The sequence below is a fragment of the Planococcus sp. VCh962 genome (genome assembly GCF_057748275.1).
Genome location: NZ_JBYLHS010000002.1, coordinates 615,559 through 672,841, shown reverse-complemented (window position 1 = coordinate 672,841; position 57,283 = coordinate 615,559). Strand labels below are relative to the sequence as shown.

The window sequence follows — 57,283 nt, the reverse complement described above, 5'->3', positions numbered from 1 at the left end:
GGGATTCACCTCCAAAATTAATTACAGCAAAGCGAGTAAAGTGGCGATGGTCACCATTTTATTCTCCAATTCTTTGCTGATTTGCACCTTCACATGCGCGGGTGCATCTTTCAGCTGTTCTTCCAATTGCGTAATCTTTCGCTGCAAACAATCAAATTCTTCAATTACATCTTCAACTAACATCTCTGTTTCTGGCATGTCGCCTGTCTTAAGGACTTCCTGGATTTCGGCAATGGACATGCGCTGCTTTTTTAACAACTGAATCCGTTCGAGGGTGTGCAGCACTGTGTCAGGGTAAAGCCGGTAATTGGCTTGAGACCGTTCAACAGCCAACAGCCCGCAATTTGTATAATAATCAATGGTTCTTGTGGACACGCCGCTCAATTTTGCAACTTCGCCAATTTTCATTAATCCCTTCCCAATGCACACGCCTCCTTTTTTGTTAAGAATATCCTAACATAATCTGTTTTAAACCATACAGCAATACGTTATGGTTTGGAGCAATATTCATTAATAGTCTGAAAAGTCCGCCATGATTCCGACAAATTTTTGGGTTCACAGACTTCCGACAGATGTTATACTAGCGTTACAACTCAATAGACTTTGACTTTATGTCAAGGGGGAGTAGCTGTAGGGAAACCTATTTCACAGTCGTCATTACATGGTTCGTAGCCATCGGTTGTGATAGCAAACAATTTTGCTTAGCGAGACCTTTGCCTTTTATTAGGCAGGGGTCTTTTTTGTTGGCAAAAATTAGAAGGAGGATGAATGATGGAAGCAATATTATTGGAGTATTTATGGGTCCTGCTGGTGTTGGTAGCGCTGGAAGGATTATTGGCTGCAGATAACGCAGTGGTAATGGCGGTCATGGTCAAGCACTTGCCGAAAGAGCAGCAGAAAAAAGCATTGTTTTACGGTTTGATGGGGGCGTTCGTGTTCCGCTTTGCCGCGTTGTTCATGATTACGATTTTGGTGGATGTTTGGCAAATTCAGGCTCTAGGGGCAGCTTATTTACTGTTCATCGCATTTAAGCACATTTACGATCAGCGCAAAGGCAAAGAACATAGCATCGAACCGGAAGCGACAAAAGGTTCCGGTTTCTGGATGACGGTATTGAAAGTCGAACTGGCGGATATCGCGTTTGCCATCGATTCCATGCTTGCAGCGGTGGCGCTGGCCATTACGCTGCCGCATTTGGATGTGTTCGGTGTCAGTGAAATTGGGGGAATCAACTCCGGACAATTCGCGGTAATGCTGGCGGGTGGATTGGTCGGCCTCGTCATTATGCGTTTCGCCGCCCACAAATTCGTCAAATTGCTGGCAAACTACCCGCAATTGGAAACTACGGCGTTTGTAATCGTCGGCTGGGTAGGCGTCAAGCTGTTAGTGCTCACGCTGGCGCATAAAGACCTTGGGATTCTGCCTTATGATTTCGCCCATTCCACGGAATGGAAACTCATTTTCTGGGGCGTATTGCTTACGATTGTAGCGGTAGGAGCGGCAATCAGCGTTAAGAAAAATAAAGAGCAGGATGCATAAAACTTTTGTTTTTTGAAAATCTGCTTGGCACCTGGCAGTTCGATTTATCCGTAATGGTTGATTGATTGCTGGCAGTTTTAAGTCAGGAAGGAACTTGAATTCAAGTTCCTTCCTTTTTTGTTCACTAAAATGCCGTGGAAATTATGGAGGGATAAAATAGTATTTTCTGAATTAAATGTTACGATTGAAGAAAAGGCCAATCCAGACAGAAGCCTGATTGCCGAGAGAACGGAATGAAAGGGGCATCATCCATGATTTATACCATTTTCTTGTTTGTCGTCGCCGGACTCGCTGAAATAGGCGGGGGATATTTAATCTGGCTGTGGCTGCGGGAAGGCAAGCCACTGTATCTGGGAATCTTTGGCGGAGTGGCGCTGGCTTTATACGGAGTTATCGCGACTTTCCAGTCGTTCTCTTCATTTGGCCGGATATTTGCAGCCTACGGCGGCATTTTCATCATTCTTTCCGTGCTATGGGGATGGGGAGTCGATAAAAAAACACCCGATCTGTATGACTGGCTTGGAGCAAGCATTTGCCTGGTCGGTGTATCGGTGATGCTGTGGGCTCCGCGGGGATAGCGGAAATTATTGCATACATACGAACACTTATCGGAAAGAGCTTGGAATAAAGGCGATGCTGGTCCGAATAAAAATCCTTTTGAAAGAGGTGGGAAATGAAAAATACGTGGATTGCCTACCAAACAGCCATGCTCCTCCTCCTGGCTGCTGTGATTGTTTTGGGGTGGCTCGTCAATCAAGGGAACAGCATAGAAGATAAAAGCATGATTTTTGTCCAGGTCGCTATTCTGTTATGTGTTTTTAATATCGTCATAGCGATGCCAATTTGGCTGATTGTGCTGTTGGTAAATCGAAGGAAGATGGATAAAAAAGCATGGGGAATCGGGTTGTTGCTGTTGCTGTTTTTTGCCGGACTGGCTGTTATTCCTTTTGTGGAAATGCTTGGCTATATGTATTTCTGATCCAAGTCCGCTCATTTGTCTCTTTTTCTGCCGGAACTTTCTATATCAATCATAAACATGGGATATAGGGAGGATCGAAGATGGAGAAAAAGCTTTATTTGAAAAAAATTATTCATGAACCATACGGGGAATTGTTTCAATTCCTTGAAATGGACGCACAAACCGGACAGCGGCAGGTGATCAACCCTTTCGATACAGGACTGTTCAGTGAAATTGCTCAAGAACCAGAGCCGGGATTGCTTTTCGCCAAGTCAAAGCGTGGCGCGGATGCCAAAGGATATTTTAAAGGCAGACAGTTTGTCGTCAAACAGGGTTCCAAATTCGCCAGCACCACTTCTCCAAAATGCCCGAAGAAATATCTTATTTCCCGGGAAATACTGCTGCTCCAAAAAAGCCTCGTTCCGTTTGGAAACCAGCTTCTGGTCATGGAAGACATCGAATTCGATTCGCCGGCAGCGGCGATGGGTGCGGCAATCGGCGGCTGGGTAAGCGGGGCGCATGGCTGGAAAGAACAGCAGACAAAATGATTGGCCAATACAGAACCCCCGTTCAAATTGAACGGGGGATTTTTGTATAGCTGCAATTCATTTAAACTTTCTCCGGCTCCTGGGCAGCACGGACAGGAAGCGGAATCAGGTGCTTCATATCGCTTTCTGTGCCAAGCGGATGCGGATTCAACTGGAAATGGTTGATGGCGTCGCCGATCACCTGAGCGCATTTATGGAGTTCGGGATCGTACAAGTCGACCGAGTTGATGGAGATGTGTGAGTCGGACACTTCGATGACACGCACAGTTTGTTCATCTAATACCGCCGCAATCTGCAGGAAGCTCCATTGCTCTCGTTCTGCCACGGAATTGAAGTGATTGTGGCCATTTACATAAAGGCCGCAGCCTTGTTTTTTGCTTAACAATTCCCATACCGGAATGTCCGGATGAATGCTGAGCTTGTCCTGGTTTGAATTTGTCGTGGTGGCATGGACCGGATGATGGGCAAAGACAATCAATGGAAGATCTCCGCTTTCTCCGATAACCCCCTCCAGCCAATCGAGCTGTTCGGCATCAAGCGTTCCGCCCCAGTCTTCAAAGTCCTGCTCTTTTGCTGTATCGATAAAGGCAAGTGCCGCGGAATCGGTCCGGAATGCACGGTAGCGCTGCTGCTTGGTGACCATCAGGACTTCTTCGCGTGTTGACCCGTATATATCATGATTTCCTAAAACGTGGACGAATGGTTTCTGATGCTGATCGATGATGGCGTAGACTTCTTCCAGTTCCTCTTTCCATCCGAAATTCGTCAAATCCCCAATGGATACATACAAATCAGCCGGAATCGAAAAAAAGCGCTCCAAAAATTTCTCGTAAAACAGGTTGCGTTCTTCCTCAGTCAACAAATAGCCTTCTTCTAACGCCGGATAATGCAAATCGCCGATTACTGCAATCTTCAAAGTCTCCATCTCCTCTCATTCGCTTACCTTCCCAAGTATTGCAGACGATTGATAAGCTGCTTTTAAGAAGTTGTTAAGGTTTGTAAAATTTCCGTTTTGCCGCATTACGAGCTCCTATAATAGAAGAAGAATACAGCATCAGGAGGGGGCATTAGATGAAGGGACAATGGAACAAGGAAGAACTGCTCCGCCGTATGCAGCAGCATAAGAAAATTGCGGCGGTCAAATGCCCGAAAGGAATCGACAAGGCGCTGGCCAATAAGGATAAGATCAGCGCCGTGTTTTTATTGACGGGTTCCATCATGAATGTGAAGCGCTATGTCGATGTGCTGCAAAACGAAGGCATCCCGGTCCTGATCCACGCCGAGAAAATCGGCGGGCTGCTGTTGAACAACGAGGGGTTGGATTTCATCGCCAATTACGTCAAGCCGTTTGGAATCGTCACGACGAAGCCCGCCCTCATCAAAAAAGCGAAAGAGCGGAACTTGTTGGTGGTGCAGCGGGTGTTTATGATCGATTCGGAAGTATACAACCACGTGCTGGAGAACAAGCAGAAACCTGGGCCGGACATTATCGAAATCATGCCTGCCACTTTATACGGCGTCATCCGTTCCTATTCGGAGCAGTTGGACATCCCGGTCATCACAGGTGGACTGTTGTCCACTGCAGAGCACGTGAAAGCTTCGCTCGAAGCCGGGGCACTTGCCATCAGTACATCCAATGAGTCGCTGTGGGCGGAAGATTTTTCAATGGCTGAATTGTTAAAGTGATTTTTACATCTTTTACATACTGGGTTAACAACCGGCAGATACAATCAATTATGAAAAGTAGATAGCTTGCTGGGTGCACTAAGAGAGACCTCAAATACCTTCCGGGATGCCGGAGGACTATTTGAGGTCTTTTTGCGTGCCAGTCCGGCAGCTGTCGCCTAAAAAAAGAAAACGGAGGCAAGAAGATGAAAAAACTCAGCTTGTTATTGGTAATGGCAATTGCACTTATGGTACTGGCGGCTTGCGGAAGCGAAGAAAGCGAAGACGCATCTTCAGGATCTGCAGAAGCGGCGAACGACAAAGTTGAACTTACATACTGGTATGCCTGGGGAGATAAAATCGGTGAAAACAACGAGAATCTGGTCAAACAGTTTAATGAATCCCAGGACAAAATCCATGTGACGGCGGAATTCCAGGGAACTTATGATGAATTGCATGCGAAGACACAAGCGGCATTTGCTGCCGGCAATGCACCAGAAGTGACGCAAAACGAAATCGCTTCAATGGGCGTTTTTGCGAAATCAGGCATGACACAGGATTTGACTTCTTTCATTGAAAACGACGAGGAAATCAATATGGACGACTTTAATCCAGGGCTTATGGGCAATTCCTATGTGGACGATAAGGTATACGGGCTGCCTTACTTGAGAAGTACTCCGATCCTTTACATGAACGCCACAATGGCTGAAGAAGTCGGATTGGATCCGGCTGGACCGAAAACATGGAAAGAGTTTGAAGAATACGCGAAAGCTTTTACAAACGGTGAAGGGCGCATCGGCATGTCCGCCCCGATCGATATCTGGATCTATGAAGCCCTCATCGCTCAGGCTGGCGGCTCTACGATGAACGAAGACAATACAGAAGTGGCTTTCAACAGTGAAGCGGGCGTTGAGGCGTTGGACCTTTGGAGAAACATGTCCAACGAAGGCACATTGAAACTGTCGTCTGGAACAGAAGCGGGTGAAAAAGCGCATCAGGACTTTATCAACGGCCATGCCGGCATGCTGTTTTCTTCAACAGCTGATTTGTCCTACCTGCTGCAGCTTGCTGAAGAAAAAGGCTTTGAATTGAAGACGTACTTTATGCCAAAAGGCAAAGAAGCGAAAGTTCCGACTGGCGGAGCCAACCTGGTCATGACGAGCGGCCTGGATGACGAAAAACAGCAGGCTGCATGGGAATTCATCAAATTCATGACAGCTACGGAACAAACAGCTTATGCATCTGAATTCACAGGCTACTTGCCGAGCCGCCTGTCAGCTGCAGAGTCCGAGAAAATGCAGGCGCTGTACAAAGAGAAACCGCAATTCAAAGTGGCGGTCGACCAGCTTGAAAACGGCATTGCACGCCCGATGGCTGAAAACTATCCGGAAGTCGTAAAAATTCTGATCGATGAAATAACGCGCGGCATCTTGGATGAAAGCATCCCGACGAAAGAAGTGCTGGATACGGCGGCTGAAAAAGCGAATGCCGTACTGAAATAAACGGCTAAAACGGCTAAAACAGAAAAAGAAAGCATTGGAAGGTGCTTTCTTTTCAAATGATGGGGGAGACAGCAGCATGCAATGGCTAAAAGATATCAAGGTATTGATTTTCGACATGGACGGAACACTTTATCAGGATTATACATTTATGGGCCGTTATATTTCTAAAATGATGGAAGGGAACTTTCCGGAAAGGGAAATCGAAGAAACAGTGGCTCTCGCTTATGACATTTTGGAAGGCAACAAGCATTTTAAACTGGGGTTCATGTATGACCCGGAAAACCTGGTCTTTTACCGCCAGCAGGACCTTCGTCCGGTAACTTCCTATGACTGGGACGGGCTGGAATTGGAAATCGCGGAAAATGGGGACAGTGCACTTGCCTATATCGGAGACCCGTGGGGCATTGCCCAGCTGCTGGCAACCTGGAAGAGCATTCCGGCAGAATCGGTGAAAAAAGCGTTCGATGACGTGCGGAGCGAGATGCTGACGGAAGCTTATTGCATCATCAAACGGACAGATCTGTTTGAAGAAATCAAAAGGCTCGAAAACAAGCGCGTCATCCTGATGACGAATTCGCCGGTGCCGACAGCCCAGGAATTCGTCGACTTTCTGGAAATCAATGAAGTATTCGATGAATTTTACTTTGACGGGAAGAAACCAAACGGCATCAAAGAGCTTGTCACCAAACTGCTGACGGAGGGCTACGAGCCGCACGACATCCTTTCAGTCGGGGACCATCCATGGAATGATCTGTATCCGGTGCATAATGTGGGTGGCCGCACCTGCCTCATCAGCGAGTACAAGCATGACGATACGACAGAGTGGTCCATTTCTGTGGAATCGATAGATGAATTGGTCGATTTGATCCGCAAGCTCAATGAAGAATCGATGATGGCGACTGGAAAGGAAGAGACATATGGCTGAAATCAGACTTGAAAACATCTCGAAGACTTTCAATGAAGACCGTGTGGTCAAAAACATTTCACTGACCATTAAGGACGGCTCATTCACTGTTCTGGTCGGCCCCTCCGGCTGCGGAAAATCCACCATTCTGCGGATGCTTGCAGGATTTGAAAAGCAGACAGAAGGGGACATCTGGATCGACGGCAAGCTGGTCAACGACCTGGCGCCGAGCAAGCGCGATATTGCGATGGTGTTCCAGAACTATGCGCTGTACCCGACCATGACCGTAAAAGGCAATATCGAGTTCGGGCTCGCAAACCGCAAAGTGCCGAAAAAAGAACGGCAGCAATTGATTGAGGAAATTGCCGGAATCGTCGGATTGACGGAGCATTTGAACAAAAAACCGGATAAACTATCCGGCGGCCAGCGCCAGCGTGTGGCTCTCGCGCGTGCCATGGTCAAAAAGCCGAAAGTCTTTATCCTTGATGAGCCGCTGTCGAACCTGGATGCCAAGCTGCGCACGCAGATGCGGACAGAACTGATCCAATTGCATGAAAAACTGGGCACTACGTTTGTTTACGTGACCCATGACCAAGTCGAAGCGATGTCGATGGGAGATGAAATCATCATCCTGAATAAAGGCGTCGTCCAGCAAAAAGATGCACCGATCGAAGTCTACCAGAATCCAGGGAATATGTTCGCGGCTGAATTCATCGGGCAGCCGCCGATGAACGTATTTGAGCGGCAGGCCTTTAAAGGCGTCCTGGATTCGGTTTCGGAAGATGTGAGCTATATCGGGTTCCGCCCGGAGCATGCCGGCATTTCGATAACGCCAGCAAGCGTTCCGCATACCATGGAACTGGAAAGCGAGATCCTGACGCTTGAAACCTTGGGAGCCGAAACGGTCTACAAAGTGAAAAACAGCATCGGCACCATGAACATCCGCAGTTTCAATTTGCCGCTGCCTAAACACAGCAAATGCTTCATAACGATTCCGCTGGAGAAGCTGTATCCATTCGATGCTGACAAGAATGCCATCACAGAATTCAATGTGTCGGTGAAAGAGGAGGCGGTATTGAATGGCCTTCGCTAAAGTCCAGATGGATATGGAGGAGCAGAAAACGGGGCGGCAAGGCTTTCTTTCCTGGGCGAACCTGCGTCCCTACGCCATGATTTCCCCGGCAGTGCTCGTTTTTTGCCTGTTCTTCATTTATCCGATCGGCTACATGATTTACTTGAGTTTCCATGATTGGAACTTTGTCAGTCCGACAAAGGATTTCGTCGGGACCGCGAACTTCAGCCATTTGCTGACCGACCGGGATTTCCGTGAAGTCATTTCCAACTCGTTTATCTACACGTTCTTCACGGTGTTTTTGACCATTGGCCTGTCGCTGCTGCTGGCATTGTGGCTGAACCGGACTGGAGCGGTCTATTCATTTATGCAGGCGTCGATTTTCAGCCCTCATATCATTTCGCTGGTGTCCGTTTCGATGCTTTGGATGTGGATCATGGATGCGGACTATGGCTTACTGAACTGGGCATTGAATCTGGTCGGCATCGAATCGATTGCCTGGCTGACAAGCCCTGACTACGCGCTCGCTTCATTGATCATGGTGGCGGTTTGGAAAGGCATCGGTTTTAACACATTGGTCTTTATCGCTGGCCTGCAAAGCATTCCAAAGGATTTGTACGAAGCGGCGGAGCTTGACCATACACCGCCATGGAGACGATTTATGAAGATTACGGTGCCGATGCTGTCGCCGACGCTGTTTTTCCTGACGATCATCGGCGTCATCAACTCCTTTCAGGTGTTTGAGACCATCAGCTTGATGACAGCCGGCGGCCCGATCAATTCTACGAACACGTTTGTCTACTATATCTATCAATACGGTTTCCAGTTCTTCAAAATCGGTTATGCTTCAGCGGCCGGCGTCATTTTGCTTGTCATCCTGAGTGTGTTGACTGTTGTTTACTTCAAGGTATTGAGCAAACGAGTACATTACAGATAAAAAGTGAGGGGAAATAGATGAATTCATCACCAATTTTCAAAGTCATCAATGGTTTGGGCCTGTTCCTGCTGTTCATCATCTTTGCCATCCCGTTTCTTTGGATGGCGAGCACCGCGTTTAAAACGCTGGGCGAGACCATGACCTTCCCTCCGGTCTGGATTCCTGAAACGCTGCAATGGCAAAACTTTGTGGATGCCTGGAACTCCGGTCCGTTCTTGAAGTATTTTGTCAACAGCGTCGTGGTGACGTTTATGATCCTGATTCTGCAATTTGCCACCATCATCCCGGCGGCTTATGCATTCGCGCGCTATGATTTCCCGCTGAAAAACTTTTTCTTCGCGCTGACGATGATCTGCCTGATGATTCCAAGCCAACTGATCTTCTTGCCGGTTTACTTGAACTTGAGTTCGTGGGGGATTCTTGACACAATCTGGGGACTGATTCTGCCGTTTGCAACCAGTGCGTTCGGTATTTTCCTGTTGCGCCAGTCGTTCATGCAGGTGCCGGAAGAGCTGCTTGAGGCCGCCCGCCTGGATGACGCCACGGAATGGCAGATTATCCGCAAAATCATGCTGCCGCTTGCGAAACCGGTACTGATCACGCTCGCTTTGTTCAGCTTTATCGCCCATTGGAATGATTATTTCTGGCCGCTGGTCATGACGACGAGCGAAAACGCCCGCACCTTGCCGCTCGGCATCGCGATGCTGCGTCAAGTCGAAGGCGGAGCTTCCTGGAATATCGTAATGGCCGGCAACCTGCTTTTGGTGCTGCCGATTCTCGTCATTTTCTTCTTTGCCCAAAAGCATATTATTCGGGCTTTCGTTTATACAGGAGTGAAATAATAATTTTTATCTGCGGATATTCTGAAGAACAGCTCCGCTTGCCCGGCGTCTCTGCTATTTTGCTCCATACCTAAGCAAGTAACCATCAAAAAGCAAACTGAGTGATCATTTCCTTTATAGAAAGCTTCTCCAGCGAAGGCGCGTCCAAGGGCGAGACGAAGCAATAAGACGAGTGCTCTTCTCGGCTCATTGCGGAAGTCCAGCCCAAAGCGGCCGAAGCGGCATAAAAAATGATCATTCATTCAACTTTTATAACAGGCATTCACATTGAAACAAAAAGGAGGAATTTTCATGGGACAACTTATCGCACACCGGGGCTGGTCGGGGAAAGCTCCGGAAAACACATTGAGCGCCGTCAGACTGGCGCTGGCAGAACCGAAAATCGACAGCATTGAAATCGATGTGCATTTGACAAAAGACGGTGTGCCGGTGGTCATCCATGACCATCAAGTCGACCGGACCACAAACGGCAAGGGATCTGTGAAGGACCTGACAGCTGCTGAAATCTGTGCTTTGGATGCAGGAAGCTGGTTCGGACCGGAATTTGCCGGGGAAAAGATTCCGACGCTTGAAGAAGTGCTTGAGCTTACAAGCGGCAGGAAAAAGCTGCTGATTGAATTGAAGCAAACCGCCGGAGTGTATGCGGGGCTTGAAGAAAAAGTGATCGAACTCATTCAAAAGCACGGAGTACAAGAGCAGTGCCAGTTGATTTCGTTTGACCACAAAAGCCTGCAAACCTGCTTGGAGTTTGATGCAGATGTAAAGCGTACGCTTGTGATGTCCGGTTCACCATTGCTGCTGATTGATCAGGTCAATGAAATCGGAGCTTCAGCAGTGTCCGTCAATCATCGATACGTCGATTCCGAAATGGTGGCAAGCCTGAACGATAATGGAACAGACATCATTGTCTGGACCGTTGACCATAAAGCGGAAGCCGATAGAATTCATGGAATAGATGGAAGCATCGCTTTGACAACCAACCATCCGGAGCGTTTGTGGATATAAGGGCTTAACGAATTTCGGATTTCAACAAGAAAAATGAGGTGCTTTTTTTGACCCAGATTCAACTGAAGGCCGGCCAGCGGCAAAGAGATCCTTTTTTTGATAATGCCCGCTTTATTCTGGTGGCGCTTGTGGTGCTGGGCCATTTAATGAGTCCGGTACGTGAAGGGAACGCCGCTCTTTTCTTTGCCAATAATTTTCTTACTTCTTTTCGGATGCCTGCGCTTATCCTCCTGAGCGGTTTTTTCACGAAGCATTTTTGCCGTGATCCACAAGCTTATATCAAGAAGCTAGTGATCGGCATTTTCATCCCTTATCTGCTGTTCCAGATTTTCTATTTGCGGATGGACGGCCTCGCTCAAAACGGGGAACAGCTGATGGCTAACTTATTTGCACCGAACTTCGGCATGTGGTTTTTATTGAGCTTGTTTGCCTGGAATCTGCTCCTTTTTCCATTCTCAAGGCTGAAGCATCCAATTTTGGCTGCTTTCTTCATCGGCATTGTGATTGGCTGGGTGGATAGCGCAGGCGAATATTTAAGCATTTCACGCACTTTTGTCTTTTTCCCGTTATTTTTGATCGGCCATTATTTGCGAAAAGAGCAGATGCAATGGTTCAAGAAAAAGAAAGCGAGGATAGCTTCGGTTTTCAGCATGGCGGCAAGTTCGCTGATCTTATCCTTCTTTTCGCTGGAACAGGCCCGCAATGCACTGTTGGCCAGGCAGCCCTATGCGGAAATTGCGGACTCGGCGTTAGAAGGAACCGCCATCCGGCTGGTTTTCTACGGAGTGATGTTCCTCGGCATCCTGTCGTTTCTGCCATGGGTACCGAAAAAGGAGTTGGCTTTTACCTATCTCGGCAGGCGTACTGCCTATGTTTATCTGCTTCATCTTTTCTTTATCAAGGCCTTTACCGAAATGGGCCTTTTCCCGCGCGAACCGGGGATTTGGTTTTTCGCTATGCTGCCTGTGGTGTGGCTCGCCATCGTTTTTTGGACCAGCTCGAATGCCGTGGTGTTTTTCGCAAAGCCCGCAGTGGAAGGAAGATTAGCCGCTCCTGCTTTATGGGAGGCCCCGGCTCTTTGGAAAACCGTTGACCATTCGATGTGGCTGGTGAACAAAAAGTAAATTCGGTCGGGATAAGCTATATATTGAAGTCCATCAAAGAGGAATTATAACCGGAAGCGTTTGGCTGATGACAGCTGAAGCGCTTTTTTGTTTGGAACTTTTCCGCGATTCATCCGTATGAATGGAATAGCTGAAGGAGGAAGGGCTGATGGCATTTTTTCTTATGACAGTAGCGATTTTTGCGTTATTGTTTGGGTTGGAAATGATTTTGAGAAAAGTATTCGGCATGAAACTAGCCAGCCTTTCTGATACTCCTGCAAAAAAGTATGGCAAGTGGGGGCAAAGGATTATTTTAATTGGAATCGCAGCTTCAATCGCATTGGTGACTACCGGAAATGGCAGCTGGATTGCCTGGTTTTGGATGGTGCTTGTTTTGGCCATGCAAAGTTTTGTAGCTTTTCTACAATGGAAGTATATGGAAGAATCAAACGAATATTTGCTGACCCTTTTCACTATTCCGCTTTTAATGGGGCTGCTGTTTGCCATCGGCTTTAATTTTCACTGATCTGCCATATTAAATCAGATTCTGGCTCTGGACCATCGACGATACTGTTCGTTCAAATGAAAATTAATTATACTGAAGCAGGACTGTCATTACATATTTCAGTAAGCGCAAATAGAGGAGAGATGGTATGGAACAATCCTGGCAGGCGGCATCAGCGTCTCTTTCCAACATTACAGTAACGTCAAACCCGGACAATGAACCGGTCACCATACACGGTACGGCTGACGATATGCGCTGCATTGGCGTCGGAACGGATGCTGCCGTTTTCCAGTCGCTTTCGGCACCTGGTTATGCATTCAAGGTCTATGCGGAAGGCAAGCGCGATAAATTGGAGGCGGAAGCACAGGTTTATAAAGAACTTGGCCCGTCGCCTTATTTTTCAAGCTGCTACGGGGCCAGCGACCGCTTTCTTGTATTGAAATACGAAGAAGGGCCAACGCTCTTTGACTGTCTGCTCCAAGGAATCCATGTTCCGGAACAGGTCATCGAAGACGTCGAAACGGCCCGGCGATTTGTCCGTGGACGCGGATTGAATCCGCGTGACATCCATTTGAAGAATATTCTGCTGCAGGGCGGGAGCGCAAAGCTCCTGGACGTTTCGGAATACATCAAGCCTGGCAACGATTACAGATGGGAACATTTGAGGAAAGCGCATGATGAATATTACGGGCTGATTGATGGAAAACCGATGCCTTTCTGGCTGCTCGACACCATCCGGAAATGGTATCATCACTGGAACAACTATACCTCTTCGTTCGATGAATTTATGCAGATCATTTCCAGGTAGCTGAATATCCGGAAGTAAAGGAAAGAAAGCCCGGTACTGCTTATCCATAAAAAACCCCCTTGCCAGTTTTGAGTTAAAAAACTGGCAAGGGGGTTTTTAGTTATTGAACAATATTCAATCGGGGCAGTCCCTTATCCATCAAATCCGTGATTGCCTCCGCAGTCAGCGGCCGGCTGAAGACATAGCCCTGGATTTCATTGCAGTCCAGTTTCTGGAGAAAAGCAAGCTGCTCTTTCGTTTCTACTCCTTCGGCGATGACCGACATGCCGAGGCTGTGGGCAATCGAAATGATGGCTTCCACAAGCGCCATGTTGTCTGGATCTGTCGTCATGTCCTGAACAAACGGCTGGGCGATTTTCAGATGATTGATCGGGAAGCGTTTCAGATAAATCAGCGATGAATATCCGATGCCGAAATCATCGATGGCAATCTGTACACCAAGTCCCCTTAATTCCTGCATCCGGGCAATGGCTTTTTCAGCGTCATAAACCGCGACGCCTTCAGTGATTTCAAGTTCCAGAGAAGAAGCGGGAAAGCCGGTTTTCTCCAAGACATTTTGGAGAGTAGCTATCAAATCATCATGCAGAAACTGCAACGGGGATAGATTGACGGCCAATTTCAAATGGGAATAGCCGTTATCGTGCCATGTTTTCGCTTGCCTGCAAGCGTTATAAAGCACCCATTCACCGATTGGCAGGATTAGCCGGGTTTCTTCCGCCAACGGAATGAATTCTCCAGGCGAGACGGTATTTCCGTCGCTGGTTTTCCAGCGGATCAAGGTTTCCATTCCTGTAACTTCGCCGGTTCTGCTGTGGATCTGCGGCTGGTAATGCAAGACGAATTCTTCATTGGTGATTGCTTGGCGCAATTCGTTTTCGAGCTGTATTTTTCGCGAGATGGTGGATTCCATTTCATTGGCGAAAAACTGATAGTTGTTTTCCCCTTTTTCTTTTGCATGGTACATGGCGATATCGGCGTGTTTCATCAATTCATCCGTAGTTTTCCCATCCTGAGGATAAACGGCAATTCCGATGCTCATGGATACATGCAATTCCTGTCCTTTTACTGTCACCGGTTTTTCTATGATTGACCGGATTCTCTCCACTAGAGGCACAATGTCTTCCGTAGATTTAAGTTCGTTCAAAATGATGGTGAATTCATCGCCGCCTTGCCGGGAAATGGTGTCGATCAGCCGCAGGTTATCGGCCATTTTCTTAGAGAAACCTTTCAGCAGCAAATCTCCGAACTCATGGCCAAACGTGTCGTTGATGTTTTTAAAGCGGTCCAAATCGATAAACACGACGGCTACCTGATGTCCATTGCGATCGGCGCTTGCCATGGCGAGTTTCAGCTTTTCAAGAAAAAGCCTCCGGTTCGGCAATCCACTTAAAACATCATGGTAAGCCATATGTTTCATTTTCTGGACAGCGTCCACAAGCTGTTCATTTTTGGTGCTGAGTTCCACTGTTCTTTGCTCGATTTTATGCTCCAGAACAGAGGTCAGTTGATGGTAGTTGACCAGCAATTTCTGATTTTCCAAGGTGGTGTAGATCTGCCTGGAAAGAATCAGCAGGGCCGAAACTCCGGCTCCGGCAATCAGCCCGTTCATTTCACCTTTCTGTTCAAAAATCATGATGACAAAGAGCAGCACCAGACTGGAATAAGAAAATAACAGCCGCAGTGAGATCCCGTTTTCGGCAGATGGTACAATTTCAACCAGCTGCTGTTTTCCATCCGGCATCTTCCGCTGTTCATCCAGTGCGTATAAACCGGCAAGAGCGGTAAGCAAAAGCCCAAGAGACCAGAGAGGGTCGTAGAATGTGCCCGGAACGTAAATCTCAGCGGTTGTGGAATAATAAAGAAGCGCTGCATCGGCAACAATCCGGACAGCCAGACTTCCGCATATCAGCATTAAAACCGGACGGGAAAAAAAGCGGTCCCTGCTAAAATAAAAACTGATGGCGCAGAATAAAAGAATCAGGTCCCCGGCAGGATAACCAAGCGATGTAGCAAGCAAAGCCGGGGAAAACGGATCTTCGGAAAAAATATATTGAATGATATAATGCCAGCTAAGCGCAATAAGGACAGTCATGATAATGCACATATCAAACAGGAATTTCACCTGGTCCGTGCTGTTTTTCTTCTGGCCCACGTAATAGATAAACGCGCCTATGTAAAAGACGATCTGAAGAAAATAAAACAAGTCGGGCCATCCCGGAAATGGCACTTCCGTTTTCAGGCTGTGTTGATAATAAAACCGAAGACCTTCAGCGACTGCATAGCTGATGCATCCCAAAAAAGAAAGCAGCCAGAAGTAGTTCCCCGGACCTTTATTTCTCCAATAAACATAAAGCAAGGTGAATGCTGTCACAATCGAAGCAAGCAATGAAATAATATCGATGCTCATCATATGGGAATGTTCCGTGCTTTTGTTATAAAAAACAAAGATGTAGTAAACAAGAATATGCAAGACCAAATAATACGTAAACATTTTTTTCGGTGTAACGTGTATGATGGTGGTCACCTCATTCAGAGTAAGAAATTCCTATGGCCTGACCGATAGGTGATGGCATAAACAAATGGATGAAACAGCAGGAAGTGTGTCAGGGAATATTTTTCCGAACAACTCATTAACTCATTATAGTTATTAATTGAAAATAAAGAAACAATTTTATTACAAATAATAACATTTATTTGTAATATTTATACTAAGTATAATTTTTTATTAGTATGAATATGCAGATAATTGGATATTCATTAAAAATTAAGTGTGATAATTATCCTTTTCTTTCATTGGGCCAACTAAAAGGGGGGGGGATGCTGATAAACGAACAAGCTTTCCTGCTCCTTCCAGGCAACTGAAATGGCAATCGCAGCCTTAGCAGAACAGAATTCAAGAAAACTCCTGGCCATAAGCTCTTTGCTTACTATCTGTCTTCTCGAAAGATATACTGAAGTCAGGATTTTATCTTCAGGCAATATCAGCAGCCAATAGGGAAGGATTGAAAACATGGAAAAATACCGCATCAACCAAAAAGCGGGCCTGGAATTCGGCCTATATACACTGGGAGACCATATTCCTGATCCGCGAACCGGTGAACGTCTTCCTGCTGGCGAGCGCATCACACAGATTATTGAGCTGGCGAAACTCGCCGAAGAAGCCGGTGTCGACTTTTTCAGCGTCGGCGAAAGCCACCAGGAGTATTTTGCGACTCAAGCCCATGCAATCGTGCTGGCGGCAATTGCCCAAGCAACCGAAAAAATTAAGATTTCCAGCTCTTCTACGATTATCAGTACATCGGATCCCGTACGTGTTTATGAGGATTTTGCGACCATCGACCTTATATCGAAAGGGCGTGCGGAAATCATTGCCGGGCGGGCATCGCGTATTGGGTTATTCGAACTGCTTGGCTACGATATTCAGGACTACGAAGAATTGTATGAAGAAAAATTTGCCTTGCTGCTGCAGATCAACGAGCAGGAAACGGTCAATTGGAGCGGCCGGTTCCGGGCGCCTCTCCGCAATGCACGGATCATTCCACGCCCCTTGAATGGCTCATTGCCAATATGGCGCGCGGTCGGAGGGCATCCCGCGAGTGCCATCAAAGCCGGGCATGCAGGCGTCCCGATGATGCTTGCCACTCTGGGCGGACCGGCACAAAGTTTCAAGCACACGGTGGACGCATACAGGGAAGCGGCCACTGAAAGCGGATTCGATCCGGCAATGCTTCCGGTCGCCACCGCAGGATTTTTCCATGCGGCTGAAACCACCCAGCAGGCATTCGAAGAAATTCATCCACATGTGGATAAAGGCATGATGTTGACAAACGGGCGGGGATATCCACAGCCGCACTTTTTCCGCGGCGCACATCCGCATGATGTCATGAACATCGGCAGTCCACAGCAAATCATCGAGAAAATCCTTTTCCAGCATGAATTGTTCGGACATCAACGCTATATTGCCCAGATGGATTTCGGCGGTGTGCCTTTTAGTCGCTTGATGCGGAATCTCGAATTGATCGGCAATGAGATTTTACCGGCTGTAAAGAAATATACGGCTAAACAATGAAGAAAGAGAAAACAGACTGCTTGCGAAGGCAGTCTGTTTTGTGGTGAGTTGAAAACCCGTATTTATTTCGCTTTACAGGTTAGTCAAACTTCAGCAGATTAACTTTTCCTTATTCGTATACGGGGCTTTCAATGGGCCGGTATTTCACGAGCAGCATGTCTTCACCTTCAGTGGAGATGATTTTCAGCTGGCCATAAATTGTGCTGATGGTATCTTGCAGTTCTTCCATTGAACTGGCGACAATCGTGAAGCGGCCGAACATCTGGGTATACGAGCCGGTGACACGGACTTCGTCGCCCGGTGATTTGCTAATGGCGGTATGAATCACGGCCGGCAGCTCCTGGATACGATCGATGCCTTCAATCTCGCTGATAGTGCCGCCTTTCAACAGGATCGGCAGGTTGCAGGAAGGGAAGGGCATATGGCCGTTGTCGTAAGGGCTCATATCCAAATGGTCGATGCTTTCACCGAGTGCCAGTGTCAGCATCATCTCGACCTGATTGACTCCGGTCTGCTTTTCAATGATTGAATACATCTGGGAGCCGCCAAGCCGGAAGCCCATCTCATATATATAGAACGAACTGTCCTCGAACAGGGACTGGATGAAAACGACGCCGTTGCGGATGCCAATGCCTTCAATTAGTTTTCTGAGATAAGGATCCACCGACTCGATATACTGCTCCCGGTGCTGGGAAGAAAAAATCATGGCAATTGGCAGCGGCGGGAATTCTTTCGAATGCTTATGGACAAAGCGGTCGGCTACGCCATTCAGTACAATGTTTCCGTTTTGGATGGTGTAAATCGTCTGCACACCGTAGGTTTCGTCGACAAAGCGTTCAATAATGGCCTTCTTCGATTTAGAGAAGCTCAGCGCTTTTTCATAGCCTGTCCGCACTTCCTCCGGAGAGTGGCAAACAGTAATTCCTTGGCTGGCATAGCTGTCTACAGGCTTCACGATGACCGGATATTTCAGCTTTTTCAGGCTTTTATCGCTCAAATCACCTGCCATCTCGTATTCTTCGATGACCGGAGCTCCGTAAGCCCGGCAGTATTCCTTGAATTTGTTCTTATCTGAGCAGATTTCCAGTTGTTCAGCTGTAGCATAAAAAGGCAAGCCTAGCTCCTGGCATAAAGCTTGTGCATGCCAGGTATTGACGTCGTCAAATGCATTGAAAACACCATGGATCCCTTCGGCTCTGGCAATTTCCGCTAATTTCTCTGTATCGGAAGTGCTGATATTATAGTGTTTGTCTGCGTATTTCTTCGCAGGCGAGCCAGGATCTCGATCCGTGACGATAGTATATAGCCCCATCTTCTGTGCGGTTTTCACGACATCAATCATTTGAACTATGCCGCTTAAGATTAAAATCTTTTTCTGCTCTTTTTTCTTCACTGAAATACCTCCATTGAGTCAGTTTCGTTTGATATGGCGCTAAATGTTGGTTAAAATGAATCATTAAATCCAACAAACTTAATACAAAAATACCAATACCATTAGCATAAGTCAATCTAATTATCTGAATTTTACGAAATCGAAATATAGATGGTAATATCAATAAGAATAAAAAGCTAGACGAAATACTGATCAGCTCCGCTAACAAGGATTTGCCAAGCAGCGGTGCTGTGAGCCTAACTCAGCGTGACAGCCTTTCTTACAGATTTTTCATCCATAAAAAAAGACCGCATTTGCGATCTTTTACTTTGGAAGTTTCACTTTGAAAATGCTGCCTTTTGGAAGGTTGTGGGCAGCTGAGATTATTCCGCCATGCGTTTTGGCGATCCACTGGGCAATGGATAGTCCGAGGCCGATGCCTCCGGTTTCACGGGATCGGGCTTTGTCTTCGCGGTAAAAGCGCTCAAAAATACGAGGGAGGTTTTCTTCTTTGATGCCACGTCCGGTATCACTGACTTCAATAACGACTTTCTGGTCTTCGGTATAGGTTCGGACCTTTATCTGGTCTTTTTCATCGGTGTATTTTAAAGCGTTGTCGAGCAGAATTACCATTAGCTGATGCAGCCGCACTTCGTCGCATTCCATTTGGATGCCGCAATTCAGGTCGAGCTCGAAAAGCTTATTCTGCGATTCAGCTATTTCAATATAAGGTGTACTGACGCTTCCCACAAAAGGGTCCACTTGGATGACCTGTTTCACCAGCTGCGCTTCAGCGGAATCGGCTCTTGCCAAGGTCAGCAAATCAGTAGTCAGCTTCGATAAGCGCCTTGTTTCCGATAAACTGAGCGCGATGTTTTCGAATTTGTTCATGATTTTCTCCTGCGGCGCTGTAAGCAAAAGCTCCAGTTTGTTCTGGATGATTGTCAGCGGCGTCCGTAGCTCATGAGAGGCATTTTCGACAAATTCCGCTTGTTTGTTCCAGGATTGGATAATTGGCTTCATCATTCTTTTCGATAATAGATAGCTCGCTGAAATCGACAGAATAATGAAGATGAGCGAACAGATGATGAGCAATCTTTCGAAGTTTTTAATAATCGTCTGTTCAGAATCGATATTGATGAGCAACTGTGTATAGACTGTTTCACCTTCTTCATTGGTGTCTTCGAAAAGCAGGTTCCTGTAGGTATAGGTATTGCCAATCGTGACGTTGGATATCGTATCAAGATTCTCCAGATTCATTTCAAAATCCTGAAAATAGTTTTCATAAAGCAAAGTCCCGATTTGTTCCTTATTGATAATCTCGCCTTCTTGGTTCCACTCCAAGCGGACAATACGCGGATTCAATCGCCCTAAGCGTCCGTCTCGGTCGAAGTCTCCATTCCGCGGTGGCCTGTTGTCCCGGAAAGAATTCTCTAATACCCTTTCCTTGAAGGACAGCAAATCTTCATCCGTTTTCGAAAACAAGGTATTCTGTACCTGATGAAAAATAATGATGCCGAAAATCGTAAAAATGACGGTGAAGGCAATTAAATTCAAAATCATAAAATGAAGCTGCTGCTTTCTGAAAATGGGTTGATTAGACATCCTCATCACCATTTTCCGACAGCATATAGCCGAGTCCGCGAAACGTTTTGATGTAATGGTCGTAATTGAATTTTTTCAGTGTTTTCCGCAAGTTGCTGGCGTATACTTCCACAACCGTTGTGGAGGTGTCTGATTCGAAGCCCCAGATCCGGTCGAATATCTGCTCTTTCGTCAAGATGATGTTTCGGTTGTTCAAAAGATATTCAAGCAAGTCGAACTGCTTCCCATTGAGTTTGATGGGTTCACTGCCGATAAAAGCTTTCTTGTTTTTCACATGGAGCTTCAGGTCTTTGAAGCTCAGTGTATTTTCTTTGAACTCCCCTCCGGATCTTCTGATAATGGCTTCGAGCCGCAGCAGCAGCTCTTCTCGGTGAAAAGGCTTTACCAGATAATCATCGGCGCCGGATTTGAAGCCCTGGATTTTGTCGTTGAGGCCGTCTTTCGCCGTTAACATGATGACGGGTGTGGCGATCCATTCGCTGCGAAGTTCCTGCAACACTTCATAGCCGTTCATCCCCGGCAGCATGATGTCCAAAATGATGCAGTCGAAAATATTCTGTTTCGCCAAGAACAAGCCTTCCTCTCCGTCAAAAGCTTGTTCCACTTTAAATATTTCCTGTGTTGTTTCGCGAATGGTATTTGATAAATGCTCATCGTCTTCAATGATAAGCAGTTTCATGAGCGTTTCCTCCTTTCCCATTTCTGCTCGGCGGTTTCTGAAGTAGAATTTAATAGCTTGATTATAGGGCTAATTTTGGAAAATGCAAATTTTTCAATAAACTTAATCGATGTATTTTAAGCAGGGTTCATATTGAAGTACAGCGAAGAAAATGCATGCTTCATCAATTCCGAAAAAAGGAGTGGAGCAGAACGGAAGTTTCCATGGTTCCTGGACTCAATACATAGGGAAGGAAATGCCTTTAAAACGATATTGACAAGCGGAAGAAATGGCTTTATAGTTCAATCAATTTAAAACCAGAAAGGCGGAGGAACAAGCGATGAAACTTTACAGGGAATTGGCAGAGTGGTGGCCGCTGATGTCTCCACATACCGAATATGAAGAAGAAGCGTCGCTTTACCTGGAAATTATCCAGCGTTATCATCCGGCTGTAAAAACGGCGTTGGAGTTCGGCTCCGGAGGAGGCAGCAACGCCTATTACCTCAAACAGCATTTTTCCATGATCTTGACCGATTTATCGCCGGAAATGCTTGAAGTCAGCCGGAAGCTAAACCCGGAGTGCGCACATGTTCAGGGAGATATGCGAAGCCTGGAACTAAACGCTCGTTTCGATCTCGTATTTATCCATGATGCAATTATGTATTTAACGGCCAGAGAAGACTTGCTGGAAGTGATGCACAATGCGAAAAAGCATTTGAACGAAAACGGTCTGCTTTTTATTATGACGGATCAGTTTAAAGAGACTTTTCAGCCGGAAACCAGCCACGGCGGAGTGGACAAAGACGGGCGGGGCATGCGTTATTTGGAGTGGACGTATGACAGCGATCCCGAAGATCACGTAACCGAAACTGAATATCTTTATGTCATGAGAGATGGGAATGGAAATGTATTCAGGGAATACGACCACGCGGAATCGGGGTTGTTTTCCATGGCGGAGTGGGAAGAGATGCTCGCGGAGGCTGGATTTAAAGCGGTTTTTGAACGGATCAACTATACATCCATCGATGGAACATATTATGGCATCGTTGCTGCTCGGACAGAGGTCTAGCTGAAAAGAAAAAAGCAGCCGCAAGGGCTGCTTTTTTACTCGTTTATTGGATTAAAAACGGTCGGTGTCTTTTCTTTTGAGCTGGCCGTTTTCATCAATGTCCGCTTCTTCACGGCGAACCGTTTCGTTGACTGTTTCCGTGTCTTGGACTTTGCGTTTTCCGACAACGATTTCTTCGGTCACGACATCTTTCTTCGTCACTTCCACACGTTCTTCAGAAAGCGGTACATGGATTGTATCGTTGGTATCTTCATAAGCGGCAGTGCCTGTTACTTCTTCGTTCACTGGCCGGCGTTCAATATAAACTTCTTCGCGTTCTACTGGCACTTCGATGGATTGCTTGCTTTCCACAACGTGTTTGCCGACATTCACTTCACCGGTTTGCACCCGTTCAGTATCGACATTCAAACGTTCTTCGTGAAGGCGCAGGCGTTCTTCATCTGTGTCGCCAGTGGTGCCGAATGTGCTGCCTGTTGAATCATAAGTAGAATCGGTTGTCCGGCCTGTAGCAAACGGCGTGTCAGTTGCAGTGCCTGTCACCGCTGTATCACGGCCGGCTCTGTCGCTGTAGCTTTGGTAAGAATCGCCATATTCATTGTCTACATAAAGCAGGATTTTGCCGTTTTCCACTTGATGGTAATACGCGTCTCTGTCTGCAGGATCAAGTCCCATGTTGTCGAAGACGCTGCGTGTATTGTCGTCTCCTGACAGGAAGTTGACGAATTTCCCCATAAATCCTTGGTCTTGCTGCTGATCAGTTCCTTGTGTATCGAGGTTGACATCTGTCTGTCTCCGGATCATATTCAATTGATCATTGTCCCGAGCCACGACATACATATGATCTTCGCTATAACCCTGAGCTTTCAATTCGTTTACCTGACTTAAAACTTCTGCCTGTACATCGTATACGCCTATAAGTTTGTTACCTCTTTTTTCCATTTCGAATTCCTCCTCGTGGTGATGAATCCCTTTTAAAAGCAAGGTAGTTTTTATGTACCCTTTGAACTCAAGGCTAAACATCCGTAGTCATTAAGTAATATAGAAATAGCTATTCCAGCTCGCGGCCGGCCGCCCAGATAATAGAGGCGAAGAAGCATCCGGAATTGAGTTTCTTCTATAAAAATGATTGCATCGCAATTGCCTTATTTTTATAAGCTTTTTTTGTTATAGACAAGCTGGAAAGATGGTTTAATAAAAGATGAAATAAGGAATAGAAAAGTAATTTAATAGAAAAATCTGAAAAATCAAATGTGATGTATTATAATGGATTTCATAAAATGAAAGGGAGGCTGTGAAGATGGAAATGATCAAGGGGTCAAGCATGGTGATCAAGATGACGCGCGCGCTTATTGAAGACGGATGGTCTTTCGTTCAGGATGAATTTGATGTTATCGTGCGGGCGGAAAACAAGCTCACCGGTGAAGCCGTCTCTTTCCCGTCAGTAGGAAATTTAAAAAGATGGCTGTATGAGAAAGCGTTAAGTTATTAAGAAAGCCGTTATAGAAAGCAATGCAGCAGCAAGAGAGCTGGCCTGAATGTCTGGCCGGCTTTATTATTTTGTGGCGAAGTGCATTCCAGCCATGGTGAATTTGGTTAGCTCTAAACGATTTTATTAATTAAACCGTCTCTGGAGGGATTTCCGATGGCGAGAAAAAAATCACGCCAAGGCCTGACGGTTGTTATCACGGGAGCGTCGAGCGGTTTTGGCAAAGGAGTGGCGCAGCAGCTTTCAGCGCAAGAGGCGAATGTGGTGCTGGCCGCCCGCCGGACCGATCTGATTGAAGAATTGGCAGCCGAATGCGGGCCGAATGCCGTAGCGGTGACAACGGATATCAGCAATGAACAAGATATGCTGAAATTAATGGACACAGCCTTGTATAAGTTCGGGACGATTGACGTTTGGTTCAATAATGCAGGACTTGGCATTTTGGGTTCGTTTACGGATACACCCTTAAAGGATTTGAACAGGCTTGTAGACATCAATATGATCGGCACAATGTACGGCAGCCATCTGGCGCTCCGGCAGTTCAAGAAGCAAGGGTATGGCACGCTCATTAACATGTCTTCTTTTGTCAGCAAAGTCCCGCTGCCTTTCGGTGCGGCTTACACCGCCACTAAATTCGGCATCACCGGGATGAGCGCAGGATTATATCAGGAGATGGAGCTCGAAGGAAGCGGCGGCATCCATGTCTGTACGGTGCATCCGTGGGTTACGGATACGCCTTGGGTGGAGCATCTTGCCAATTACAGCGGCCATGAAATCATACTCGGGCCAGTGAACGATCCGGAAACAGTCATTGAAATGATTATCGGGCTGATTGATAGCCCGCAGCCGAATGTGGATGTCGGTTTCAAGTCAAAAACCGCAGTCGCGTCCTATCAATTCATGCCGGAAGTGGTTGAATACTTGAACGGCAGATCATTGCTCGCCATGCTTCGATCGGCGCCGCAAGCGGATAGGACAGCTGGCAGCCTGTATGAACCGAAATGGATTGGTACAGCAGTTTCAGGGAAAATGCGCGAAAGGCTGAAAAGGAAATTGAAGGATGAAGGAAAATGACAATCTGAAGATAAGCCATCGATAAAGGGAGGAATTCAGCATGGCAGATGAACAATCTCGCAGTGGTTTGACGGTGGTCATTACCGGAACTTCCAGCGGCATCGGCAAAGGTGTTGCCAGGCAGCTGGCGAAAGAAGGGGCAAACTTAGTGATTGCCGCCCGGAGAACGGAGTTAATCGAAGAGCTGGCAAAGGAATGCGGTCCGAATGCAGTCGCCGTGACGGCTGATGTCAGCAAAGGAGAGGATGTCTCCAGGCTGTTTGAAACGGCGATGTCGTCATTTGGAAAAATTGATGTGTGGATCAACAATGCCGGCATTGGGACATTCGGTCCATTTACCGGCACGCCGCTCAAGGATATGAACCGCACAATTGAAATCAATTTACTGGGAACTTTCTACGGCAGCCATTTTGCGCTGAATCAATTCAAGAAACAGAAATACGGCACGCTGATCAATGTTTCCTCTTTTGCCAGTAAAGTGCCTCTGGCATTTGGAGCCGCCTACACGGCCAGCAAATACGGGGTATCTGGCCTCACCAACGGGCTGCATCAGGAAATGGCGCTGGAAGATTTTAAGGACATCCATATTTGTTCCGTAGATCCATGGGTCACTGACACGCCGTGGACCGCACATGCCGGCAATTACAGCGGCCATGAGATTGCCATAGGGCCGGCAGATGATCCGCAGCAGGTGGTGGATGCCATCATCAGCCAAATCGACCATCCTCAGCAAACACTGGAAGTAGGGGCAAAAGTAAAAGGAGCAGCTTTTTCGAGCAATATATTGCCAGGGGCAACACGGAAAATGAACAGCGGGCTATTCTATAAAATGCTGCAGGAGGCACCGCCGTCTCCCGCCACTTCCGGCAGCTTACACGAACCGCGCAAAGAAGGGACTGGTGTCTCAGGAGATTTGCGGAAGCGATTCGAAAAGAATCTGTCCGGCGAGAAATAATTGCAGCGTCAGGCAACAGAAGATAAGGAGGGATTTACCATGCCTAAAAAAACGTCCCGTGAAGGGGTGACAGCCGTCATTACAGGAGCTTCCAGCGGCATCGGCAAAGGCGTGGCCAGGCAGCTGGCGGCTGAAGGCGCCAATGTGGTGCTGGCAGCACGCCGTACCGGGTTGATCGAAGCGTTATCCGAAGAGCTGGGACCCCGGGCAATCGCGGTTACAGCCGATGTCAGCAAAGAAGAAGATGTGGCCCGGCTGTTTGAACGGTCACTCGAGTCGTTTGGCAAGATTGACGTGTGGATCAACAATGCCGGCATCGGTGCAATCGGGCAATTTACTGATATTCCCACGCAGGATTTGAAACGCATTATTGACGTCAATGTCAAAGGCACCATCAATGGATGCCATTTTGCGCTGCGTCATTTTAAAGAAACCGGCCAGGGCATTTTGATCAACCTGGGATCGGTCACCAGCGAAATAGCTTTTCCTTATTACACCGGATACAGTGCAACGAAACATGCCGTGGCCGGGCTGAGCGCTGCATTGAATGAAGAAATGAAACTGGAGGGCTTTGAAAACATCCATGTCTGTAACGTCATGCCATGGGCAACGGATACGCCGTGGTTCATCCATACCGGAAATTATACCGGGCACGCCGCTGAAATGAAGCCGATGGACGACCCTCAATTGGTCATTGATGCGATTATCGGCTTGCTCGACAATCCGCAGGAATCGGTGGCGGTCGGGGCTAAATCGAAAGCTTCCGTGTTGTCGAGCCATTTAATGCCTGGAACCACTGAATCCCTGAATGCTAAGTTTGTGCAAAAAGTCATCGAAGATGCACCGCCCATGAAGCCGAATTCCGGTTCTTTATATGAGCCGATGGAAGCGGGTACAGAAGTGGAAGGCGGGATACGCGAACGGATGAAGCGGGAAGAACGTTCCTGAAGCCAGCTGTTTTATGATTCAGGCAAAAGAAGGAGGAAGAAATCAGCTGGCAATCCATGCGGCTGATTTTTTGGATACCATAAATTCTGCAAGTCGGGGGAGTGCCTATGAACCACCGAACCTATCTGGCTTTGGCGATACCGCTCACTCTTTCAACCATGACCACTCCCTTGCTGGGGGCAGTAGATACAGCTGTAGTAGGGCGGCTTGGTGATCCGGCTTTTATTGGCGGAGTGGCGGTAGGCTCCATCATTTTTAATACGATGTACTGGCTGCTGGGATTTTTGCGCGTCAGCACTTCCGGATTTGCAGCACAGGCAAACGGGGCGGAGGATGAATTGCAGGGGACGCTTGCCTTTATCCGTCCTTTTTTGATTGCCGTCTTGGTGGGGCTGGTTTTCGTGCTGCTGCAAAAGCCGATTGAATATGCAGCTCTTGCTTTAGTCAATCCAGCTGCGGACGTGGCTGCGGTGACTGCTGAATATTACCGAATCCGTATTTGGGGAGTGCCTTTTGCATTGGTGAATTATGTCATCCTGGGTTGGCTGATGGGCATGGCCAGAATAAAAGTGGCTGTTATGATCCAGATTATAATGAATTTGATGAATATCGGGCTGGATCTGCTTTTCGTCTATGGTTTTTCCTGGGGCATTTCCGGAGTGGCTTCGGCAACGCTGATTTCTGAAATCACGGCTTTTCTTTTTGGCCTTCTTATTATTTGGAAAGCTTTATCACGGCGCTTTCAATTGCCTTCATTAAGAGCAGTAGCGGATACAGGTTCACTGAAGCGGATGATGCTGGTTAACCAGGATCTGTTTATACGGACTCTTTGTCTACTGGCAGTCTTTAATATATTTACAGCAAAAAGCGCTTTATTCGGCACAGAAATTCTAGCAGCAAACGCCGTGCTGTTTAATATCCATTATCTGATGGCTTATTTTCTGGACGGCTTTTCTAATGCTTCCAGCATAGTGGCAGGCAGAGCATTAGGGGCAAAAAATCAGCAGCTTTATAAACAGACAGTGAAACTGTCAAATCGCTGGTCCATTTTTTGCGTCATTTTCTTAACGGGCGGCTATTACGCTTTCAGCGATTCCGTAATTGGGTTCTTTACAGATATACCGGCTGTCATTGAACTTGCTTCCGGTTATGGACACTGGCTTCTGCTGTTTCCGGTCTCTGCGGCTTCCGGCATTATTCTATATGGTGTATTTACAGGCGTCACGGAAACGGCGCCTATCCGGAATTCCATGCTGTACTCCTTGGCCGTTTACCTTTTGGCCTTATACTTCCTTGTCCCGCTTCACCACAATAATGGACTGTGGATTGCTTTTATTGCCTTCACTTTAAGCAGGTCCTTATTTTTAGTGATTCACATCCCGGCACTTCATCGTAAACTGTACTTAAAGGGCACTTGGGAGTACAAAAATAATTGAAATTTAAAAGGAAAAAGGCTGGAACTTGGGCACAGCCTTTTTTGTTGGATAATTGTTAAACCTTATAATACTTTATATTCAATTTATTTATTTGTATATAGTAAAATTAATACAAATGGTAGCAGTTTTCCAGTTTCATTGCTATTATGAAATTTAGCGGTTCACAGACTAAAGAGGTTAGTTTTGGGTTTATCGAAGGAGTAGATACAAGATGAAGGAAGAAATTTTAAAGCGGAATAATGTCCGCGTGTTCGGCCAAGGGAAACAAATGCTGGTCTTCGGCCACGGGTTTGGCTGCGACCAATATGTCTGGAGTGAAATTGCACCCGCTTTTGAAGACAAATACCGCGTCGTGCTGTTCGATTACGTAGGGTCGGGGAAAAGCGACAAGTCTGCTTATTCGACGGAACGCTATGGAACTTTGCACGGCTATAAACAGGATTTGCTTGATTTATGCGATGCGCTTAACTTGGAAGATATCGTCTTCGTCGGGCATTCAGTCAGCAGCATGATTGGCATGCTGGCATCCATCGAACGTCCGGAAATGATCGACAAGCTCGTCATGATCGGACCTTCCCCTTATTATATGAACGAATCAGACTACTATGGCGGTTTTGAGAAATCCGATATTGATGAATTGCTGGATATGATGGAAGTCAATTATAAAGAATGGGCAAAATACTTGGCGCCTGTAGTGATGCAAAATGAAGATCGTCCGCATTTGACGGAGGAATTCGAACAAATTCTCTGTTCCAACGATCCGGTGATTGCGCGGAAGTTTGCAGAAGTGACATTCACATCGGATGTCCGGCCGGAACTGGCTAAAGTTTCGGTTCCGACACTGATTCTCCAGCCACGCTTTGATGCCATTGCGCCGCCGGAAGTCGGGCAGTACGTCCATGAACATATTAAGGACAGCCAGATGATTGTGATGGAAGCGGCAGGGCATAACCCGCACATCAGCCATGCAGAAGAAACAGTGAAGCTCATACAGGCATATTTGAACAGCTAGAAAGGAGATCTGGGGATGGAAGAGCAACTGAATTTGGCGCCTTTTTGCTACATGGTGATTGAAGAGAATTACCGTATTGTCGAGATGAACAAGGCCATGCAAGAATTGATCGGTACAGAACGGCATATGCCAACACATGTCCATGAGTTGCTGACAATCGCTTCCCGGGTCTATTTCCAAACCTATTTCATGCCTTCCATCATAGTTCACGGGAAAGTCAACGAGATGTTCTTGACAGTGAAAAGTGAATCGGGACCGGTTCCGGTGCTGATGAATACGGCAAAAAGGAATGGGCTTTTCGAATGCGCAATGATTCCGATGACTGAGCGGGGCGAATATGAAAAAGAATTGCTGCTGGCAAAGCGAAATGCAGAAAAAATTAATCAGGAAACGGCTGAAGCTTATGCGAAACTGCAAAGCTTGATGGATGAAGTCGAGCAAAAGCAGCGCGAATTAGAGGAATTGAACGCCAGCCTGCAGCAGATGACGACTACCGATCCATTGACCGGCTTGAAAAACCGCCGCTATTTAGAAGAAGTTCTGTCAGAAATGACAGGGCAGGCAGAGGCTGGAAGGCCACTGTCTCTTCTCGTGATTGATATTGATTTTTTCAAACGGATCAACGATACATATGGCCACCAGATGGGGGATGCAGTGCTGCAGGAATTGTCTTGGAAACTGCTGAATGAAACCGGTGAACAAGGGGTGGTGGCCCGCATGGGTGGAGAGGAATTTGTCATCTTATTGCCGAATGCGGATAAAGACGAGGCTCACAAGTTTGCCGAGCAGCTGCGCCGCCAGATCGAGCATGCCGAATGGCTGCATGTTCCGGTGACTGTAAGCATTGGCGCAGCCGTTTATGAAAGTGGAGATAATGCGGATTCTTTGTTTGCGCGTGCCGATGCCGCGCTCTATACATCCAAAAATTCTGGCCGCAATCGCGTTACCATAACGTAAGTGTTGCTGCGAGTCGCTTTCTATGAAACCTTTTCTGTCTTTTCGATGGAAAGGGTTTTTCTGGTGCCTCCTTCTTTTTAATTCCGCTCAAGTCCGTTAGAATGAAGAGTGACGTAAAATCATCGTTTTTTTGGAAAATGATTTTTTATGTTCAGGAGGTGAAGTCGGAATTGAACATCACTAATCGAAATAATGTACGATGCACCGGGCAAGGTGATAAAGTATTGGTTTTTGCCCACGGCTTTGGCTGTGACCAATACGTATGGGATGATATTGCACCAGCTTTTGAAACGAAGTACCGGGTCGTGCTGTTTGACTATGTAGGATCTGGCAGAAGTGACAAGAAAGCTTATTCAAAAGAACGGTACAGCACGTTGCATGGCTACAAACAGGATCTGATCGAGCTTTGTGATGCATTGAATCTGAAGAATGTCGTCTTTATCGGGCATTCAGTCAGCAGCATGATCGGTGCTTTAGCGGCAATCGACCGGCCGGAATTAATAAAAAATTTAATCATGATTGGACCTTCGGCACATTATTTGAATGAACCCGGCTACCAAGGCGGTTTTGAACGGGCGGATATTGAAGGAATGCTTGAAATGATGGAAACGGATTATAAAGGATGGGCGAATTATTTAGCACCGGTGGTCTTGCAGAACGGAGACCGGCCGGAATTGGCCGAAGAGTTTGAGCGGCTTTTGTGCTCGAATGATCCCGATATTCTGCGCCAGTTTGCTGAAGCGACGTTTCTGTCCGATGTGCGCAACGATCTCCAGAAAGTATCGGTGCCTACATTGATTCTTCAAACACAGAATGATGCAATCGCTCCTGAAGCGGCTGTGGAATATGTGCACAGCCGGATATCCGAAAGCGAGCGGGTGGTCATGAATGCTACCGGCCACAATCCGCACGTCAGCCATGCGGAAGAAACCATTGAGAAGATTTTGTCCTACTTAAGGAAGCCCTTGGCAAGCGACAGCATTTCTGCAAGGGAAAATTTATTGATATAACAGTACCCGAATATACTTTCGGCGGTTATAATAAATTCAGCTAATAAGAAAGTTGTCTATGGAGGTACTGATGGAGAAAGAGATGAGATTACTCGGTGCACGCGTGGTTGAAGATAAACACCTGATTGCAGAGTTAATACAACAAGAAGCTATAAAAGATGCCAGCCAGGAAGAGCTGGAACAATATAAAGATATCCTGGAATCGGTTCTTCACTTTCGAATGGGTTTTATTGGACTTTTGGGGAAATCCATTCAAAATTTCCTGGATCCTGAAACAGTTTTCAATGAAATTTCACAGTGGGGAGATGCGACCGGGAACTATTTTCTAAAGGAAGGCATGTCACTTGCAGATGCATTGGCGGAAACATCGCTTTACCGAAGACATATCGGAAAAGTGATCAAGACCGAAGCCGTGCACGAGAAAATGCCGCTAGAGACCCTTTTTGGAACAATGGAATTTTTCCATTCTTTGCTGGACCATGCAGCACATTCGTACAGTTCAGCTTATATCAATTCTTATCAAAAGAATTTAGCCGATGCACGAAAAGAATTTCTCGAGTTGTCATCGCCGGTTGTGCCGGTGAATGACCAAATTGCAATCCTGCCGATTGTAGGTGCCATTGAAGTGGACCGGGCCCAGCATATTCTGGAGCAATCGCTGCTTGCGGCTGGCCGTTTGAAGGTTTCTACTCTCATTATCGATTTATCAGGCGTAATAAAAGTCGACTCGATGGTGGCGGAACAAATCATTAAGTTGACCGAATCACTGAAGCTTGTCGGCGTACAGGCGGTGTTGACCGGCATCCGGCCGGAAATTGCACAGACCATGATTCAGCTGGGCATCGATGTCAGCCAGCTGGCACTTGGCGGAAGTTTGAAGCAGGCCTTCAAGAGATTGACAGAAGTATAATCAAAGCATATAAAAAACCGCTGAGGCCATAGCTTCAGCGGTTTTGTCTTAATGGGTCAAGAATTTACAGTGCGGCCAGATAGAACCTTACGCAAGGTTAGAGTTTCTTGTTCGTTCAAAGGAATCATCGGCAGACGGACACCGCCAACTTGGACGCCTGAGAGGTTCAAAGCTGTTTTCACCGGCACCGGATTCGGGGCAGCGAACAATGCATTCATGACTGGCAGCAATTTGCGGTGTGCCGCTGCTGCCGCTGCATTGTTGCCGTTGCGGAAGTTCGAAATCATATCCCGCATCTCATTGCCGATGATGTGGGCTGCGACAGAAACAATGCCATTTCCGCCGATTGCGAGAATCGGCAAAGTTAAGCTGTCATCTCCACTATAAAGCGTGAAGGAATCGGGTGTGCGTTCAATAATTTCAGCGGCAGCATCCAGATTGCCGCTCGCTTCTTTGATGGACACGATATTGTCAATTGCCGATAGGCGGACGACTGTATCGACGGTCAAATTGACGACGCTGCGCCCTGGAATATTGTAAAGCATGATTGGCAGGCCGGTAGAGGATGCAATCGCTTCAAAATGCTGGAACATGCCTTCTTGTGAAGGTTTGTTGTAATACGGCGTAACGAGCATAATGCCATCTACTCCGATATCTTCTGCCTGCTTAGTCAAGGCGATGGATGCGCGTGTATTGTTCGATCCCGTTCCAGCGATGACAGGAATGCGGCCCTTCGCGGTTTCCACGACAAATTTAAAAAGTTTCACTTTTTCTTCTGATGATAAAGTCGGTGATTCTCCGGTCGTGCCGGCAACCACTACTCCGTCTGAACCGTTTGCGATCAAATGCTCCACTAAGTTTTTAGTTGCGGGAAAGTCGATTTCTCCATTTGCATCAAACGGAGTAACCATTGCTGTGATAATTTGGCCGAAATTCATAATACCACCCTTTTCTTGGTTTTTTGTCAAAAATCAGAGGTGATGGACCAGTCGCATATTAAAGAGAAACAAAAAAGCAGCAACGAGGGTCTCGTTGCTGCCGTAGAAACAATGTTTATCCACCGTTTCTTTGCGTCAGATAGCCCTCCATATAGTCACCTATATGACAGTCCTGCATTTATTAGATGCAGACCCAGCGGAGTCGACTATGAGTGTCTAACCGCTTCGGCAAATCCCCCTTTCCATAAACGTCATCGGAGCTCATACTCCTCGATTTATATACTGATGGTTTTTGCACCTCTATCCTCACTCCATAAAATCTGAAGCAAGAAAATATTGAATTAGCTTCACCTTACCAAACTCTTTGGCCGATTGCAAGAGCCGTAATTATTATTTTACCGTAAGGAGCAGATGACAATGAATGAACGCCAATACGATGAAATGTTGAATATCCGGACTTCCGAAAACCAGCAAGGCTTCCATGAATCTCTTCACCATAACCGTTATGAGCCGACGCCTTATGCCTTGCTGGAAATCCTTTTTAGCCATTACAGGCTGTCCAAGGAAGACCGGCTGGTCGACTACGGCTGCGGCAAAGGGCGGCTGAACTTTTACGTACACTCTTTATTCGGAGTGGAAACCGTGGGAGTCGAGATGGACGAAACCTTTTATAGGGAAGCACTCGATAACCGGACGGCTTACGGGAAAAAGCGGAAAAAAGCGAAAGGAAAAATTGAGTTTTGCTGCTGCCTTGCGCAAGATTATAAAGTGGATGCGAAAGACAACCGGTTCTATTTTTTTAATCCTTTTTCGGTTCAGATCTTTATGGCAGCCGTCAACAATATTTTGAAATCTGTAGAGCAGGTACAGCGTCCGGTAGATGTGATCCTATTTTTCCCATCGGAAGATTATATTGATTATTTGGAGCACCAGACTCTTTTTGAACTGTTTGAAGAGATCCCGTTGCCGGGAGCAGGCCGCAATTTTCGGGAACGCTTTTTAATCTACCGCCTCCAATAAGTTGGATTAGAGATCCAGTGGATTGGGGTATAGGCTTAAAAAGTGCAATTCGTGAGGAGCGATTTTTATGAAATGGAAAGGCAGGCAGGGCAGCAGAAACGTCGAGGACCGGCGCGGTTCGTCAGGCGGCAAGATGGTAGCGGGAGGCGGAATCGGGGGATTGCTCATCGTCCTGCTGGTGGCATTTCTTGGCGGGGATCCGGGAGTCCTTTTGAACGAACTCGGTACCGGCGCAGGCACGCAGTCAAGCGAACCTTATGTCGAAACCGAGCAGGAGCAGGAACTCGCTGATTTTGTCTCGGTTGTGCTGGCGGATACCGAAGCCGTATGGTCGGAAGTTTTTGCCGAGCAGGGCTTGGAATATGTTGAGCCGACGCTCGTGCTTTTTAATGGCAGCGTCGAGTCTGCCTGCGGTACAGCGGGAGCGGCAGTCGGGCCGTTTTATTGTCCAGGCGACCAGAAACTGTACATTGACTTAAGTTTTTACAATGAACTGCAGCAGCAATTCCAGGCACCGGGCGACTTTGCAATGGCATATGTCATTGCGCATGAAGTCGGGCACCATGTGCAGAACTTGCTTGGCGTCATGGAGCAGGTGCAGCCGCTCCGCAGCCAATTAAGCGAAGAAGACTATAATAAGCTGCAGGTAAGGCTGGAATTACAGGCTGATTACTATGCAGGCGTCTGGGCGCATCATGCTCAAGGCATGGACCTTTTGGAAGAAGGGGATCTGGAAGAAGCCTTGACGGCGGCAAGTGCGGTCGGGGATGACACCATCCAGAAACGGGCACGCGGTTATGCAGTGCCGGAAAGTTTTACGCACGGCACATCTGAACAGCGCAAGCGCTGGTTCTATAAAGGCTTCGATACGGGAACTATCCAAGGCGGCGATACGTTCAATGCAAAAAATCTTTGACACTTTTTCGCTGAAAAAAAACCGTGAAACGAAGAGTGTTGCATTGATATTTTCGGCATTGTGATTCATTATTGAAATAGACAGTCTTTTCGTGTAAATACGGAAAGAAATTAAGTTCAATGAAGGAAGAAAATTTATGCATGAAGATAATATTACACGCATACAACTCGACGGACGCGAATTGATTTTGATCGGCACGGCGCACGTTTCCCGCCAAAGTGCAGAACAGGTCAAACAAGTCATTGAAGCGGAACGGCCGGACTCAGTGTGCATTGAACTTGATGCGCAGCGGTACCAGTCGGTTACCGATAACAGCAAGTGGAAGGAAACCGATATTTTCAAAGTCATCAAAGAAAAGAAATCAAGTCTCCTGCTGATGAACCTGGCGATTTCATCTTTCCAGAACCGCATCGCTGATCAGTTCGGCATCAAGCCGGGGCAGGAAATGATTCAGGGGATTGAATCTGCCAAGGAAACCGGTGCTGAACTGGTACTGGCGGACCGCAATATCCAAGTGACGTTTTCACGGATTTGGAGCAATATCGGTTTTATGGGAAAAGCCCAGTTATTAACCTCTGTCATCTTCAGCATTTTCAGCAAAGAAACAATTTCTGAAGAAGATCTTGAAAAGATGAAATCGCAGGATACACTGAATGCAGTGCTCAATGATTTCACCCAGTCATTCCCGAAATTGAAAAAGCCGCTGATCGATGAACGCGATCAGTATTTGGCACAGAAAATCAAAGACGCACCTGGCAATAAAGTGGTGGCTGTTCTGGGAGCCGCCCATGTGCCGGGCATTACAAAAGAAATCCATAACGAGCATGACTTAAAAGCATTGGCTGAAGTGCCGCCGAAATCGAAATGGCCGAAAATTCTTGGCTGGGCATTGCCGATTCTATTGATTGCTTTATTGGCGATTACGTTCTATAACAATCCGCAAGCCGGCATTGACGGCACCATCAGCTGGATTTTATGGACTGCTTCACTGGGGGCAATCGGTGCGGCGCTGGCATTCGGCCATCCGCTAGCCATTTTGACAGCATTTGTTGGAGGGCCGGTTGGCGCTTTGCATCCGCTTCTTGCGGCGGGCTGGTTCTCGGGTCTTATGCAGGCTTATATCCGGCGCCCGAATGTCGGTGACTTTGAGACTTTGTCAAAAGACGTATTTACCGTCAAAGGCTTCTGGGACAATAAAGTCACCCGGGTCCTGTTGGTCGTCGTGTTGACGAATCTTGGGACCGCGGCCGGCAATATTATTGGCAGCGCGGATGTTATCCGCTTGTTTTTAAAAAATTTATAAGAAAACCGCTAAACCGAACGGCTCTCAGCCGTTCGGTTTTTTTCTTTTTGAAGGGCGTTGAATAAGGAGTGGAAAGGGTATAGAAAAGTAAATAATTAGAGAAACTTCACTCAGCGGGAAAGTTTTTCAGCCCTTTGAGTGCAGGAGCTGGAAAAAATAAGGTTGGGGAGGAACAACGGATGAGTCTCTTTTTAATGGGGATTCTGCTCTGGGCTCTGGTCATTGCCTCGGTCGTCTTGTTTATCTTCGGATTATGGAAAAGTTCATGGAAAGCGTTAATGTGGAGCGGAATTGCCATCCTGCTGCCGACAATCCTGATCTTTATGGGGGACGACGGCATCTGGTTCCGGCTCAGTATTTTAGTGCCGATTTTGATCTTTGCAGCGGCGTATTACATGAAGCACAAAACAACGCATCAGCCTTTGTAGAAAATGGACCGGAGAAATCCGGTCCGTCTTTTTGCGGCTTATAAGACTTGCAGACAAAACGTTTACTATAGTTGGTGCTACTGAAAAGCCGGGCATTTTAAAGTGGCAAAGACTGTCGGCTGGTTGGATGAGTTTTTACATTCTTTCTGCGGAGGTGAGGGGCGGTGAGGAATGCACAGCAATCGGTAATGGATAAGGAATTCCGAAAAGGGCCATTCCTGGCTGTTTTAATGGCTGGTGTTTTTGTGGCGATATTAAATCAAACCTTGCTTGCCACTGCTTTGCCACATATCATGCGGGATTTGGATATTAATGCGAACGTCGCCCAGTGGCTGACAACGGTTTTCATGTTAGTGAACGGGGTAATGATCCCCATTACGGCATTTTTGATCGGCAAATTTTCAACACGCCGCTTGTTTTTGGCCGCCATCGGCTTGTTTGCTGCAGGTACGATTATATGTGCATTTGCTCCAGGTTTTCCGCTTCTGATGGTTGGCCGCATTATCCAGGCATCCGGTGCCGGCATCATGATGCCGTTGACACAAACCATCCTCTTTATTATTTACCCGGTTGAAAAGCGCGGGCAGGCGATGGGTTTGTTTGGGTTAGTGATTTCCTTTGCGCCTGCGCTCGGTCCGACTTTATCGGGCTGGATTGTGGAGCAATACCCATGGCGCGCTCTTTTTTATATTGTCATCCCGATAGCAGTTATTGACTTTGTTCTTGGGTATTTCCTGTTGCGAAATGTGACAAAGCAGACTTTCCCGACGCTCGACATCCCGTCCATTATTCTCTCGACATTCGGCTTTGGCGGCATCCTTTATGGCTTTTCAAGTGCCGGCAATGCCGGTTGGGGAAGCTGGCCGGTCATTTTGTCGATTGGCGTCGGAGTTATTTCGCTGTTTTTCTTTATCCAGCGCCAATTCCAATTGGAGAAGCCGCTGCTTGAATTCAGAGTGTTTTCCTATGGCATTTTTACCCTTTCGACGATATTGAGCATTATTGTCTTTGTTTCCATGATCGGCAGTGCGACCATCTTGCCAATTTATATGCAGAACATGCATGGCTTTACAGCTTTTGAATCGGGCTTGATGCTGCTTCCGGGAGCAATTGTCATGGGTGCTATGAACCCGGTCTCTGGAAAAATATTCGATGCTGTTGGCGGAAAATGGCTGGCTGTCGTGGGATTGGTGATTGTTACCATTTCAACTTTCCAGTTCGCCGTGTTGACGACCACTACTTCTTTTACTTATTTAACCGTCATGCATGCCATCCGGATGCTAGGGGTCTCATTGGTCATGATGCCCGTCATAACGGCGGGGCTCAATCAATTGCCGGAACGTCTCATTCCGCATGGTACAGCCATGAGCAATACGATGCGCCAAGTAACCGGATCGATTGGCACAGCATTGCTGGTCACCATCATGACGGGAACAGCACTCGATCCGCAACAATACGGTGCCGAGGGACTTGTGCGGGGCGTCAATATTTCTTTTGCAGTAGTGGGAGTTTTAAGCGCTATTGGTGTGATAATGGCTTTTTTTCTTAAGAAAGCAGAACCGTCTAAGGAAAAGGTCCAAGAAGATTCCCATCTTTAATCTGTTAGAATTTTCATTGCATTATAACAATATTTTAGATAATAATTTGTCACACGATAGCCATTTACTTCTTTTTATAGATTTGGTAAGATGTCTGACGACAGTAAAAAAATAAATTAACTGCCGGGCTGAAATGTAAGCGTTTCAAGCTGAAAAAACTAATGAGGTGAAGTTGTGAATTTATTGTGGGGCATCTTTGGTGTATTCGTTGTTTTGGGAATCGCCTTTCTATTATCAAATGGCAAAAAGTCCATCAAGCCAAGGACTATTCTCGGCGGTTTAGCTATCCAAGTTACATTTGCATTTATCGTTCTTGAATGGGAAGCGGGAAGAGCCGGTCTTTTATGGTTCTCAGGTCTCGTACAGAACGTCATTGACTATGCTGGTGAAGGGATCTCTTTCGTATTTGGCCCAGCTGCTGATGTCGGAGGATTCGGTTTTGTATTCGCGTTTCAGGTATTGACGATTATCATTTTCTTCTCGTCTTTGATTTCGGTCCTTTACTATTTGGGCATCATGCAAGTTGTCATCAAAATATTAGGAGGCTTGTTGTCAAAGCTTCTTGGAACCAGTAAAGCAGAGTCGATTTCAGCTGCAGCGAATATTTTCGTTGGCCAGACGGAAGCGCCGCTTGTCATCCGTCCGTTTATCGCGGGAATGACTAGATCCGAGTTGTTTGCTGTAATGACAGGGGGTCTGGCATCAGTAGCCGGTTCAACTTTAGCTGGTTATGCACTTCTAGGAGTGCCTCTTGAATATTTATTGGCGGCAAGTTTCATGGCTGCACCAGCCGGTTTGATCATGGCTAAAATCATGATTCCGGAAACAGAGGATGTTACAGAAAGAGAAGATGTGGTTATGGAAAAAGATAACACATCAGTCAACGTTGTTGACGCTGCAGCACGTGGTGCGGCTGACGGTTTGCAATTGGCCTTGAATGTCGGCGCCATGCTTTTGGCATTCATCGCTTTGATCGCATTATTGAACGGTATGCTGGGTGGAATCGGTTCTTGGTTTGGCACTGAAGGTTTGACGATTCAAGCTATTCTTGGTGTCATCTTCGCACCGCTTGCCTGGGCGATTGGTGTGCCTTGGGCGGAAGCGGTACAAGCTGGTAGCTTTATCGGACAAAAATTGGTGCTCAATGAATTTGTTGCGTACACTTCTTTTGCCCCCCAAATTGCAGACTTATCACCTAAAACTGTAATTGTAGTCAGCTTTGCGCTTTGTGGTTTTGCTAACTTGAGCTCATTGGCTATTTTGCTTGGCGGACTTGGTGCATTGGCACCGAGCCGACGTCCTGATATCGCGCGTTTAGGTATCCGTGCGGTTGCAGCAGGGATGCTCGCTTCACTGCTAAGTGCGGCTATTGCCGGAATGTTTATGTAAGCAAATAATGACTTGAAAGAAATCCTTCGTCTGCGGGCGAGGGGTTTCTTTTTCAGTTTCCGGTGTTTTTCGTTTACGAAAAGCACCTTTTTCCATTCTTGGGTTTGTTTTTGAGCGGGAAAGGGCAGAAATGAAGGCATTTCGCAGGCGAAATGCGATGGAGTGCTGTGGCGGATTGGTTTATTTGCGCTTAGAATTTTTTGTTTGCGTTCGTGGAGTTTTATTTGCGCTTAAAAAATTTTATTTGCGTTCAGAGTGGTTTTATTTGCGTTCAACAAAATCCGACAAAAAAAGCTTTTAGCCAAAGACAAAAAGCTTACTCAATTTCCTTTAATTTATATGAACGCATTTTCAATTCTCCTATTGCCTCCAAGTCGAGCTTACTGAGGAGACGTGAAGCCACAAAAGGTGATTCAATCCCGCAGAAGCGCCTGAACTCTTGATTGGTCAGTTCGCTGCTCACAAGCGTGAAGTATTCCTGCACCGCAAGAAAATGCGCTGTGCTGTCGCGTTCTCCGCAATGCCGGCATTGCCAGCTCCGCTTAACCCGCTGCATGCCATACGACCGGCATACACGGCATTGCACGCCGGTCCGTAAATCTTTAGGTTCAATGAAATACTTATTGCATAAAGCGGTTTGTATAAAAGGGGTTTGATTAGTTAGAAGCGTTTTATTGATTTTCGAAAGTTTATGGCTTGAAGTTTGCGGGGGAGCAGCGCTCCAAATCTTCAGAAGGATTTCGGGCATCTGATAGGTTTTGCAAATTGGAGCGCCTGGTGGTTTGGAGCTGAACTCACATTTTTTTGCGGTGAACACGATCAAGCCGCGAATCGGCAAGCTGATTTTTCGAAGTTTGAACCAGGCCGTCAAAAAGCGGATGTGTTTATCAAGCTGGACACGGGGATCTTCCATCACGGTCTTCGCACCGTTTTCATCAAACCGGTAAAACTCGCCGGTTTTTTCATCAAAATGAATGTTGCCGCTGATGTTTTTCGATTCGAGGATGATGGCGCAGCGCTCAGTCAGCAGAAGCCCGTCCATCTGAGCCGGCCAATTGCCCATTTTGAGATGGACATCCCATAACATACTGTACGGTTCATCCAAGTGGAACTCCTTAAACCGTGACATTAAGCGCTTTTCACCTCTTTGTCCGGAAGCGGTCCGGTGCCATTCGCTTTGGATAAACTTCAATCCGGGATGGCTTAAAGGAAGCCGGCCAATCAGCCGCTCCAAACCTTCTGTTTTCGTCAGCATACAGATTGCCCTTTTGTCCATATAACACCTCTTTCATCTGGAATAAATGCAGTATAACACGCTTTGCAAACAACGGAAGCATTCATATAAATGAAGCAGAAAAGGATCGATTTGCTGCTTTTTGCCAGTGGATAGCGAAAGGTCTGAACAGAATATCTGTATTCTCCTTAATGAAGCTCTTTCCCTTGACAGCACACGCTTTATAGCTTAAACTCCTATTTTGGCTCACCTATTTATTATGGGAAGAGCGGGTTGGGAGAGGGCTAATTTAATAGAAGGTTTTATATATGTCTAATTGGATGGACCGCTTTTTTGGTCTTCAAACGAATGGGACTTCGGTGAAACGGGAAATGTCGGCGGGTGTGATCGGCTTTTTTACGGTCGTTTACATCATCGCTGTCAATTCGCTGATTTTGTCGGAATCGGGCATGCCGCTTGAAGCGGCGATTGTAGCAACGATTGCAGCTGCGGTGTTTGGCTGTCTCGTCATGGGCTTTTGGGGCAATGCGCCGATTTTGCTTGTGCCAGGCATGGGCATCAACGCTTTGTTTTCGTACACAATGGTCCAGTCGATGGGCTTGTCGTGGCAGGAAGCACTGGCTGTGGTCTTTGTCTCCGGGCTCATTTTCGTTGTGATCGCTTTTACACGTCTGGCGAAACTGCTGAATGCAGCAGTGCCGTATTCATTGAAAGAAGCGATCATGGTGGGTCTCGGGTTATTCCTGATGCTGATCGGCCTTGAAAAAGGCGGCATTGTCGAGCGCGGGACTTCTTCGATTCTGGCACTTGGTTCACTAGGTGAACCGCATGTGCTGGCGACAGTCCTGACTTTCATTGTGGCAATTGTGCTGTTTATCCGCAATGTGCCAGGGAACTTCCTGTTTACGATTGTAGCCGGAACGGTCATTGCTTCGTTTTTCGGCTTGATCGATGTGAACGCGGTGGGCGAGTCGTCAATCAGTGCTTCTGAAGCATTTGCGGTATTTGGCGCGCTGTCGTTCGATAGCCTTTTGACGATGGGCTTCTGGATTGCCGTATTCTCTTTGACGATGGTGATCGTTTTTGAGAACATCGGGACTGTCCAGGGGCAGGTGTCGTTTGTGAAAAGCCCTGAAAAATTCGGGCGTGCATTCCAGGCGACTTCTGTATCATCAATGGCATCCGGCATCTTTGGCACAAGCCCGACTGTAGCAAGCGCTGAAAGTACGGCAGCCATGGCGGCTGGCGGACGGACTGGCTTGACAGCTGTAACGACCGGTTTGTTGTTCATGGTTTCCGTGTTTTTCATTCCTGTCATCAAACTGATTCCGGACAGTGCCATCGCCCCGATCTTAATCATTGTCGGCGGCTTGATGGTGCAGAACATCCGTAATCTGGATATGAAAGACATGAGCGAAAGCTTCCCGGCGCTATTGATTATCGCGTTGATTCCATTTACGTACAGCATTGCTGACGGCATCGCCATCGGTTTTATCCTGTACCCGATTTTGAAAATCGCGATTGGAAAATGGCGCGAAGTGTCGGTGGCTCTTTATGTCATCGCCGGTTTGTTCCTGATGAATTTCGTTTTTCACGTTATCGGATAATCTTTAGTTGAAAACGCATTTGCTCCGGCAAATGCGTTTTTTTATTGGACACGGCAGATTTCCTACAAGCAGCTTGGCGATGGTATAATAAAGAGAAATGCTGCGGAAACGCAGAGGCATTAAACTTTTTAAGTGCTGATTAATCTAAAAAGGATTTTAAGGCCAGTTGATTTCCCGATTATTAAAGTGGGATTTTGATCAATTAGAATGAGATAGATTTAAAAAGATCGGAAAGGAGTTGGAAATTCACATGAAATACACAAAATCAAAAATGGAGCAGCTAGTAAGTGAGCATCCGGAATTGAAGAAGCGCATGAAAACGCTGATGAAGGATATGGAACTGGAAAAGAACTTTGCATTGAAAGCTCTTTACCATTCTGAAGTCACTGACAACGGACCGTACCAGAAAGATTACCAGGACTTGGATCTGCAGTAAGCTGCAGGTCTTTTTTTTATGTCGTTTCACCTGACAACCAATGGAATAAAGAAATTCCTCGCAGAATAAAGTCGCTCTTTATTAATAAAAATTATAAAAAAATTATATAAAAGGTTTAAGAAGATTTTTGAAGGTTATATTATAATTATACAAAAGCTATGCGAAGTAATTGGCAATGCGTGAAGGTTAAAAGCTGCAGCGTTTTTATCGATGGAGGCTTGAACAGGTTGCTTGCCGGTTTATTCCAATGAGAGTTGGCTGGAGCTCTTTTTAGCGGCATGAGCTACAGCATTGCACGGATCGGTTATATTTTAATTGGCTTAACTGGCATCCATCATTCACAATCATCAGCAATCAAGACAGGTGTACCGTTTAAAAGCAGTCGTCAGGCAGTGGGGCTTCCTCCCGCTGCTTTTTTGTGCAATCCGGCTTCTGCGGCCTGCAGAGAATTTTGCATCAAGGGGAAACTTTCAGGCCGTAAAAGCAGGTTCATATATAAAATCCCTTTAAGCTCTGCTTAAAGGGATTTCTTTTTGTTCATTCAGCCATTGCTGCCAAGATTCATAGGAATCGCCAAGATACCATGCCTGGTCTTGGTGAAGCTGTTTTTCGATTCCCTGGCCGCCAATGAGGAAGCGGAGGCCAGGATTCTTTTGTGACAATTGTTCAATATAGTGGTCCGCCGCCTGCCGCAGCTTGGAATCCGAAATCGACATGCAGACGATTTCAGTTTGTTGCTGGCTTGCCGCTTCTGCCAAGCCATCCAGCGGAGTATCCTGTCCGAAATACATGACTGGAAATCCATTTTCCCGGAGGAAAAGAGTAAATAGCAGCAGCCCTAATTGATGATGTTCGCCGCTCGGGCACAAAGCCATGACTTTTGGCAATTCTGCTGAAGTCGGAAACACGCGGAAAAAATGGGCAAAGCGCTGGTGGACAATATGGCTGATCATATGCTCATGCGCCACCGTCAGCGAGCCGTTTTTCCATTCGTCGCCAATGCGGATCATCAGCGGTACGATAATCGAGAAAAAAACGGTCCGGTAATGGAATAAAGAAAAATTCAAGTCGAGCAGGTAATTGAACCGTTCGGTATCCATTTCAGAAGCGGCCAGGTAAAGCTCTTGGATTTGCTTGCTGAACGGTTCGGCCTCAACAGAATTTTCCGGAACCACGACTTTTTCCGCAGGTTTTCTTTTTGAGGCATGCAGCTGTTTAACAGCTTCGCTGATTTTGACGCCTCTATCTTGTACTTGTATTTTAAGCCATTTTAAATCTTCCAGGTTTTGGTCTGAATACAGGCGATGCCCGGATTCGGTACGCGCAGGGGTAATGGCATTATACCGGGTTTCCCAGGAACGGATGGTCACTTTTGGCATATCTAAAAGTTTGGCAGCTGCTTTAATATTATACATAGCATTACCTCCGTCTCTTTGGTTTAATTGTATAATAATTATACAACTTTTTAGAGCATTCAGTAAAGCCGGAACCTCTTTTTTGGGAGGTTCAAGAAAAGCATAAAAAAACTGGAACCTATCAACAGGTTCCAGTTTTTCTTTATTAGACAGCGGCAGGTGCTTTGGTGGAGCGTGAACGCTGCCAGCTGACTGTAATGAACATTGTAATCATCAGCATAACGAGCCCGAGAATGAACGGATAGGAGATGTTGATGTCGTAAAGTGCGCCTGCTAAAAGTGGACCGATCACATTTCCGATGCTCATATAAGCATTGTTCATTCCCATGGCAAAACCGACTTCTCCATCAGCCATTTTCGAAATCAGCGTATTGAGCACCGGGCGTAAAATGGATGTGGCCATAAAGATGATCAGTGACACGGTAAAGAACATCGCGTAGCTGCCTGCGAACAGCGACAGCAGGAAGCCGGCCGCTGCGACGCCGATAAAGGCGATCAAAACGGCAACTTCGCCGTAGCGCCGGACAATGCGGTCCACGATAAACAATTGAACGATCACACTGACTACGCCAGTAGCGGTAATCATAAAGGCGATGTCTTTAGCGGTGGACTGGAACTGGTTGTCGAGATAAAGGCCGACCACTGATTCATACGCCAGCAAGCCAAAGCTCATGACTAATGTGATGATCAGTGGAATAAAGTACGGCATCGTCACCGAGCGGCCGATTTTTTTGAACATCGATTCTTCGTCGGCCAGTGTAGCCGCTAAAGCCGGATCTGCTTCGGCTGCATCGTTTTCCTTCAATAGCACGATGGAGAACACCACAGCGACAAGAGAAACAAGCGCGGAGACAAGAAATGGCAGCTTCATGCTAAAATCTGCCAAGAATCCGCCGATTCCGGGACCGACAACGATGCCGAGTGACATCGCTGCAGAAACCAGACTGTTTCCTTTTGCCCGCTGGTCATAGGTGGTGATGTCTGCGATGTAAGCGAAGATGGCGGGAACCAGCATAGCGGCCCCGATTCCGCCGATCACCCGTGACAAGTACAAGATCCAAATAGAATCAGATACATAGAACACGAACATCGACAGTGTCAGGCCGGCAAGCCCATAGATGATCATTTTCCGGCGGCCATACTGGTCTGCCCATTTTCCGGCAATCGGCGAAAACAGGAATTGCGCCGCTGCGAATATGGCGATCATCAACCCTGCCGCCATGCCGCCTTGATTGATCGATTCAAGGTAGGAAGGAAGGATCGGGATGATGATGCCGAAGCTTCCAATGGCAATAAACATATTGATCATTAAAATGTAGATTTTCTTTCTCTGGTCCGCAGACATGGGCGATACCCTCTTTTCATCTATATACTGGTACGGAGTTTTTTGCTCAGCTTACCTATACTATTTGAGCAGCCAGTTTTTGTCAATATACTAGAACTGGCTTTGGGAAATTTATTTCGGAAAGTGAAATTTCTCTTTTAAAAAACTGAACCTCCTATACAAGAGGTTCAGCTTCAGGTTCTTCGTGGCGCATAAGCGCGACGGTTTTGGCAGCACGGGAACTGCGCCATGCCATTGCAATCGACAATGTCACAATCAATAAGCCGAGTCCGAGGATGAACGGGTAGTTGATGTTGACATCGAACAGCAAACCGGCCGATAACGGCCCAAGCACATTGCCAAGGCTCATATAGGAAGTGTTCATACCCATCGCAAAGCCGACTTCGCCTTGCGCCATTTTGGAAATCAGGATATTGAGCACCGGCCGTAAAATTGCCATTGCCAGGAAAATGACGAGTGATACGCCGAAGAACGCAGCGTAGCTTCCGGCAACAAGCGATAGCAGGAATCCGGCAGTTGCTAGGCCCAGGAATGAGATCAAAACAGGCACTTCACCGAATCGGCGCACCAGGCGGTCTACGACAAACACTTGGACAATCACGCTGACAAGCCCGGTAGCAGTAATCATCATGGCGATGTCTTTGGATGTTGAGCCATATTCATTCGTTAAATACATGCCGATGACCGATTCATAAGCGACCAGCCCGAAACTCATGACAAAGGTGATGATCAATGGAATAAAGTACGGCATTTTGACGGAACGGCCGATTTGCTGGAGCATCGACTCGTCTTTTGCGAATTCCTCTGCCTGCTTCGTGCTGGCGGCAGTCGGTTTTATTTCTTTCAATAATACAAGGGAAAACAAGACAGCGGTGAACGTGACAATCGCCGAGACAAGGAATGGCAATTTCAAATCGACGTCAGCTAGGAAGCCGCCGATTCCTGGTCCGATGACCAGCCCGAGTGACATCGAAGCAGTGACGAGGCCGGTGCCTTTCGCACGTTGCGAAGCCGTCGTGATGCCTGCTACATAAGTGAAGATGCCTGGGACCAGGAAAGCATCGCCGATTCCGCCGACAATGCGTGAAGCATAAAGGATCCAGATGGAATCGGTCGCATAAAACATCAGCATGGAGATCGTAAGCAGCGACAGCCCCAGGATAATGACTTTACGCGGGCCATAAACATCTGCCCATTTCCCGCCAAGCGGGGAAAACAGCAGCTGTGCACCGGCAAAGATGGCAATCATCAAACCGGCAGCAGTCCCGCCTTGGTTGATCGATACGAGATAAGCCGGGAGGATCGGGACGATAATTCCAAAACTTGCGATGGCAATAAACATATTCACCATCAAAATGGTGATTTTTTTTCGTTGTTCAGAAGACATTACAGGAAAGCCTCATTTCTATAAAGTGAATTTCATTCCGCAAAAGCAAGGTGTCAGAAACAGTAAGGTCAAGCAGAAAGCTGAATCCTTAAACAACGGATTCAGCTTCAAATGGAAGAGTTTCAACTGGCAAAGCAGCTTTTTTGCTGCTTGTGAAATGCCAGGCAACAGTGATGGAAATGGTCACCGCCAGCATGCTCAAGCCGAGGATGAAAGGGAACACCAGGTTGATATCGTATAGCATCCCTGCAGAAATCGGGCCGATGACATTTCCGATTCCCATGAACGAAGTGCTGAGCCCCATGGCAAAGCCGACTTCGCCTTTGGCCAATTTCGAAATCAGGATATTGAGCACCGGGCGAAGAATCGACATCGCCATGAAAATGATCAATGTCACGACAAAGAACATGGCGTACGTTCCGGCAACAAGGGCCAAAAGGAAACCAGCCGATGCGACGACTAAAAAGGCGATTAAAACCTGCACTTCGCCAAAACGCCGGATCAGCCGTTCGACAGCAAAAAGCTGTGTCAGGACACTCACGCCTTGGATGGCGATGCACATGATGGCAATATCCTGCACGCTGGCATTGAATTCATCATTGAGCACTAAACCGAAAATCGATTCATAAGCGATCAATCCGAAACTCATGACAAACGTGATGACCAGCGGAATAAAATAAGGCATTTTGGCAGAGCGGGCAAATTTCTTGGACAACGATTCTTCATCACCAAGATTCCGGACATTGGCCTGGCCGGTTCTTGCCGGGTCGCTTTCTTTCAAGAATGCAACGGAAAACACTGCCGCAGCGAGCGAGATGAAAGCGGACATCAGAAACGGCGCTTTTATGCTGAAGTCAGACATGAACAGCATGATGGCCGGTCCGGCGACAAGCCCCATTGACATGGAAGCTGTTACAAGACCGGTTCCTTTTGCGCGCTGTTCCGGCGTTGTGATATCTGCCGTATAGGCAAATACTGCGGGCAGCAGAAACGCGTCGCCAATGCCGCTGATCACGCGGGATGCATATAAGACCCATAACGTATCAGTCCAATAAAATAAAAAACCGCCGGCAGTGATCATCACCAAACCGATGATAATCATCTTGCGGCGGCCAAATTGATCTGTCCATTTGCCGCCAAGCGGGGCAAACAGAAGCTGTGCGCCGGCGAAGATGGCGATGATCATTCCTGAAGCCATCCCGCCTTGATTGATTGATTCCAGATAAGCGGGAATTACCGGACCGGTAATTCCGAAACTTGTTATAGTAATAAATATAGTAACCATTAAAATGGCGAGTTTTTTACGTTGGTTTGAAGACATTAAGTGGTGCCTCGTTTCAAGTGAAATTATTGTGCAAACGCTACTTGTTTTGACAACTTTCATATATTATGATGAATAACCCCCAAAGTCAATGAGTTTTTAACATAAATTTACTATGATTCCAAAGTAATTTATTATTTTGTAATATAAATATTCTTATAATTCACAAAGCCTGTTATAGAGCGATTTTCACTAATTTCAAGACAAAAAATTATTTAAATATCACTTTATTAAAAGGCAAATAAAACGCTTACAAGGGGCAAAACCATTGCTTGATTTGTTACAGGCATGTGAATAAATTGCGTGCAGAAAGCAGAAACGAAGAGCGGAGGTTTAGTAAGCGGTTAGCGGGTAAAGTATAATTGTATGTAGGCAAGGAAAACAATCAAGCCACGAAAGGTGACAGTGATGGAACAAACCATTGAACGGATTAAATCGACTCAATTGCAAGAACGAGTTATTGATGCGGATGTTGCAGCTTCTTGGATTCAAGACGGAATGACACTCGGACTCAGCGGGTTTACACGGGCGGGGGATGCCAAAGCGGTTCCTCTGGCGTTGATCAAACGAGCCGAAACTGAAAATTTTAAAGTGAATGTTTTTACCGGCGCTTCTTTAGGCTCGGATATCGATAAATTGTTCGCAGAAGCGGGCATTGTCAACAAACGCTTGCCGTTTCAGGCGGATCCCGTGATGCGCAGAAAAATAAACGAAGGCGACATGCTGTTTGTCGACCACCATTTGTCCCAGACAGCGGAATGGATAAAAGCCGGGGTCATTGAACCGATCGATTTTGCCATTATTGAAGCATTGTCGATAACGGAAGACGGATTGATCATTCCGACAACGTCAGTCGGCAACTCAGCCCTTTTTGTCCAGTATGCGAAAAACGTTATCGTGGAAATCAATACGGCCCAACCGGCATTGTTTGAAGGGATTCATGATATCTACGATACAGGCAAGCAAGGGGAGCGGCCTCCAATTCCACTGACGCGTGCGGATGACCGTATCGGAGTGCCCGGTATACCAGTAGATATGGAAAAAATCCGGGGTATCGTGTATACAGACCAAAAGGATTCACCTTCTACAATTATGCCATCAGATGAAGAAACAGAGATCATGGCGGGCCATCTGATCGAATTCCTGCGTTCGGAAGTTCGTGCAGGAAGACTGACGAATAAACTGGCGCCGCTGCAGTCGGGCATCGGCTCGGTTGCAAACTCGGTCCTGCAAGGTTTGATCGACTCGGAATTCGAAGATTTGGAAGTCTACTCGGAAGTGCTGCAGGACGCGGTATTCGATTTGATCGATGCGGGGAAAGTAAGAGTGGCTTCAAGTTCTTCCATTACCTTATCGCAGCAGAAAATGGAGCAAGTTTACAGTAACTTTGAAAAGTACCGCGATAAAATCACCTTGCGGCCGCAGGAGATTTCCAACCATCCGGAAGTCATCCGTCGACTCGGTCTGATTTCCATTAATACGGCATTGGAATTTGATATTTACGGCAACGTCAACTCGACGCATGTGTCGGGGACGAAAATGATGAATGGCATCGGCGGTTCCGGGGACTTTGCCCGCAACGCGCGCCTTTCCATTTTTGTGACGAAATCGATTGCCAAAGGCGGCAAGATTTCCAGTGTGGTTCCGTTTTCCACTCATATAGACCACACCGAACACGACGTCGATATTGTGGTGACCGAGCAAGGCTATGCAGACTTGCGCGGATTGGCTCCCCGTGAACGGGCAAGCTTGATCATTGAGAATTGTGTGCATCCGATGTACAAAGAGAAAATGCGCGCATATTATGCAGAAGCGCTGACACGTGGAGGCCAGACGCCGCATGTACTGGAAAAAGCTTTTTCATGGCATGAGAAGTTGGCCCAGACCGGCACAATGCTTTAATATTTCCTGGAAACCGGACAGCCGCCCCAATAGGGCGGCTGTTTTCATTTGGAGCGGAAGCCGCTCTGTTATAATTGATAGAGGGAAAGAAAACAGGAGGTCCGTTATGGATAAGTTTACATATGGAGCGCTGCTCGATGTCATCGGAGAGTTATTCTCAGATGAAATTTCGATTGCGGTATCCAATACGAAAGAATACATTTATTACCGGCCAAGCAAGCGGATTGATTTGAAAATCCAGGAAGGCGATCCGGTAAAAGAAGGAACCATTGCCTTTAAGGCACTAGCCACCCGGCAGAAAGCCTCTGAATTTATTGATAAAGAGATTTTCGGCGTACCGTACCACGGCATGGCGGTGCCGTTCGAACAAGACGGGGAAGTGCAGGGGTGCGTGATGGCGATTTATCCGGCGTTTACGGAAGGCAAGTCAGTGGTGACAGTGAAAAGTGCTGATGGCTGGAAGCCGATTCCGTTCGGCGACGTGAAATACCTGGAAGTGAAAGACCGCAAAACCCATGTGCATGCTGACGGCTTTTCCGGCACCAATAAAAACTCGCTTCAGGAATTCGAGTATTTGCTGCCCCGTGATTTGTTCATCCGCTGCCACCGGTCATTTATCGTAAATGTCCATCATATAAAAGAGATTTATCCGGACACGCATTCCACTTTTTTGCTGGCAATGAACGACGGAGCGCGCATCCCGGTCAGCCAATCGTACTCAAGTTATTTCCGGAAATTGCTCGGATTTTAAAAAATGCTGCTTCAGGTGCAGAATTTGCTGCTTTAGCCAACAACTGTGTTTTCCATTCCATATAACTCTAAACTCTCTCTAACTGCGATAGAATTATCTAAAAAGTTAGAGAGAGTGATAAAGTATGGAAAAGCAATTTGATCGGATCAAAGCCACCCAGCTGCAAGACCGTGTTGTGTCACCGGAAGAAGCAGCTTCATGGATCGGCAATGGCATGACTTTGGGGCTCAGTGGATTTACACGTGCGGGAGACGTGAAAGCGGTTCCTTTCGCATTAGTAAAACGTGCGGAGACAGAGGAATTTAAAGTGAATGTCTTTACCGGAGCATCGTTAGGTTCCGACATCGATCGATTGTTCGCAGAAGCGGGCATCGTCAACAAACGCTTGCCGTTCCAGGCAGAACCGGCAATGCGCAAAAAAATCAACAATGGTGAAATGCTGTTTGTCGATCATCATTTATCGCATACAGCAGAATGGATTCGCGCTAACGTAATTGAAGCTATTGACTTTGCAGTCGTGGAAGCGCTTTCGATAACCGAAGATGGAATGATCATCCCGACGACGTCTGTCGGCAACTCGGCAATCTTCGCAAAACATGCGAAAAACATTATCGTGGAGATCAATATGGCACAGCCTGAACTGTTTGAAGGAGTGCATGACATCTACGATACCGGCAAACAGGGAGAGCGCATGCCGATTCCGTTGACGAAAACGGATGACCGCATCGGCACGCCAGGCATTCCTGTGGATCTCGAGAAAATCCGAGGAATTGTCTTTACTGAGCAAAAAGATTCGCCTTCCACCATTGTACCGCCGGATGCGGAAACGAAAATCATGGCGGATCATTTGCTGGAATTCCTGCGTTCGGAAATCCGGGCAGGGCGGTTGACCGAAGAATTAGCGCCGCTGCAGTCCGGCATCGGTTCGGTTGCGAACGCTGTTTTGCATGGCATGGTCGATTCGGAGTTTGAAAATCTGGAAGTTTACTCGGAAGTGCTGCAGGACGCGGTATTCGATTTAATGGATGCAGGAAAAGTCAATTTTGCTTCATGCTGCTCGATCACATTATCGGAACCGAAAATGGAGCAGGTCTACAGTAACTTTGAGAAGTACCGCGATAAAATCATCATGCGGCCGCAGGAAATTTCCAACCATCCGGAAATCATCCGGCGCCTCGGTTTGATCTCGATCAATACGGCATTGGAATTCGATATTTATGGCAATGTCAACTCGACACATGTATCAGGGACGAAAATGATGAACGGCATCGGCGGCTCGGGCGACTTCGCGCGCAATGCCCGTCTCGCGGTCTTTGTGACGAAGTCCATTGCCAAAGAAGGAAAAATCTCCAGTGTCGTGCCTTTCGTCACCCATGTTGATCATACCGAGCATGATGTGGACGTTGTCGTAACAGAGCAGGGCTATGCGGATCTGCGTGGGCTGGCACCTCGTGAACGTGCAAATCTGATTATCGATAATTGCATGCACCCAATGTATAAAGAACAAATGCGGGCATATTATACAGAAGCCTTGGAACGCGGAGGCCAGACGCCGCATATACTGGAGAAAGCTTTCTCCTGGCATGCCGATCTGGCTCAGCAAGGCACGATGCTTCAGAAAAAAGAGCAATTGGTATAAAACACAAAAAACCAGCCGATCCGGATTTGCGGAAAGGCTGGTTTTTTTTGAAATGATCGGAAAGCATAAACACTTCAGTTTACATAAGAGTGGTAAATTGCGAATTTCCATGTTTAGCGTTCAACTTTTGGACACTTGCGCTTTTCTTGGTGTCCACGCTTCAGCGCCCAGCCCCTCGAGTCGCTTCGGCCATGCCGATAATGGCAAAGACCAGCCATTACAGGCACGGCTTCCAGCGCTTGTCGGGGCTGTACGGGCGCTTGCGCTTTTCTATTTCCCGCTGTACATTTCAGATGTGTTGCGTGTATACAATTCAATAATATTGCCGAATGGGTCCTCGGTGTAAACCAGATAATGAGGTTTGTCTTTTGAAGTTTTCCAGATTTTGCTGCGCTGTTTGCCACCATGCTGAACGATTCGTTCAATGGTCTCGACCAGGTTATCAACAATCAGGCAGATATGGAAAAATCCTTTATGAGGAAATGCTGTCTCACCTTTAAATTGAGGTTCCTGAAACTCGAATAATTCAATGCCGATCCCACCGAGGGACATCAAGTGCACATTGCGCATTTTCTTAACTTCAGGCCCTTGCAAATCTTGCGTCATATTGCCGGATTCATCGCTTTCGGCATCGAATTCAAACGGCCCCGCCAATACATAGTAACCAAAGACCTTGCCGTACCAGTCCACCGCTTTGTCCAGGTCGGGAACTGCCAGCCCGACATGCGTAATTTCGCCCATACAATCGCCTCCTTCATATACAGCTTTACCCACAACCGCTCCATTTAATCCGGAATTAAAGACAGATTTTTCTGTATAAACAAAAATAGTTGTTGTCAAGGAGGATTTTTAGTAATATAATAAGCAATTGTGAAATTCCGAAATGAGGGTACTAATAATGAAAAATTCCATCTATGGATTGACGATCGATCAATTAAAAGAATGGTTTTTAGAAAATGGACAGAAGAAGTACCGTGCTGAACAAGTATGGGACTGGTTATATATTAAACGCGTTACTGAATTTTCCCAGATGAATAATCTCAGCAAAGAAGTCATTCAGCTGCTGGAAAATAATTTTGCCATCCGTACACTTGAAGAAGCAGTTAAGCAGGAATCTGCTGACGGCACAATCAAATTCCTTTTCCGTCTTCAGGACGGCAACTTGATTGAAACCGTACTGATGCGCTTTAAATACGGAAACTCGGTCTGTGTAACTACGCAGGTCGGCTGTAACATCGGCTGCAGTTTCTGCGCAAGCGGACTTTTGAAAAAGAGCCGTGATTTAAACGCGGGTGAAATCGTCGAGCAGATCATGCAAGTTCAGGCGCATTTTGATGCACAGAAAAAAGACGAGCGCGTCAGCCACATCGTGGTCATGGGTATCGGCGAACCGTTCGATAACTACACGAATTTGATGGACTTCCTGACAGTCGTCAATTCACAAAAAGGATTGGCAATCGGAGCTCGCCACATCACCGTTTCTACAAGCGGAATCGTACCGAAAATCTACGATTATGCGGATGAAGGCTTGCAAGTCAACTTGGCCATCTCCATCCATGCACCAACAAACGAATTGCGTTCACGCATCATGAAAATCAACAAAGCATACCCGATCGAGAAGTTGATGGCGGCCATCGATTATTATTTGGAGAAATCCAATCGCCGCATCACGTTTGAGTATATTTTATTGCGTGATGTCAACGACCATGTGGAAGAAGCGAACCTTTTGGCGAAACTGCTTGAAGACAAGCGCCACTTGTCATACGTCAACTTGATTCCGTACAACTCGGTCAGCGAGCATGACCAGTATCAGCAAAGCACGCCGGAAGCAATCAGCGCTTTCTACGATGCTTTGAAGAAAAAAGGCATCAATTGCGGCGTCCGCCACGAGCAAGGCGCCGATATCGACGCAGCTTGCGGTCAATTGCGAAGCAAACAAATCAAAAAAGAGAAAACAGCGGCACTTTAATTCGGAGCAGGCTGTTAGAAAGGGCATCCTGCAAGAGGATGCCCTTTTTTTCGTGTCGATTTTTGTTGAACGCAAATAACAGCAGCCCGAACGCAAATAAAAAATTTTAAACGCAAATAAACTCTCCATGAACGCAAATAAAAATTTCTAAGCGCAAATAAGCTGGAACTTTCAGCAGTTCGCTTGCGAAATGCATAAATTCTGCACTTAACTCTCGGCGTGTTTTCTCCAATAAGACCTGAAAAACAAAAGAAGGAGGCTTTTCGCCGACGAAAAGCCTTTGATTAAGATAACCAAAGCAAGTTACGAAGAAAATGCGACAAACTTTTGCCTCAAAAAACAAAAACACTCTCTGCGAAACTTCGCAGAGAGTGTTTGATAATCTTCTTTATTTTCCTCCGGACTGGAGATTGATGCCTTGGATGAAGTATTTCTGGAAAATGAAGAAAATCATGATGACTGGCAGCAATACGAGCAGCGAGCCGGCCATCAGATAATTCCATTGGGTGCTAAGCTGTCCTTTGAAGACCTGCAAGCCGATTTGAAGCGTGTACAGGTTCTCATCGTTCAAGTACAGAAGCGGCCCGAGGAAGTCGTTCCAGGCGCCGTTAAACGAAAAGATGGCGACTGTAGCGATTGCCGGCTTAGTGAGCGGCAGCCCGATTTTCCACCAGATGTAGAAATGGTTGGCGCCTTCCATTTTTGCCGCTTCGATCAATTCGGTCGGAATCGTCATGTAAAACTGGCGCAGCAGGAAGATATTGAATGCGCTGCCGAAAAAGGCGGGCACGATCAGCGGGTAATAAGTATTGACCCAGCCAAGCTTAGCAAACAATACGTATTGCGGAATCAACGTAACAAATCCCGGAATCATCATGGTTGCCAGGACGATTGCAAACAGGATATTTTTTCCGCGGAACGGAATTTTAGCAAATCCGTAAGCGATAAATGAATTGGACAATACATTTCCGATGACCACAATGATCGTGATGGTTAATGTATTGATGGTATAGCGGGTGAAAGGTGCCGCTTCCCACGTCTTGATGTAGTTCGAGAACAGCCAGTTCTCCGGCCAGAACGACGGCGGGAAAGACATGACTTCCGCCATTGTTTTAAGGGATGTTGCAAACATCCACCAGAGCGGGGAAAGGATCAGCAGGCTCCCGATCGCCAGCAAAATGAAGTTGAAGATAACCAAAAGACTTTTACGGTTTCCTCTGTGTTCAAAAAAGCTGGGGTTTTCATTGGCATTATCAAGGCTCTTCAGATCCTCTGCATTATCCAAATAATCAAGATTATCCGTTGCTTTGGCCATCTACTTCTCCTCCCCTTCGTAATGTACCCAGCGGGGAGCGAGTTTCAGATTGATCATTGTCATGATGAATACAATTACAAACAGAATCCAGGACATCGCCATCGCGTACCCCATATTAAAGTTGGTGAATGCTTGTTTCCACATGTAAAGATTATAGAACAGCAACGAGTTTGCCGGTCCGCCTTCGCCGTTATTGGACATGACATAGGCTTCCTGGAAAATCTGGAATCCACCGATCAAACTTGTTACCACATCAAAGAAAATAACGGGCGTGATCATAGGGATCGTAATATGGAAAAACTTTTTCCATGTATTGGCTCCGTCAATTTCAGCCGCTTCGTAGAGTGATTTGGAGACACCCTGCATACTGGCTAAGTAAAGGAGCATAGATCCGCCGACACTCCATAATTTCATGAAGATCAAGGACGGTTTGGTCCAATCCGGATCAAACAGCCAGTTAGGGCCATCAATGCCAAACCAGCTTAACACCAGATTGACCATCCCGGTGCCCGGGTCCAGCAGCTGCATCCAAAGCATATAGACACCGACACCTGACAGGACAGCCGGCAAATAATAAAGTGTCCGGAAATAGCGGATGCCGGGAATGTCCTGGTTCAGCAGGGCCGACAGGAAAATAGCTCCAATTGTTGTCAGTGGCACAGAAAAAATGACGAAATACAAGGTGTTCCAAAGTGAGGTCCAAAAAAGACTGTCCTCTGTGAAGAGACCTTTATAGTTTTCTCCGCCGACAAAGTCCATCTGAGATGTAATATTATAATTTGTGAAACTTGCCACAAAGGAAAATACCAAAGGCCCCGCAGTGAAAGCCAGAAATCCGATAATCCACGGCAATACAAAAATATAGCCATAAATGCTCTCCTTGCGCCTCATGGTCATTCTTTTCTTCCCCAAATTGGCTCCTCCTTGCTTACTGGTTTTTCTTGATCAAATTTTCTACATCGGTCTGTGATTTTTCCAAAGCTTCTTTAGCCGTCATGGAACCGAGGAAGAATTCATCCATATTCGGATTGATCAAACTGCTGAAATCAGGTGCGATTACCGGCACTGGAGTCAATAAAGTCTGCTCCATGTTTTCGACGGCCATTTCGTAAACCATCGTTCCGTCTTCCGTGAATTCATCAGATTTTGCTGCCGATTCAGCCGCTTCAATATTTGCGACATTATCGAAGTTTTTCACTGCCCAATACTCTTGCGCTTCAACATCTGTTAAATATTTAATGAATTCCCATGCCGCTTCAGCGTTTTTAGATCCTTCAGGGATTTCAGCGACAAATCCGCCGCCCCAGCTTGTGTTGCCATTGCCTTCTTCATATTCCGGAAGTTCCACTACGCCGAAATTCAAATCAGGTGCATAATCACGGATTTGTGTGTAGAAAGTCGGTGTTTGGGCAATCATAGCC

At 46.8% G+C, this 57,283-nt stretch carries 54 protein-coding genes and 1 riboswitch (1 of these 55 cut by a window edge); of the genes, 37 read left to right on the top strand and 17 right to left on the bottom strand.

Annotated elements, in window-relative coordinates; all coding sequences use genetic code 11:
* Positions 1-21 precede the first annotated feature (21 nt).
* Positions 22-408, bottom strand: coding sequence for a MerR family transcriptional regulator (locus AC3AQ9_RS10660; protein ID WP_488307450.1), 387 nt, complete (start codon positions 406-408; stop codon positions 22-24).
* Positions 409-771: 363 nt separating this feature from the next.
* On the opposite strand from AC3AQ9_RS10660, the gene AC3AQ9_RS10655 reads away from it, so the two are divergent.
* From AC3AQ9_RS10655 to AC3AQ9_RS10640, 4 genes are all read left to right on the top strand, one after another.
* Entirely contained in the window at positions 772-1,539 is a 768-nt protein-coding gene (locus AC3AQ9_RS10655; RefSeq protein WP_488307449.1) for a TerC family protein, read from the top strand.
* 251 nt (positions 1,540-1,790) lie between these two features.
* Entirely contained in the window at positions 1,791-2,117 is a 327-nt protein-coding gene (locus AC3AQ9_RS10650) for a YnfA family protein (protein WP_488307448.1), read from the top strand.
* A 95-nt stretch (positions 2,118-2,212) separates the two neighbouring features.
* The gene (locus tag AC3AQ9_RS10645; protein WP_488307447.1) at positions 2,213-2,518 is read left to right on the top strand and encodes a hypothetical protein; all 306 of its coding nucleotides are present in this window, start codon (positions 2,213-2,215) and stop codon (positions 2,516-2,518) included.
* Between the two features lie 80 nt (positions 2,519-2,598).
* Positions 2,599-3,045 carry a DUF4357 domain-containing protein gene (locus tag AC3AQ9_RS10640; protein ID WP_488307446.1) on the top strand — a complete coding sequence of 149 codons (447 nt, stop codon included), beginning with the start codon at positions 2,599-2,601 and terminating at the stop codon, positions 3,043-3,045.
* 61 nt (positions 3,046-3,106) lie between these two features.
* Here the strand turns inward: AC3AQ9_RS10640 and AC3AQ9_RS10635 are convergent, their stop codons facing one another.
* The gene (locus AC3AQ9_RS10635) at positions 3,107-3,961 is read right to left on the bottom strand and encodes a metallophosphoesterase family protein (RefSeq protein WP_488307445.1); all 855 of its coding nucleotides are present in this window, start codon (positions 3,959-3,961) and stop codon (positions 3,107-3,109) included.
* A gap of 155 nt (positions 3,962-4,116) precedes the next feature.
* Between AC3AQ9_RS10635 and AC3AQ9_RS10630 the strand changes: the two genes are divergently transcribed.
* From AC3AQ9_RS10630 to AC3AQ9_RS10585, 10 genes are all read left to right on the top strand, one after another.
* The gene (locus AC3AQ9_RS10630) at positions 4,117-4,731 is read left to right on the top strand and encodes a glycerol-3-phosphate responsive antiterminator (RefSeq protein ID WP_488307444.1); all 615 of its coding nucleotides are present in this window, start codon (positions 4,117-4,119) and stop codon (positions 4,729-4,731) included.
* Between the two features lie 185 nt (positions 4,732-4,916).
* Positions 4,917-6,212: an ABC transporter substrate-binding protein gene (locus AC3AQ9_RS10625; protein WP_488307443.1), complete on the top strand. Its 1,296-nt coding sequence runs from the start codon at positions 4,917-4,919 to the stop codon at positions 6,210-6,212.
* 76 nt (positions 6,213-6,288) lie between these two features.
* The gene (locus tag AC3AQ9_RS10620; protein WP_488307442.1) at positions 6,289-7,137 is read left to right on the top strand and encodes an HAD family hydrolase; all 849 of its coding nucleotides are present in this window, start codon (positions 6,289-6,291) and stop codon (positions 7,135-7,137) included.
* A complete protein-coding gene (locus tag AC3AQ9_RS10615; RefSeq protein WP_488307441.1) occupies positions 7,130-8,209 on the top strand; it encodes an ABC transporter ATP-binding protein in 1,080 nt (359 codons plus the stop codon). The genes AC3AQ9_RS10620 and AC3AQ9_RS10615 overlap by 8 nt, the downstream gene beginning before the upstream one ends.
* The gene (locus AC3AQ9_RS10610) at positions 8,196-9,125 is read left to right on the top strand and encodes a carbohydrate ABC transporter permease (protein ID WP_488307440.1); all 930 of its coding nucleotides are present in this window, start codon (positions 8,196-8,198) and stop codon (positions 9,123-9,125) included. The genes AC3AQ9_RS10615 and AC3AQ9_RS10610 overlap by 14 nt, the downstream gene beginning before the upstream one ends.
* Before the next feature lie 17 nt (positions 9,126-9,142).
* Entirely contained in the window at positions 9,143-9,967 is an 825-nt protein-coding gene (locus AC3AQ9_RS10605; protein WP_488307439.1) for a carbohydrate ABC transporter permease, read from the top strand.
* A gap of 291 nt (positions 9,968-10,258) precedes the next feature.
* Entirely contained in the window at positions 10,259-10,972 is a 714-nt protein-coding gene (locus AC3AQ9_RS10600; protein ID WP_488307438.1) for a glycerophosphodiester phosphodiesterase, read from the top strand.
* Positions 10,973-11,019: 47 nt separating this feature from the next.
* A complete protein-coding gene (locus tag AC3AQ9_RS10595; protein ID WP_488307437.1) occupies positions 11,020-12,096 on the top strand; it encodes an acyltransferase family protein in 1,077 nt (358 codons plus the stop codon).
* A gap of 148 nt (positions 12,097-12,244) precedes the next feature.
* A complete protein-coding gene (locus AC3AQ9_RS10590) occupies positions 12,245-12,601 on the top strand; it encodes a DUF4181 domain-containing protein (protein ID WP_488307436.1) in 357 nt (118 codons plus the stop codon).
* 127 nt (positions 12,602-12,728) lie between these two features.
* Positions 12,729-13,388 (top strand): protein kinase family protein, encoded by a 660-nt coding sequence (locus AC3AQ9_RS10585; RefSeq protein ID WP_488307435.1) that lies wholly within the window; start codon positions 12,729-12,731, stop codon positions 13,386-13,388.
* Positions 13,389-13,488: 100 nt separating this feature from the next.
* Here the strand turns inward: AC3AQ9_RS10585 and AC3AQ9_RS10580 are convergent, their stop codons facing one another.
* Positions 13,489-15,798: a putative bifunctional diguanylate cyclase/phosphodiesterase gene (locus AC3AQ9_RS10580; RefSeq protein WP_488307434.1), complete on the bottom strand. Its 2,310-nt coding sequence runs from the start codon at positions 15,796-15,798 to the stop codon at positions 13,489-13,491.
* Between the two features lie 600 nt (positions 15,799-16,398).
* Here AC3AQ9_RS10580 and AC3AQ9_RS10575 point away from each other — a divergent pair.
* The gene (locus AC3AQ9_RS10575; RefSeq protein WP_488307433.1) at positions 16,399-17,457 is read left to right on the top strand and encodes an LLM class flavin-dependent oxidoreductase; all 1,059 of its coding nucleotides are present in this window, start codon (positions 16,399-16,401) and stop codon (positions 17,455-17,457) included.
* A gap of 109 nt (positions 17,458-17,566) precedes the next feature.
* Here the strand turns inward: AC3AQ9_RS10575 and AC3AQ9_RS10570 are convergent, their stop codons facing one another.
* The 3 genes from AC3AQ9_RS10570 to AC3AQ9_RS10560 form a co-directional block, all read right to left on the bottom strand.
* Positions 17,567-18,850 carry an ATP-grasp domain-containing protein gene (locus AC3AQ9_RS10570; protein ID WP_488307432.1) on the bottom strand — a complete coding sequence of 428 codons (1,284 nt, stop codon included), beginning with the start codon at positions 18,848-18,850 and terminating at the stop codon, positions 17,567-17,569.
* Between the two features lie 303 nt (positions 18,851-19,153).
* Positions 19,154-20,392 (bottom strand): sensor histidine kinase, encoded by a 1,239-nt coding sequence (locus AC3AQ9_RS10565; RefSeq protein ID WP_488307431.1) that lies wholly within the window; start codon positions 20,390-20,392, stop codon positions 19,154-19,156.
* A 34-nt stretch (positions 20,393-20,426) separates the two neighbouring features.
* Positions 20,427-21,113, bottom strand: coding sequence for a response regulator transcription factor (locus AC3AQ9_RS10560; protein ID WP_488307430.1), 687 nt, complete (start codon positions 21,111-21,113; stop codon positions 20,427-20,429).
* A gap of 319 nt (positions 21,114-21,432) precedes the next feature.
* Here AC3AQ9_RS10560 and AC3AQ9_RS10555 point away from each other — a divergent pair, with 319 nt between their 5' ends.
* Complete coding sequence (locus AC3AQ9_RS10555) at positions 21,433-22,161, top strand: class I SAM-dependent methyltransferase (RefSeq protein WP_488307429.1); 729 nt, start codon at positions 21,433-21,435, stop codon at positions 22,159-22,161.
* Positions 22,162-22,212: 51 nt separating this feature from the next.
* On the opposite strand, the gene AC3AQ9_RS10550 is transcribed toward AC3AQ9_RS10555, so the two are convergent.
* Entirely contained in the window at positions 22,213-23,100 is an 888-nt protein-coding gene (locus AC3AQ9_RS10550; protein ID WP_488307428.1) for a YsnF/AvaK domain-containing protein, read from the bottom strand.
* A gap of 358 nt (positions 23,101-23,458) precedes the next feature.
* Between AC3AQ9_RS10550 and AC3AQ9_RS10545 the strand changes: the two genes are divergently transcribed.
* From AC3AQ9_RS10545 to AC3AQ9_RS10505, 9 genes are all read left to right on the top strand, one after another.
* Positions 23,459-23,650 (top strand): hypothetical protein, encoded by a 192-nt coding sequence (locus tag AC3AQ9_RS10545; RefSeq protein WP_488307427.1) that lies wholly within the window; start codon positions 23,459-23,461, stop codon positions 23,648-23,650.
* Positions 23,651-23,803: 153 nt separating this feature from the next.
* Positions 23,804-24,721 (top strand): SDR family NAD(P)-dependent oxidoreductase, encoded by a 918-nt coding sequence (locus AC3AQ9_RS10540; protein ID WP_488307426.1) that lies wholly within the window; start codon positions 23,804-23,806, stop codon positions 24,719-24,721.
* Between the two features lie 40 nt (positions 24,722-24,761).
* Positions 24,762-25,676: an SDR family NAD(P)-dependent oxidoreductase gene (locus AC3AQ9_RS10535; protein ID WP_488307425.1), complete on the top strand. Its 915-nt coding sequence runs from the start codon at positions 24,762-24,764 to the stop codon at positions 25,674-25,676.
* A gap of 39 nt (positions 25,677-25,715) precedes the next feature.
* The gene (locus AC3AQ9_RS10530) at positions 25,716-26,624 is read left to right on the top strand and encodes an SDR family NAD(P)-dependent oxidoreductase (protein ID WP_488307424.1); all 909 of its coding nucleotides are present in this window, start codon (positions 25,716-25,718) and stop codon (positions 26,622-26,624) included.
* A gap of 107 nt (positions 26,625-26,731) precedes the next feature.
* Positions 26,732-28,060: an MATE family efflux transporter gene (locus AC3AQ9_RS10525; RefSeq protein WP_488307423.1), complete on the top strand. Its 1,329-nt coding sequence runs from the start codon at positions 26,732-26,734 to the stop codon at positions 28,058-28,060.
* A 211-nt stretch (positions 28,061-28,271) separates the two neighbouring features.
* Positions 28,272-29,072: an alpha/beta fold hydrolase gene (locus AC3AQ9_RS10520; protein WP_488307422.1), complete on the top strand. Its 801-nt coding sequence runs from the start codon at positions 28,272-28,274 to the stop codon at positions 29,070-29,072.
* Between the two features lie 15 nt (positions 29,073-29,087).
* Positions 29,088-30,029, top strand: coding sequence for a GGDEF domain-containing protein (locus tag AC3AQ9_RS10515; protein WP_488307421.1), 942 nt, complete (start codon positions 29,088-29,090; stop codon positions 30,027-30,029).
* Between the two features lie 137 nt (positions 30,030-30,166).
* A complete protein-coding gene (locus AC3AQ9_RS10510; protein ID WP_488307580.1) occupies positions 30,167-31,039 on the top strand; it encodes an alpha/beta fold hydrolase in 873 nt (290 codons plus the stop codon).
* Between the two features lie 70 nt (positions 31,040-31,109).
* Positions 31,110-31,949 carry an STAS domain-containing protein gene (locus tag AC3AQ9_RS10505; RefSeq protein WP_488307420.1) on the top strand — a complete coding sequence of 280 codons (840 nt, stop codon included), beginning with the start codon at positions 31,110-31,112 and terminating at the stop codon, positions 31,947-31,949.
* 56 nt (positions 31,950-32,005) lie between these two features.
* Here the strand turns inward: AC3AQ9_RS10505 and dapA are convergent, their stop codons facing one another.
* Positions 32,006-32,887 (bottom strand): 4-hydroxy-tetrahydrodipicolinate synthase, encoded by an 882-nt coding sequence (dapA, locus tag AC3AQ9_RS10500; protein ID WP_488307419.1) that lies wholly within the window; start codon positions 32,885-32,887, stop codon positions 32,006-32,008.
* A 132-nt stretch (positions 32,888-33,019) separates the two neighbouring features.
* Positions 33,020-33,198, bottom strand: a riboswitch (Lysine riboswitch).
* 106 nt (positions 33,199-33,304) lie between these two features.
* Here dapA and AC3AQ9_RS10495 point away from each other — a divergent pair.
* From AC3AQ9_RS10495 to AC3AQ9_RS10470, 6 genes are all read left to right on the top strand, one after another.
* Positions 33,305-33,907: a class I SAM-dependent methyltransferase gene (locus AC3AQ9_RS10495; RefSeq protein ID WP_488307418.1), complete on the top strand. Its 603-nt coding sequence runs from the start codon at positions 33,305-33,307 to the stop codon at positions 33,905-33,907.
* Positions 33,908-33,974: 67 nt separating this feature from the next.
* Positions 33,975-34,823: a KPN_02809 family neutral zinc metallopeptidase gene (ypfJ, locus tag AC3AQ9_RS10490; RefSeq protein WP_488307417.1), complete on the top strand. Its 849-nt coding sequence runs from the start codon at positions 33,975-33,977 to the stop codon at positions 34,821-34,823.
* A 136-nt stretch (positions 34,824-34,959) separates the two neighbouring features.
* A complete protein-coding gene (locus tag AC3AQ9_RS10485; RefSeq protein ID WP_488307416.1) occupies positions 34,960-36,126 on the top strand; it encodes a TraB/GumN family protein in 1,167 nt (388 codons plus the stop codon).
* Positions 36,127-36,305: 179 nt separating this feature from the next.
* Positions 36,306-36,554: a hypothetical protein gene (locus AC3AQ9_RS10480; protein WP_488307415.1), complete on the top strand. Its 249-nt coding sequence runs from the start codon at positions 36,306-36,308 to the stop codon at positions 36,552-36,554.
* A 188-nt stretch (positions 36,555-36,742) separates the two neighbouring features.
* Positions 36,743-38,152, top strand: a complete 1,410-nt coding sequence (locus tag AC3AQ9_RS10475; protein ID WP_488307579.1) for an MDR family MFS transporter — start codon at positions 36,743-36,745, stop codon at positions 38,150-38,152.
* Positions 38,153-38,326: 174 nt separating this feature from the next.
* Positions 38,327-39,541, top strand: a complete 1,215-nt coding sequence (locus tag AC3AQ9_RS10470; RefSeq protein ID WP_488307414.1) for a NupC/NupG family nucleoside CNT transporter — start codon at positions 38,327-38,329, stop codon at positions 39,539-39,541.
* A 316-nt stretch (positions 39,542-39,857) separates the two neighbouring features.
* On the opposite strand, the gene AC3AQ9_RS10465 is transcribed toward AC3AQ9_RS10470, so the two are convergent.
* Positions 39,858-40,817 carry a nuclease-related domain-containing protein gene (locus AC3AQ9_RS10465; protein WP_488307413.1) on the bottom strand — a complete coding sequence of 320 codons (960 nt, stop codon included), beginning with the start codon at positions 40,815-40,817 and terminating at the stop codon, positions 39,858-39,860.
* Between the two features lie 266 nt (positions 40,818-41,083).
* On the opposite strand from AC3AQ9_RS10465, the gene AC3AQ9_RS10460 reads away from it, so the two are divergent.
* Together AC3AQ9_RS10460 and AC3AQ9_RS10455 are read left to right on the top strand one after the other, a co-directional pair.
* A complete protein-coding gene (locus AC3AQ9_RS10460) occupies positions 41,084-42,382 on the top strand; it encodes an NCS2 family permease (protein WP_488307412.1) in 1,299 nt (432 codons plus the stop codon).
* A gap of 250 nt (positions 42,383-42,632) precedes the next feature.
* The gene (locus tag AC3AQ9_RS10455) at positions 42,633-42,818 is read left to right on the top strand and encodes a hypothetical protein (protein WP_300990459.1); all 186 of its coding nucleotides are present in this window, start codon (positions 42,633-42,635) and stop codon (positions 42,816-42,818) included.
* A 506-nt stretch (positions 42,819-43,324) separates the two neighbouring features.
* Here the strand turns inward: AC3AQ9_RS10455 and AC3AQ9_RS10450 are convergent.
* The 4 genes from AC3AQ9_RS10450 to AC3AQ9_RS10435 form a co-directional block, all read right to left on the bottom strand.
* On the bottom strand, positions 43,325-44,233 hold the full coding sequence (locus tag AC3AQ9_RS10450) for a MerR family transcriptional regulator (RefSeq protein WP_488307411.1): 909 nt from the start codon (positions 44,231-44,233) through the stop codon (positions 43,325-43,327).
* A 145-nt stretch (positions 44,234-44,378) separates the two neighbouring features.
* Complete coding sequence (locus tag AC3AQ9_RS10445; RefSeq protein ID WP_488307410.1) at positions 44,379-45,578, bottom strand: MFS transporter; 1,200 nt, start codon at positions 45,576-45,578, stop codon at positions 44,379-44,381.
* Positions 45,579-45,732: 154 nt separating this feature from the next.
* Positions 45,733-46,965, bottom strand: coding sequence for an MFS transporter (locus AC3AQ9_RS10440; RefSeq protein ID WP_488307409.1), 1,233 nt, complete (start codon positions 46,963-46,965; stop codon positions 45,733-45,735).
* Positions 46,966-47,053: 88 nt separating this feature from the next.
* The gene (locus tag AC3AQ9_RS10435; protein WP_488307408.1) at positions 47,054-48,349 is read right to left on the bottom strand and encodes an MFS transporter; all 1,296 of its coding nucleotides are present in this window, start codon (positions 48,347-48,349) and stop codon (positions 47,054-47,056) included.
* Between the two features lie 345 nt (positions 48,350-48,694).
* Between AC3AQ9_RS10435 and scpC (AC3AQ9_RS10430) the strand changes: the two genes are divergently transcribed.
* From scpC (AC3AQ9_RS10430) to scpC (AC3AQ9_RS10420), 3 genes are all read left to right on the top strand, one after another.
* Positions 48,695-50,188: a succinyl-CoA:acetate CoA-transferase ScpC gene (gene scpC / locus AC3AQ9_RS10430; RefSeq protein ID WP_488307407.1), complete on the top strand. Its 1,494-nt coding sequence runs from the start codon at positions 48,695-48,697 to the stop codon at positions 50,186-50,188.
* 106 nt (positions 50,189-50,294) lie between these two features.
* A complete protein-coding gene (locus tag AC3AQ9_RS10425) occupies positions 50,295-50,939 on the top strand; it encodes a LytTR family DNA-binding domain-containing protein (protein WP_488307406.1) in 645 nt (214 codons plus the stop codon).
* 124 nt (positions 50,940-51,063) lie between these two features.
* Positions 51,064-52,578: a succinyl-CoA:acetate CoA-transferase ScpC gene (gene scpC, locus AC3AQ9_RS10420; protein WP_488307405.1), complete on the top strand. Its 1,515-nt coding sequence runs from the start codon at positions 51,064-51,066 to the stop codon at positions 52,576-52,578.
* A 270-nt stretch (positions 52,579-52,848) separates the two neighbouring features.
* On the opposite strand, the gene AC3AQ9_RS10415 is transcribed toward scpC (AC3AQ9_RS10420), so the two are convergent.
* Positions 52,849-53,319, bottom strand: a complete 471-nt coding sequence (locus tag AC3AQ9_RS10415; RefSeq protein ID WP_488307404.1) for a VOC family protein — start codon at positions 53,317-53,319, stop codon at positions 52,849-52,851.
* A gap of 157 nt (positions 53,320-53,476) precedes the next feature.
* On the opposite strand from AC3AQ9_RS10415, the gene rlmN reads away from it, so the two are divergent.
* Complete coding sequence (gene rlmN, locus AC3AQ9_RS10410) at positions 53,477-54,547, top strand: dual-specificity RNA methyltransferase RlmN (protein ID WP_488307403.1); 1,071 nt, start codon at positions 53,477-53,479, stop codon at positions 54,545-54,547.
* 388 nt (positions 54,548-54,935) lie between these two features.
* On the opposite strand, the gene AC3AQ9_RS10405 is transcribed toward rlmN, so the two are convergent.
* The 3 genes in view from AC3AQ9_RS10405 to AC3AQ9_RS10395 are tightly spaced (at most 16 nt apart) and all read right to left on the bottom strand, a layout consistent with a single transcriptional unit that may run on beyond the window.
* Positions 54,936-55,862, bottom strand: coding sequence for a carbohydrate ABC transporter permease (locus AC3AQ9_RS10405; RefSeq protein ID WP_488307402.1), 927 nt, complete (start codon positions 55,860-55,862; stop codon positions 54,936-54,938).
* A complete protein-coding gene (locus AC3AQ9_RS10400; protein ID WP_488307401.1) occupies positions 55,863-56,774 on the bottom strand; it encodes a carbohydrate ABC transporter permease in 912 nt (303 codons plus the stop codon).
* A gap of 16 nt (positions 56,775-56,790) precedes the next feature.
* Positions 56,791-57,283: the end of an ABC transporter substrate-binding protein gene (locus tag AC3AQ9_RS10395; protein WP_488307400.1), read on the bottom strand. Its footprint extends 830 nt past the window's final position; only the last 493 of its 1,323 coding nucleotides appear in the window; its start codon lies off the right edge, out of view — the gene reads right to left on this strand; it ends in the stop codon at positions 56,791-56,793.

What these genes read in the sequence shown, in the direction of transcription:
- AC3AQ9_RS10660 (WP_488307450.1), bottom strand. Translation starts at nt 408, where the DNA reads ATGAAAATTGGCGAAGTTGCAAAATTGAGCGGCGTGTCCACAAGAACC.
- AC3AQ9_RS10485 (WP_488307416.1), top strand. Translation starts at nt 34,960, where the DNA reads ATGCATGAAGATAATATTACACGCATACAACTCGACGGACGCGAATTG.
- AC3AQ9_RS10540 (WP_488307426.1), top strand. Translation starts at nt 23,804, where the DNA reads ATGGCGAGAAAAAAATCACGCCAAGGCCTGACGGTTGTTATCACGGGA.
- AC3AQ9_RS10450 (WP_488307411.1), bottom strand. Translation starts at nt 44,233, where the DNA reads ATGTATAATATTAAAGCAGCTGCCAAACTTTTAGATATGCCAAAAGTG.
- AC3AQ9_RS10515 (WP_488307421.1), top strand. Translation starts at nt 29,088, where the DNA reads ATGGAAGAGCAACTGAATTTGGCGCCTTTTTGCTACATGGTGATTGAA.
- AC3AQ9_RS10630 (WP_488307444.1), top strand. Translation starts at nt 4,117, where the DNA reads ATGAAGGGACAATGGAACAAGGAAGAACTGCTCCGCCGTATGCAGCAG.
- AC3AQ9_RS10620 (WP_488307442.1), top strand. Translation starts at nt 6,289, where the DNA reads ATGCAATGGCTAAAAGATATCAAGGTATTGATTTTCGACATGGACGGA.
- AC3AQ9_RS10415 (WP_488307404.1), bottom strand. Translation starts at nt 53,319, where the DNA reads ATGGGCGAAATTACGCATGTCGGGCTGGCAGTTCCCGACCTGGACAAA.
- AC3AQ9_RS10615 (WP_488307441.1), top strand. Translation starts at nt 7,130, where the DNA reads ATGGCTGAAATCAGACTTGAAAACATCTCGAAGACTTTCAATGAAGAC.
- AC3AQ9_RS10480 (WP_488307415.1), top strand. Translation starts at nt 36,306, where the DNA reads ATGAGTCTCTTTTTAATGGGGATTCTGCTCTGGGCTCTGGTCATTGCC.
- AC3AQ9_RS10565 (WP_488307431.1), bottom strand. Translation starts at nt 20,392, where the DNA reads ATGATTTTGAATTTAATTGCCTTCACCGTCATTTTTACGATTTTCGGC.
- AC3AQ9_RS10510 (WP_488307580.1), top strand. Translation starts at nt 30,167, where the DNA reads ATGATTTTTTATGTTCAGGAGGTGAAGTCGGAATTGAACATCACTAAT.
- AC3AQ9_RS10580 (WP_488307434.1), bottom strand. Translation starts at nt 15,798, where the DNA reads ATGATGAGCATCGATATTATTTCATTGCTTGCTTCGATTGTGACAGCA.
- dapA (WP_488307419.1), bottom strand. Translation starts at nt 32,887, where the DNA reads ATGAATTTCGGCCAAATTATCACAGCAATGGTTACTCCGTTTGATGCA.
- AC3AQ9_RS10545 (WP_488307427.1), top strand. Translation starts at nt 23,459, where the DNA reads ATGGAAATGATCAAGGGGTCAAGCATGGTGATCAAGATGACGCGCGCG.
- scpC (WP_488307407.1), top strand. Translation starts at nt 48,695, where the DNA reads ATGGAACAAACCATTGAACGGATTAAATCGACTCAATTGCAAGAACGA.
- AC3AQ9_RS10575 (WP_488307433.1), top strand. Translation starts at nt 16,399, where the DNA reads ATGGAAAAATACCGCATCAACCAAAAAGCGGGCCTGGAATTCGGCCTA.
- AC3AQ9_RS10505 (WP_488307420.1), top strand. Translation starts at nt 31,110, where the DNA reads ATGGAGAAAGAGATGAGATTACTCGGTGCACGCGTGGTTGAAGATAAA.
- AC3AQ9_RS10475 (WP_488307579.1), top strand. Translation starts at nt 36,743, where the DNA reads ATGGATAAGGAATTCCGAAAAGGGCCATTCCTGGCTGTTTTAATGGCT.
- AC3AQ9_RS10405 (WP_488307402.1), bottom strand. Translation starts at nt 55,862, where the DNA reads ATGGCCAAAGCAACGGATAATCTTGATTATTTGGATAATGCAGAGGAT.
- AC3AQ9_RS10535 (WP_488307425.1), top strand. Translation starts at nt 24,762, where the DNA reads ATGGCAGATGAACAATCTCGCAGTGGTTTGACGGTGGTCATTACCGGA.
- AC3AQ9_RS10435 (WP_488307408.1), bottom strand. Translation starts at nt 48,349, where the DNA reads ATGAAAGTTGTCAAAACAAGTAGCGTTTGCACAATAATTTCACTTGAA.
- AC3AQ9_RS10650 (WP_488307448.1), top strand. Translation starts at nt 1,791, where the DNA reads ATGATTTATACCATTTTCTTGTTTGTCGTCGCCGGACTCGCTGAAATA.
- AC3AQ9_RS10520 (WP_488307422.1), top strand. Translation starts at nt 28,272, where the DNA reads ATGAAGGAAGAAATTTTAAAGCGGAATAATGTCCGCGTGTTCGGCCAA.
- AC3AQ9_RS10455 (WP_300990459.1), top strand. Translation starts at nt 42,633, where the DNA reads ATGAAATACACAAAATCAAAAATGGAGCAGCTAGTAAGTGAGCATCCG.
- AC3AQ9_RS10525 (WP_488307423.1), top strand. Translation starts at nt 26,732, where the DNA reads ATGAACCACCGAACCTATCTGGCTTTGGCGATACCGCTCACTCTTTCA.
- AC3AQ9_RS10600 (WP_488307438.1), top strand. Translation starts at nt 10,259, where the DNA reads ATGGGACAACTTATCGCACACCGGGGCTGGTCGGGGAAAGCTCCGGAA.
- AC3AQ9_RS10550 (WP_488307428.1), bottom strand. Translation starts at nt 23,100, where the DNA reads ATGGAAAAAAGAGGTAACAAACTTATAGGCGTATACGATGTACAGGCA.
- AC3AQ9_RS10605 (WP_488307439.1), top strand. Translation starts at nt 9,143, where the DNA reads ATGAATTCATCACCAATTTTCAAAGTCATCAATGGTTTGGGCCTGTTC.
- AC3AQ9_RS10445 (WP_488307410.1), bottom strand. Translation starts at nt 45,578, where the DNA reads ATGTCTGCGGACCAGAGAAAGAAAATCTACATTTTAATGATCAATATG.
- scpC (WP_488307405.1), top strand. Translation starts at nt 51,064, where the DNA reads ATGGAAAAGCAATTTGATCGGATCAAAGCCACCCAGCTGCAAGACCGT.
- AC3AQ9_RS10460 (WP_488307412.1), top strand. Translation starts at nt 41,084, where the DNA reads ATGTCTAATTGGATGGACCGCTTTTTTGGTCTTCAAACGAATGGGACT.
- AC3AQ9_RS10495 (WP_488307418.1), top strand. Translation starts at nt 33,305, where the DNA reads ATGAATGAACGCCAATACGATGAAATGTTGAATATCCGGACTTCCGAA.
- ypfJ (WP_488307417.1), top strand. Translation starts at nt 33,975, where the DNA reads ATGAAATGGAAAGGCAGGCAGGGCAGCAGAAACGTCGAGGACCGGCGC.
- AC3AQ9_RS10610 (WP_488307440.1), top strand. Translation starts at nt 8,196, where the DNA reads ATGGCCTTCGCTAAAGTCCAGATGGATATGGAGGAGCAGAAAACGGGG.
- AC3AQ9_RS10655 (WP_488307449.1), top strand. Translation starts at nt 772, where the DNA reads ATGGAAGCAATATTATTGGAGTATTTATGGGTCCTGCTGGTGTTGGTA.
- AC3AQ9_RS10625 (WP_488307443.1), top strand. Translation starts at nt 4,917, where the DNA reads ATGAAAAAACTCAGCTTGTTATTGGTAATGGCAATTGCACTTATGGTA.
- AC3AQ9_RS10440 (WP_488307409.1), bottom strand. Translation starts at nt 46,965, where the DNA reads ATGTCTTCTGAACAACGAAAAAAAATCACCATTTTGATGGTGAATATG.
- AC3AQ9_RS10590 (WP_488307436.1), top strand. Translation starts at nt 12,245, where the DNA reads ATGGCATTTTTTCTTATGACAGTAGCGATTTTTGCGTTATTGTTTGGG.
- AC3AQ9_RS10530 (WP_488307424.1), top strand. Translation starts at nt 25,716, where the DNA reads ATGCCTAAAAAAACGTCCCGTGAAGGGGTGACAGCCGTCATTACAGGA.
- AC3AQ9_RS10465 (WP_488307413.1), bottom strand. Translation starts at nt 40,817, where the DNA reads ATGGACAAAAGGGCAATCTGTATGCTGACGAAAACAGAAGGTTTGGAG.
- AC3AQ9_RS10425 (WP_488307406.1), top strand. Translation starts at nt 50,295, where the DNA reads ATGGATAAGTTTACATATGGAGCGCTGCTCGATGTCATCGGAGAGTTA.
- AC3AQ9_RS10640 (WP_488307446.1), top strand. Translation starts at nt 2,599, where the DNA reads ATGGAGAAAAAGCTTTATTTGAAAAAAATTATTCATGAACCATACGGG.
- AC3AQ9_RS10645 (WP_488307447.1), top strand. Translation starts at nt 2,213, where the DNA reads ATGAAAAATACGTGGATTGCCTACCAAACAGCCATGCTCCTCCTCCTG.
- AC3AQ9_RS10560 (WP_488307430.1), bottom strand. Translation starts at nt 21,113, where the DNA reads ATGAAACTGCTTATCATTGAAGACGATGAGCATTTATCAAATACCATT.
- rlmN (WP_488307403.1), top strand. Translation starts at nt 53,477, where the DNA reads ATGAAAAATTCCATCTATGGATTGACGATCGATCAATTAAAAGAATGG.
- AC3AQ9_RS10555 (WP_488307429.1), top strand. Translation starts at nt 21,433, where the DNA reads ATGAAACTTTACAGGGAATTGGCAGAGTGGTGGCCGCTGATGTCTCCA.
- AC3AQ9_RS10585 (WP_488307435.1), top strand. Translation starts at nt 12,729, where the DNA reads ATGGAACAATCCTGGCAGGCGGCATCAGCGTCTCTTTCCAACATTACA.